Consider the following 57671-nt stretch of genomic DNA (forward strand, 5'->3'; position numbering starts at 1 on the left):
ATCCATTAAGCGGGTTAGGCTTGTTCGTCGGGCTGACGGGTACTATTGCCAGTTGGCTGTTGATGTTGAGTGCATTGATATTCAGCCACCAACAGGTCAAGAAATCGGCTTAGATGTTGGTTTAGAGTCGTTTTACACGGATTCAAACGGGCATCAAGAGCCTAATCCTAGGTTTCTCCGTAAAGCAGAAGCTGATATCAAGCATAGCCAACGGGCTATCTACAAAAAGGTCAAAGGTTCAACCGGACGCCGTAAAGCAGTAGCTCAGTATTCCAGGAAACACTTAAGAGTAAGTAGGCAACGTACCGAACACGCCAAGAGACTGGCGCGTCACGTTTGCAAGTCTAACGACTTAGTAGCTTATGAAAACTTGAGGGTTGCCAATATGCTCAAAAATCACTGTTTAGCTAAGTCAATTGCTGATGCTAGCTGGTATCAGTTCAGACAGTGGCTAGAGCATTTCTCCGCCAAGTTTGGAAGATTAGCTGTTGCTGTTCCACCTCAGTACACCTCTGTTGAATGCAGTCAGTGCTAAGTGATTGTAAAAAAGTCCCTTAGCACAAGAACCCACGTTTGTAAGTGTGGATTAATTCTGCAAAGGGATTGGAACGCGGCGATAAACATTTTGCTCAAGGCAAAATCTAGGGGAGGGCATCCCCAAAGTAAAGCTGTAGGAGTTGGAGCCTCTACGCAACAGGAGCGCAAGCCTGGTAGAGCAAGTTTTGACGTTGAATACAGAATCCCACGCGCTCTATCGCCGTGGGAGTGTCAAGTGAATTGCTGGGGTATCAAGAATCCGAATTACTGGCGACAACTTTTCAGGACATTACCCATCCCGATGATTTGGACGCTGATATACGCTACACCCATCAGATGTTAGCAGGTGAGATTCAAACTTACGCAATGGAGAAGCGGTATTTTCATCAGCAAGGACATCTCATCTGGGTGCTGTTAACTGTTTCTCTGGTGCGGGATACTCAGGAAAAACCGTTGTATTTTGTGGGACAAATTCAAGATATTACTCAGATAAAGCTTACCCACAATCAGATGAAAACTCTGGTAACTGAACTCGAACGAAGTAATCGGGAATTAGAAGACTTTGCTTCTGTCGTTTCCCACGATTTGCTTTCCCCTCTGCATAAAATGCAAATGCTTAATGACTTGCTCACAGAAGAATATAGTCAGGTTCTCGATGAACAAGGGCAGGAGTACCTGGAACGGATGCGTCAGGTCAAGAATCGGATGCAAACCTTTATCAATGAATTATTGATGTTATCGCGGCTCACAACTCAAGCTCAACCTTGGGTTTCGGTAAATTTGAATACAGTTGTCCAAGAGGTGTTATCGGATTTGGATGTTCAACTCCAGGAAACCCATGGAATTGTTGATGTCGAAGAGTTGCCCACTGTAGAGGCTGACCCCCTGCAAATGCATCAACTCATGCAGAATCTGCTGAGTAATGCGCTGAAGTTTCATAAACCTGAAACAGCCCCTATTGTCAAGGTTTATTCCCAGGAGAATGAACTCCGTGATCAGTATCAAATTGTGATTAACGATAACGGGATTGGCTTTAAGCCAGAGTATAATGAGCAAATCTTTGAGGCATTTCAACGCTTACACAGCCGCCGTCACTACGAGGGTACAGGCTTGGGGTTGACGATTTGCCGCAAAATTGTTCAACGTCACGGGGGAGAGATTACCGCCTCTAGTGTTCCTGGTGAAGGGGCAACATTTATGTTTACGATTCCAAAGAAGCGAAGTTGAATGGCTCGATTATACCTAATGGATAGGCTCGGTAATTATATCATCTCTTATCATTAGATAAGTTAATATCTGAAATCACCACTCATGCTGGATCACCGTTGTCGAGTTTTACTAGTCGAAGATAACCCCGATGACATAGACAAACTACAAAAACTGATCACCACTGCCAAATCTCCCTCATTTAGCAGAGGATTTGAACTGCTTTGTGCTGAGACACTAGATGAGGGACGAGATTATTTGGCTCAAGGAGGTATCGATGTAGTGTTATTAGATTTAATGTTACCCGATAGTCGGGGGATGGAGACACTCCGGCAAATGCAGCAAACAGCATTCGATGTACCCATCATCGTCCAAAGTGTTCTCGAAGATGAGAGGGTTGCGGTTAAAGCCCTGGAAATGGGAGCTTGTGGGTATTTGCCCAAGGCGAAGCTGGATACCAGTTTACTCGTCTACGCGATTCGCGCCGCCCTTGAGCGACGATATCACCTGGCTGCACTCGAACAACATCAGCAACAGCAAGAGCTCAAAGATCTAGAAAAGTTAATCACTGGTGACATAAACTCGACCCAAAAATCGTCCAGTGTAGAACCCCTGCACAAAAGAATGCCCGATGTGTTTGAGGAACTGATGCAACACTATGGTGATTTAATGGAGTGGGCATTAGAAGAACGTATTTATAAAGTCGAGCATCAGCTGTCTATGCATCTAAATACCTTTGCCGAACAGTTAGGTTTACTCCAAGCCTCCCCCCGTGATCTCATAGAGTTACATACAAAAACCTTAAAACAGAAAAATCAAGCCGTGAATCGACGTAAGGCACAAGCCTATACCACAGAAGGGCGCTTTTTACTATTGGAAGTCATGGGTAATTTAGCGGCTTACTATCGAAGATATTTTATTGGATTGAGTAAAATTAATTTAGGAAAAGATGCGAAGAAATTCAGTCCTTGATCACAAAGAATATGGCAAAGTCCGTGAGCATCCTAGCATGTGTAAACGATATCGGCTTAAGCTTTATGTTACTGGAGACACCCCGCGATCGCAATGTGCGATCGCCAACTTGTATCGACTCTGTGAGCAGGAACTACCGAGTCAGTATAAAATAACGGTTATTGATGTTCTCCAATCTCCCCACCTCGCAGAAGCGGAACATATTTTAGTTACCCCGACATTAATTAAAGAATTTCCCAATCCTGTTCAGCGAATCGTGGGAGATTTGTCAGACACTAAAACTGTTTTATGGGGATTGAGTATCGGTGTCAAGCCCCATAAACCTTGAGCCATGGCACTTAAGCTGCTATTCTATATGTTTCCAATTCACACCAAGAAGCAAAGGAATGAGCCAACAGCCACAGTCCAATTTTATTTTTATTGACAAAGTTAAAACAGGTATTTCTGGCTTTGATCTATTAGCTGAAGGAGGACTCCCCAAAGGTAGAACCACCTTAGTTGCAGGTACAGCCGGCAGTGCGAAAACCATTTTTGCCTGTCAATTTCTCGTCGAAGGAATCAAAGAAGGAGAAAATGGCGTCTTTGTCACATTTGAAGAATCGCCTCAAGCCATTCGCCGAAATATGCAAGGTTTTGGTTGGGATATCGAACAATGGGAAGCTGAAGAAAAATGGGCATTTGTTGATGCTTCTCCCAAAACGGGAAATAGACCCTTAGTCAGTGGTGAATATGATCTCGGTCCCTTGTTAGCTCGCCTGGAATATGCAATAGAAAAAGTCAAGGCGCAACGGGTATCCATGGATTCCTTGGGAGCGGTTTTCTCTTATGTGCCAGACGTAAGCCAAGTACGCGGCGACTTATTTGATATAGCCTGGGCGTTGCGGGAACGGGAAATTACCTCAGTATTGACCTCAGAACGTACTCAGGAATACGGAGACATCAGCCGCTATGGTGTAGAAGAGTTTGTCGCCGATAATGTGGTAATCCTGCGGAATGTATTGCTTGAAGAAAAGCGTCGCCGCACGATTGAAATTCTTAAATACCGAGGGACTCCCCATCAACATGGTGAATTTCCCTTTACTATCTTGCCGGAGCAAGGCATTGTTGTCATTCCCTTCACAGCGACTAAATTAGAGCGAAAATCATCCAAAGAGCGAGTCACATCGGGTAATGCTGAGTTAGATTCTATGTGTGGGGGAGGGTTTTTTCGCGATTCTATTATTTTGGTATCGGGAGCGACGGGTACAGGCAAAACGTTAACAGCAACAGAGTTTTTAGCAGGAGGTGTCAAAAATGGAGAAAGGTGTTTACTCTTTGCCTTTGAGGAAAGCCGGGATCAGCTTTTTAGAAATGCTGCCGGTTGGGGCGTTGATTTCGAGAAGATGGAACGAGAGAAAAACCTGAAGGTTGTCTGTCGCTATCCGGAAGAAACCGGACTAGAAAATCATTTAGTGACTATGAAACAAATAATCGAGGACTTTCAGCCGCAACGAATCGCGATTGATAGTATTTCGGCATTGGGGCAGGTTACTACATTCAAAGGGTTTCGAGAATTTATTCTGGGACTTAATTCTATTATTAAAAAACTCCGAATCACCGGACTTTTTACGGCTAATACATCACCGCTTATGGGCAGTGTTTCGGTCACCGAAGCCCAAATTTCTACCAATACTGACGTGATTATTTTGTTGCGATATGTGGAGGTTCAGGGGGAAATTCATCGGGTATTAACGGTGCTAAAAATGCGCGGTTCAAGACATCATAAGGAAATTCGGGAGTTTTTAATTGATGATGATGGAATGCACATTGGCAGATCCTTCCGCAACGTTACGGGTATTCTCTCTGGTAATCCAAGTTATGTGAATCAGAGTGAACTTGACCGCCTCAGTGGTTTGTTTGAGGATTGTTAAGTAGAGACGTAGCATGCTACGTCTGGGAGCATGTAGAGACGTAGCATGCTACGTCTGGGAGCAGGGGAAGAGAATTACCAATGAACAATTAACAATTAACAATGAACAATTAACAATGAACACCATCAACACATAAAAAATGACAAATGACTTAAACCTTTTAATTCTACAAGAGTCTTCTCTGGAAACAGAGCAGATACTATCGCTATTATCTGAAGCTGGGCTAACTTCAACGTGGCAGCGCGTCAGTACAAAAGCGGAGTATTTAGAGCACCTAAATCCGACCGTTGACCTAATTTTAATTGGCTATCCCTTAGCCAAGTTTGATAGTATTGAAGCACTGTCCTATTTGCAAGAACAGAGTCTCAATATTCCTGCGATTATCATTAGCCACAGTAGCTGTGTGTCTATTGCCGTAAATTGTATGAAAGCTGGCGCAACAGACTATCTGCTCTACGACCAACTGGCACAGTTTCCTCAAGTTGTGAAGCAGGTATTAATTGCAAAGGAGAGTGAACGCCCCGGAAACACACAGGATAAGGTTTACTCTTTTGACCTAAAGCAACAGTTGCAGGTACAAACCGCAGAAGTGGCGAGACTCTCAGAACAATCTCAACAGAACCATAAGGAGAAGGAAAAGGTAGAAGCAGCACTCCTCAAAAGTGAGGCACAGTTTCAGGTTTTAATCAGCAGGAATCCAGATGGGATTATGGTGATAGACACAGATGGTATTGTGCGATTTATCAACCCAGCTGCACTGTCACTCTTTAGTCGTGAGGAAGACGAACTATTGGGTCAAATCTTGGGTTTTCCGGTAGTGGGCGAAGATAACACAGAAGTGGATGTGCGGACGGGTACTGGGGAAAATAGAGTGGCTCAGATGCGAGTGGTAGAAACTGAGTGGCAAGGAGAGATGGGTTACCTGGTTTCCCTGAGAGACATTACTCAACACAAGCGAGTGCAAGAAGAGAGGATTCAACTCTTAGAAAAAGCCGAAGCTGCTAACCGAATCAAGGATGAGTTTCTGGCAATTGTGTCTCACGAGTTGCGTACTCCACTCAATCCCATTCTAGGCTGGTCAAAACTGCTGCGAAGTCGAAAACTTAGTCCGACTAAGGTAGACAAAGCCTTAGAAACGATTGAACGGAACGCTTCCTTGCAAGCCCAACTGATTGATGATTTAATAGATGTTTCTCGGATTTTACGCGGCAAGTTGAATCTTAATGTCTGTCGTGTAGACTTGGCTCGGGTGATTAAAGCTGCCATTGAAACGATGGGTTTAGCCGCCGCCGCCAAGTCGATTGAAATTGAAACCCAGTTGGAATCAAGGGTGGGATTTGTGTCTGGTGATCCCAACCGCCTCCAGCAAGTGGTTTGGAATCTGCTATCAAATGCGGTAAAGTTTACTCCCTCGGGTGGACAAATCACCGTGCGCTTAGAAAAGATTGATTCACAGGCGCAAATCCAAGTCAGTGATACCGGTCAGGGGATCAATCCGGAATTTTTTCCACACATATTTGATTACTTCCGTCAAGAGAATAGTACAACGACGCGGAGTGTTGGTGGATTGGGATTGGGGTTGGCAATTGTCCGCCACTTGATCGAACTCCACGGAGGTAGGATTGCGGCTGAAAGTGAGGGAATTGGAAAGGGAGCAACGTTTACGGTGAGGTTACCTCTGATCTCGGATTCGCAAACTAAGATTCAGAATTCCGCGCCAGAGGATGAGGGTATGAAGCTGTAACTTAATTTCTGAACAAAGCTACCCATTGCTACTCTTTTTGGGTAGCTCTGCTATAAGCTGGTCAACAAACTCCCTAAAACGTTCTTGCCAGTCGGGAACCTCTTTAAGCTTTTCCTTTTGTCCCTCATACCCTTTAAATGCGATCGCTTCTTTATCTAGTGGTCGCTTCAGCCGTTTTTTGGCTCCTAATTTATGCCCTTTTTTAAAAGTCATTGACAATTGTTTAGCTATCGGTTAACTTATAGTTAGACTATAACACGAGGTCGATATGCTACTAGGATTTAAGACTGAGTTGCTTGTTATTAACAAGCAACGCACCCTACTAGCTAAACACTGCGGAGTTGCCCGTCATGCTTGGAATTGGGGTCTAGGATTAACTAAACAGATTCTAGACCACAACAAAGATAACCCAGACGAAAAAATTAAATTACCGACTGCGGTAGACCTCCATAAATGGCTTGTAGCGATGGTCAAGCCGCAATGTCCCTGGTACTACGAGGTGAGTAAATGCGCTCCACAGTATGCTTTAAGACAACTGTCAGAAGCATGGAAGCAAGCATTTAAGAAAATTAAACAACCGCCCCGATTTAAAAAGAAAGGACGAGCTGATAGTTATACTGTTGATGGTTCATTGGCTGTCGAACATTTCCGCGTCAAAGTTCCCGTAATTGGTTGGATTAAAACTTATGAGCGCTTACCAGTTGAACAACAGCCTAAGTCTTTCACGATAAGCCGTACAGCCGATAGATGGTTTGTAAGTTGGAAGATTGAGATTGAGCTGACCAACGAGCCTAAATCAGTCCCTGTAGTCGGTGTTGACCTTGGTGTTAAAGTATTGGCAACACTATCAACTCGCCAGGTTTTTGAAGGTGCTAAGAGCTATTCGTCTTACGAGAAGAAACTATCTCGGTTGCAATGGTTGCACCGTCATAAAGTCAAAGGTTCTGCTAATTGGGGAAAAGCTCAAATTCAGATAGCAAGGCTGCATAGAAAGATAGCTAATATCCGCAAAGACACATTGCATAAGCTGACATCCTATCTTGCCAAGAACCACAGCAGGATTGGGATTGAGGATTTAAATGTGTCAGGAATGTTAGCTAATCACAAACTAGCCAAAGCTATCCAAGATATGGGATTTTACGAGTTCCGTAGGCAGCTTGAGTATAAATGTGAACTGTATGGTTCCGAATTGGTCGTTGTTGACCGTTGGTTTGCCAGTAGTAAGACTTGCTCAAGATGTGACACCAAAAAAGAAACACTCAGTTTAAGTGAGCGAGTGTTCAAGTGTGATTATTGTGGTCTAGAAATAGACCGAGATTTAAACGCTTCCATTAATTTGGAAAGAGCCGCCAGTTAGGTGGTGCTAGCCTGTGGACAGAGTGCTGCCGACAGTTCTGGATGAAACAGGAAGTAAACGCCAAGGTCAACAATTTATATAGTTGGGTAGCCTTGGGTAGGTTTTATATAACGGTTTGGATTTAACCGATGTGACGGTATTCGTGGTTGAGGATGAGGTGGATACGCTCGAGTTGCTCACCATTATCTTGGAAGCCTACGGTGCAAGGGTTGAGGGGTTCACTTCCGCCAATGAGGCGCTTGCTGTGTTGTCTCAAGGGCAACCTGATGTGCTAATCAGTGATATTGGGATGCCAGGAATGGATGGCTATGAGTTCATTCGTCAGGTGAGAAAACTACCACGCGATCGCGGCGGGCAAATTCCGGCGATCGCACTGACGGCTTATGCGGGAGAAACTGATCATGAAAAGGCAATAGCAGCGGGCTTTGATCTTCATATGTCTAAGCCTGTTGAACCCGATCAGATTATCGAGGCGATCGCGAATCTAGTGAAGCTTTGAGTTTTGAGTTTTGAATGGCGCTGTTTACATGTCATGGGGAAATTCTATAGCGCAGCGGTGACAACGTTCCAGATAACTGCCAGCAGGGCGATCGCCGGCATGATAGTCCACACATTCTTGAAATAAAGGCGCCGCTTCTGAACAGGAACCAAAATGATATAACAAAACTGCCCTTTCAAACGTATCTTTCGTAACATTTTTTGCCTCTCGTAATTCCGGTGAATCGGCAGAAAACACTTCAAATAAACCAACCGCTTTAGCTTTGCCTTTGGCTTTCACTTGTTCGATAAATCGAAAATCGTATTCTAAGGGATTATTTAAACCTGCCAAAGTTTGATGGGTGATTAACAACGAAACCCCATATCGTTTGGTTAACCCTTCTATGCGCGAGGAGAGGTTCACCGCATCCCCAATCGCTGTTCCATCCATGCGCCCAAATCCGCCAACTGTACCTAACATTAACAATCCTGTATGCAAACCGATACCAATCCGTAGGGGTTTCAGATTCTTATCCTGTCGCGTTTTATTATATCTTTTCAATTCTTGTAACATGGCGAGCGCTCCTTTAACAGCATCATCGGCAGAATTGGGAAAGAGTGCCATAATCGCATCGCCGATATATTTATCGATAAATCCGCCATGGCTTTGAATTTGTGGCTCCATATAACCCAGATATTCATTAATAAAGGCAAAGTTTTCGGCTGGGTTCATCTGTTCGGAAATCGTTGTAAAATCGCGGATATCAGCGAATAAAACGGTCATTTCCCGTTCGACTTGATCACCGAGTTCCACATCAACAATGCTTTCTTTGTCTAAAAAGCTGAGAAACTGAGCCGGAATGAACCGCTCATACGCCGCGTTTAAGGTGGTGATATTGTCATAGAGTTTGGCATTTTCTAAAGAAATAGCGGCTTGGGTGGCGAGGGTTCGCAACAATGCCATACGCTGTTCGGTAAAGGCTCCCGTGGTTAGGTTATTTTCTAGATAGATAATCCCTTGGAGTCTCCCTTGATTGATTAAGGGGGTGCAGGCGATGGATAGACACTGATACTTTTGAATGTAGGGATCGTTGGTAAAGTTGTCTTCACGAGTTGCATCGTTTAAAACAACAGTTTTACAAGTGCGGGCGACATAATGGACAATTTTTGAGGATAGCCGTTCAAACTGATCCAAAGGAAGCGATTGCAGTACGGGAATTTCCTGGGATTCAGCTTCTTTTGTGGCTTCGACACATAACCCATTACTGCTGGGTAAAATCAAGATCCCGCGTTGCGCTCCGGCATTTTCGACGAGAATATTCATTAAAGTTGCCAGCAATTTATCTAAAACTATTTCGCTGGAAATGGCATTGCTTGATTTGATCGTTGTGGCTAAGTCTAAAATTTTCGTATCCGTCGAGTCGTTTGTCGTGTAACCCTGAAAGGTTGCCAAAATAGAGGGAAAAACTGTTAGCGATCGCAAAAACTGTGGATACTTAGCTTCTAACTCCTTTACTTTCCGTTTAGCCCCCCAAATTTTATACCCATAATGGGCATTTTTTATATATATTTTGGCAAATTCTGTCTTGCCTTTCGCCAGCCAAAATTTAGCCGCTAGTTCGTTTGCCAACGCTTCATTTTGGATAAATTTGTTTGTCCGCGCCGAATCAATAGCGCGATCATACAACTCCATGGCTTCTAAATGATCTCCAGAAATCCGCGCCATTTCTGCGGCGATCAACAGATATTTATGCAGAAAGTTTTCTGGACAATTATCTGCCCATATTTTCATTTGCTTTTGATTACTTTCTAACTGCTGCCGATAGTGCTTTTGAGTTCCCTCGTTTGCCTGTGGATAAAGGGATGCCAGAATTAATGAATGGTGAAAATTATGTTCCGAGACTTGGAAATGACCTAAAACAAAATCTATCGAGTTGCCAGCCTCTAAAATTGCCGCTAAAGCCAGCTCAAATTCTTCATATAAATACAAAATTTGGGCTTTAAAAATATTAAACGTACAAAGCCAAGCAAAACTGTTATGGGTTCGACAGGTTTCTAGATAGTCAACGTCATTAAAATCCTCGTTGTAAAAATCTAATTTCCTCTCAGTCATTCCCATTAAATTCAATAAAGCCAGTTGAAACCCCACCATCCCATCAATTGCCCATTGATTTTTTGTCTTTTGCAAAAACTGTAAATAATTGGGCATAATTTCGCTAATTTCTTTAAGATTAACTCCTTGATAAAACAAGTAACGTAACTGATGTTCCAGAGCATATCCAGAATGCCGTAATTCTCCCGATGACAAACCCGCATGATAGGAATCATCGAAAATCTGTCGCGCAAACTTGATCGGTTTTACCCAATGATTTAAATGACCGGCGAAAATCAAACAAGCCCCACATTTTTGGAGCTGACTGTTGAAGCGCTCACTCAACCTTACCGCCACACAACCAAACTCATACCCTGCTTGATAATCCCCTAAAACAGAACCCAATATAATTCCGTAAGTCACATACCCCTTTGCCGATTCGGGAATATTGCCATAAGTTAAGAAAAGATTCGCCATCTTGACGACAATAACAGCGTAGAGTTCCTGATTAAAAAAGTAAGCGGGGGGATCGATATTTTCCAACAGTTCCCCAACCATTTTTTGTTCAGGAATCGCGATTTCAGGTTCAGATAACAATGAGGCAATTGGGCGCTCGCCTAAGTTTTGTTTCGCCAGTTCGATTTCTACAGCAAGAGCCGTTTTTAGGTCGGTTTTCGGTAAATCAACCCCAAACAACGCCAGAGCTTTTCGTCCCGTTTCAATCGCCTCTGAGTAGTTAGCCATCAGCGTGTATTGAAGAATCAGCAGTTTATAAATTTCGGCTTTATCCAGTGCGGATTTAACCTGTTGTAGGGTAGAGTTAATCAGTGCTTCTGATGCCTCAAAATTACCGTTTAAATATTCAACAAAAATTCGTTCTTTATACAAATCCAAAACCAAGTCATAGTGAGTTAACCATGCCTCATTAGTCAACCCCTCCATCCCGACAACTAAATAGTCTCTAGCCGCCTCATAAGCGTTGGCATCTTTGGCTTGTTTTCCCGCCAGCAGGTTTAACTGGACTAACTCCAACCGTTCTAATTCATCGGTGATCAGCGAGCGACTCGCATTCAAGCGATCGACGATTTCAAAAATTCTTTCTGTTCGTTCTTGGCTATCGAGATTCGCCAACAACAGGCGACCTATTTTTAAATTAAATTCTTTTCGTTGCTGAACACTGATCAAGGAATAGGCAGCTTGTTGAATACGATCATGTCCGAATTTATAGGACTGAATTATCAGATTTTCATCGGCTTCGGATAACGGAAAAATAAACCCGCGTGCCAAGGACACTTTTAATAAATTAAATACTTCTTGAGCAGATTTTTGCTCAACCCAGGTCAGAAGTTTTAAGTTAAATTCTGCTCCACAACAAGCCGCTAGGGATAAAAGATTTCGGCTAATGGGTGGTAATTTTTGTAGTTTACTCACCATCAATTCCACGACATTATCCGTAAACCCCGTTCGTTCAATCGCTGCCAGATCCCATTGCCAACGTCTCTGTTCGCGATTAAATTGCAGCAATTTTTCACTAGACAAGGCTTGTAAAAATTCATTGATAAAGAAAGGATTACCGCCAGTTTTTTGCCAAACTAAACGGGCTAAATCGCGAACTATTTCCGCCTCCTGCTGGAGGGTATCGCTGATTAAACAGGTAATTTGGTTTAGGGATAAAGGGGTTAACGTAATTTGGGTAATCTCGTCACCCTTATTTTGCTGAAGTTTTTGCAGGGAAATTGCCAACGGATGACTAACCGAGACTTCATTATCGCGATAGGCTCCTAAGAGCAAAAGAGATTGGGTTTCACCGTCAAGCAAAATCCGTTCCATGAGTTTCAATGTCGCTAAATCCGCCCATTGCAAGTCATCGAGGAAAATTACCAAAGGATGCTCGACACTGCAAAAGGTACGGATAAAATTCTCAAAAACCAGGTTAAAGCGATTTTGTGATTCGTTGGCGCCTAATAGGGGAACAGCAGGTTGTTTACCGATAATCAGTTCAACTTCGGGAATAACATCAATAATAATTTGTCCGTTAGTTGCCAACGCCTGCAAGAGTTTGTCTCGCCAGATTTGTAATTTAAACTCGGTTTCTCCTAATAATTGTTCAATCAATCCGCGAAAAGCGGCAACGATGGCAGAATAGGGAATATTATGTTTAAATTGGTCGAATTTCCCCGAAATAAAATAACCCCGACGTGCTGTAATTGGTTTGTAAAGTTCTTGGACGAGAGAGGATTTGCCAATACCGGAATACCCTGCCACTAACATCAGCTCAACCTTTCCTGTCTCGGCAACTCGTTCATAAGCAGCAAGTAACGTGGCGATTTCTGTTTCTCGTCCGTAGAGTTTTTGGGGAATTTGAAAGCGATCAGAACTATCCTGTTGACCGAGAGGAAAGGGAACAATCGTGCCTGTTTCGGTTAATTGTTTGAGGCAGGTTTCTAAATCAGCTTTTAATCCATAACTACTTTGATAGCGCTCCTCAGCATTCTTTGCCATCAATTTCATGACAATCTCAAAAATGAATGTCGGGTGTGGGGTGGTGGGGATGGGGGGATTTTGGGCAATATGACAATGGACTAATTCCAAGGGATCAATAGTTTCAAAGGGTAACTTTGCTGTCAGCATTTCATAGAAGGTTACTCCCAAGGAATAAAAATCTGTGCGATAATCTAAGCCTCGATTCATTCTCCCTGTTTGTTCCGGGGAAATATAAGCCAATGTTCCTTCTAAAACATGGGGATTTTTCAGGGTGGGATTTTCTCGACTCAGTTGGGTAGCAATGCCAAAGTCAATAATTTTGAGTTCTTTGGTGTCGGGATTAAAAACAATATTGGCAGGATTAATATCTTTGTGAATAATATGTTGAGCGTGAATTTGTCCTAAACTATCGACAATGGAAATTGCCAGGACTAAAAATTCGCTTAGAGAGAGGGGTTCACGCTGTTGCAGCCATTGTTTGAGGGAAATTCCGCCAAAATCCTCTAGAGCGATCGCGTAGCTTCGTCCCCATTCTTCGAGACTGTAGGCTTTGGCGATACCTGGAGACTCTAACTGGCAAGTGAGGTGATATTCTTGTTTATAGCGTCGGATTTGCTCTGTCGTGGGATAGTCTCGGTTGAGAAATTTGAGGATGACGGGTTGGCGATCGCGAATTCGCCGAGCGTGATACACTTGCGAGTTCTCGCTGTCGTGGATTTGCCTGAAATCTTCGTATCCAGCAAGAGAAACCATGAAATGTCCGACTAGAAGGGAAAAATCAATATTCTGGTTGTAACATATTTAATCTCTTTTCCCAGACGTTCTACCTTTACATTTCTACATGTTCCCAAGATGCTTCTTGCATCGCGTCTCTACTTATGACGGTGACAGCGTTGGAGATAACTTTGAGCGGCGCGATCGCAGGAATCCTCCACGTATTCTTAAAATAAACGTGCAGCTTCGGTAAAAAAACCAAAGTGATAGCACAAAACTGCCTGTTAAAACGTATCTTTTGTTGCAATTTTTGCCTCTGGCAATTCAGGTGAATCGGCAGAAAACATTTCAAATAAAGAGTATCAATCTGCCAAAACCATCTTAGGCGCAAGCACTAACTCACATTCTGATTCAATCACCTGAGTAATACCCAAAAATGTCCCATTTTCGTGATAAACTCGTCTAATATTGCCAGCAGAATCAGTAGAGACATCTTGATCGGTCATATCCTGTTCATCTAAACCGTGATCATTTCCTGGCTCATTACCCTCTACCTTGTGATCTATGCCTTCTGCCTTTTGGATAATACGTTGACCCTGACACCAACGACGAGCATCATCTGCTGATAACGTAACCTTCCCTAAATGTTCTAACGCAGCTTCTGGTGGAATGGAATTAAAGGTTCCTGCTTCTACCTGTTGTGCCAATTCCTCTAAGGTTAAACTCTGTTCTAAACTAAATCCACTGCTTTGAGTACGAATCAGAGACGCTAACGTTCCACCAGTCTTAAGCACCTCTCCCAAATCACGAGCAATGGAACGAATATAGGTTCCCGCACCACAGGCGATCGCAACATCCAATTCTGCCCATTCCCCTGGACGCCAATCTAACACCTCAATCTGATACACTTCAACCTGTCGCGTCGGAATTTCCGCCGTTTTACCCGCCCTCGCTAAATCGTACAATCGCTTCCCCTGAACCTGAACCGCACTGTACATCGGGGGAATTTGCTCGATTTTTCCTTGAAACTGTTCCAGCAAAGGCAAAACTGTCTCCTGGGTTAACCCAGATGCAGAAGCACTCGCCACCACCTCTCCCTCTAAATCATCGGTTGTTGTCTTCACCCCCAACCGAATCGTCGCCCGATATGCCTTATCTGAGGTCATATACTGTAACAAACGGGTAGCTCTACCCAGTGCGATCGGCAAAACCCCCGTAGCCCCTGGATCTAAAGTCCCCCCATGTCCCACTCGTTTCAGCCGCAGCAGACGCCGCACTTTCGCTACACAATCGTGAGACGTGAATCCTGTGGGTTTGTTTAAATTCAAAAATCCTTGCATTCTTCAACACAGATTACACAGATAGCAATGACATTCACAACAAGACTCAATCGTGAACAACACAGATTGTCACAGACAACTAAACAATCTCCCCGACAATCTAACTTTGCCCCCTCACAACCAACACATCTGTGAAATCAGTGCGACTAACCTATCCCACCCCACCCCTACCAGTTCGATAAAATCCGTGAAATCAGTGTTGCTATAAACAGCAACAACATTCAAGCAATACTAGCTGAGTAATTTCCTCCTTTGGGCAATGAAACTTGAAGTGGTACTGATAAATCAATTATTCAGTTACACAGCTTCCTAGATTCTAGTTGAGGAACTATCAACGTTCTCGATGAATGTTGCTGCTGTTATGGCTTTCGTTGCTATCTTCTGATGAGACAGATATTAGATAAGACAGGTTTTTTATTCCTCCTAATTCTAACGTTTGTAGACTAAGCTGTTTTATCTGTCACCAGAACTTATGTAGCTTTATATTTAATTTAGCACGATTTCTGAGAGAGGCAACCCCTTGATACAGTCTTTTATATTTGTTTAAAAACTACAAAAACCTGAAACATAAGTTTACGGAAGGGGAATTAAAAGCGGTGCTTGTGGTGAGGGGGAGGAGTTCCTCTGTTCATCCGTCTGTTCAGAGAGCTGATTTAGGGTTAAAGACTCGACTAAACTCAAAGGCATGGCGTCTTGACTGAGGAATTGTGCATAAGCCGCACTGAGGTAAGGCTGGTATTCAGATTGACCCGCGATATAGGCTTTAAAAAAGGCAACACTCAGCGCCTGGGTATAGGCTTGAGCAATTGCTGGATCAGGACCCATCACTTCTGCCGGCAATTCTACCGCCGTTGTCGAGACACCGAGATTAGAGAAGTGAGTGCCTTTATTCTGCAATACTAAATACTTATTCGGCGACTTTAGCCAGGTAAAGGGTTGAATCTGTTCCGGGAGGGCGGGTGCTACGGTATCATTACTCCCGGAAATTAGCATCAGGGGGATTTGAATCTGAGCAAACTCAGATTTACCAAAGATAGCACTGCCCACGGGATTAATTGCGATCGCGGCTTGAATCCGTGGATCACGAAAGTCATAGTCCGCTATCGGTAATTCCAATGTCCGACATTGCAGCAGCAGTGATACATTCAAGGAATCCTCTGACTCCCCACAAACTTGCTGCAATCGCTCAAAATTAAATTCAGCACCCGCTAGCGCCAACAGGGTGTAACCCCCAAAGGATTGACCCAATACACCAACGTTGTCCAGATTTAACTGTCTTTGATCGGACTGTTCGAGTTGATCGAGCAAAAAGGTAATATCCAAGGGACGGTTAATGAATTCTGACGGCGGCGTCACCTCACTGGCTAATCCTCGACTCAGTGCTTGTAATTGATTCGCATTACTGCCAGGATGTTCCGGTACCGCTACGGCAAAGCCATAAGACGCTAAGTGCTGCGCTAAATACTCAAACGTCATCCGATCAGAACCGAGTCCATGGGAAATTACAATTAGGGGAGTCAACCCAACCCTTGCCATATCAGAAGAGGGTAAATACAAATCCACTGGAAATCGGCGTCCTCGACTCGGATCACTCAACGTCAGGGTTTGTTTAGAATAGGCAATCGGTCCGGGTGCCGCCAAGTCGGGTAATTCGGAAAAGTTGGGTAGCATTCGGGGAAACTCGGACTCTATCTGAGCTTGAATTTCCGCCATCGCCTCCTGATTCACCCCGGCTATTGCCTGTTGGGTTTGCCGACTCAACCGAGACAGTTCTTCAATAATTTCAAAACTACGGGCAGAGTTAATCCTTATACCATAAGTGGGAAACTCCTGCAGTACATTTAATAATGTTAGCCCCTCCGGTTGAGCCGCCGCTTTGATTAATGCAGCGCGAATGGCATAGAATCCCTCTTGACCGGCTTTGGTTTGAATTACTTCCCCCAACCGTTCCAGAATTGCTTCCCCTTGAGGCGAATAGAGAAACTGTGCGATCGCGACTGGACTCACATCGATAGGTGTGACTAAAACTTGCCGTAACCGTTCTAACTGTTGCGGTTCCACATAACTGGCATAAAACGCCAATTCCGGCTCAATTTTACCCTCGGTGGCGTAAATTTCTAGTGCCGCAATAGACAGAGAAAATTCTAAAGGACCATAGGGAATATAGATTTTCGTCGCGCCCTGAACCGGACTAGACATGATCACCGGCGCAACAGATAATCCCAGATTCACTAAGGCAAGCCCTAATTTGAACAGGGGATTAGTGATTGGGGATTGGGGATTGGGGATTGGCACAGTTATTATAATGTCCGTTTAAACTGAGATCTTGCTCCATTCTCAATAGGGCGGTTGAAACCGCAGCTACACAAATGAAACCCGCCGAGGCTTCGGCAAGCTTCGCTCCCCCCGGCTTCCCAAACTCTTAATCTTATGTGAGTCTGCCCAGGCGGATTTGGTTTGGGGAGCCGGAAGCTCCTCCAATCATAATTCAAAATTGATATCTCTTGCTATTAAAATCATCCCATTGCCCCCACATCCAAAGCTTGTCGAACTTGCGGCAGCGCTTCATATAGAATAGAGCTGCTTTATCCTGATTATTTTCTCGACAAATTTCTTTAAATATTTTATATCCTTCGGCAAATCTTCGGCTATAAAAAAGATGAATTCCCAACTCGAAGTTACCTCGATGCTTAATTTTTAGATTAACCGTCGTCAGCGGATCACCATCAAAGGCTTCAAAAACAGAGACGGCTTTTTTCCTTCCTTTGACAGGAACTTTCCCTAAAAATCGGTAATTATAGCTTAGGGGATTATCCAGACTCAGCAAAAACTTTTCACTAAAGATAATCGACGCCCCAAAAATCTTCGTCAATCCTTCCAAACGAGATGCCAGATTCACGGCATCAGAAATAACTGTTGCCTCCATCCGTTGTTCTTCGCCAATAGTACCTAGCATCAGACTACCACTATGGAGTCCCATGCCAACCGAAATCGGCAGGTTTCCCTTTTTTTCTTGCTTACCGTTATAGATGGCGATCTGTTTTTGCATCTCAATCGCCGCGTCCAATGCTTCTTCAGCTTTTTCCGGAAAGACTGCCATGACTGCATCACCAATGTACTTATCGACAAAACCATTGTGCTGGCGAATAGTGGGGACAACTTTCTTAAAATAATTATTGATGAAATCAAAATTTTCCTGGGGTGACATTTTCTCAGATAGGGTAGTAAATGACCGAATATCTGCAAACATAATTGTCATATCCCTTTGAACGCAATCCCCCAATTTAGCCTCACTGAGGTTGGTATATCCTAAAATCTGTAGCAATTTAAGCGGGATGAACCGGTTGCAGGTTGCATTGATTTGGGTAAGTTTCAGATAAGGATTAATCCGGGCAATCATCTGATTGGGGTCAAGGGGCTTAGTCCAATAATCATTGATGCGGTAGCTCCAGATTTTTTCCCAGTCCGGTGGTTTTTCTTTATCGTCAACGAGAATAATTGGCAATTCATTGGCTGAGAAAAAACGGCGAATGCTTTGACAAAGGTCATAGCCATTCATTTCGGGCATTACGGCATCCACAATCAGCAAGTCAGGCTTAAAGCCTTTTTCGACTTCTGCCAAGGCTTGTCTACCACTAGATGCCTGTTTTATGACGTAAGATTGAGAAGACAAGATCGAGTCAATCAGGGGCTGCCAATTGACAAGTTTATTGTCTACAATTAAAATTTTAAATGATTGGATTAAGTCTGTGGCTGATTTAAATTCGGCTGATATTTTTTGGGGGGGTTTTACTAGAGACAGAGGGTTTTTCACAGACGCCGCCAATTCGGTTTGTTGATTGCCAGAAATGGGGAGCGTTAAAATAAAGCGTGAACCCTGGTTGCCGATTGATTCAATTCGGAGTTGACCGCCGTTGAGTTCTACCAAACGACTGGTTAAGATCAATCCTAAAGCGGTACTGCTATACTGTTGGATTGTGGCACTATAAGCATTTTCCAGTAATTGATCTGCCGGAATGCTGATGCCGATATCCGCCACAGTCAGTTCTAATTGATCAGGGGTGATAGTTGCACAAATGTCGATCGCGCCTTTTTCGGTAAACTTAATCATGTCAATGATTAAGTTATACAAAATTTGCTGCAATTGATTGGCATCAGCATTGAATTGGGGGAAATCAATGGCAATGGAGTTACGTAATTGTAATTGTTTGGGGCGGATCAAGGGTTGACAAAGGTCCAACACCTCTTGAGCGATGGAGCGTAGATCAACTGACTGATAGAGACATTGAGGAGGATTTGGCTTTAAGGTGAGGGCATCGAAAAGGGTATCGGTAAAATTGGCAACACGCTTAACCTTTGCCATCAACGCAGAAAGGTTAGGATTGGGCTGTTGTGAAAGAAAATTAAGGTCTTTATCAGACAAATATTCAGCCATGTCTTGGAGGCGATCGCGAAATGTTGGCGTTTGGTTAAATGTCTGGTTGAGAACCTTGGGCTTGTGCCAAAAAGGGGTAGCATCATTATTGGTATTTAGGGCTGGGTTCGTGGCGAGTTTAGCCGCAACCGTTGAGGGAGTGCGATCGCCTGATCGTTTCAGATTCGGGTTATCCTGAAACGGTAGCAATGCTGGAACTTCACCCAACAAAGGGTTTTCGGCATCATCTTGAACCTTGGCGAACACCTTAGCCAATCCGAAGGCGATCGGGAGTGCCAAAATTAAACTCAGACTCACCAGGCTCAAAACCAGCCAGAGGAGTTTCTGGGTGGGATAAAATTCTTCAGTGAGATAGCCAGATGCCAGATAGAAAAAACCGAGATTGGTACTAATGATGGCAACGACACACAGAAGGATGACGGAGCGTTTCATAAGGTTTAGAGTTTGGGATGGTTAAATGCATCGATTTGATCAAGTCAATGCCAACTCACGGCTTCTATTGCTGATCTAGATGTAATATTGGCGATCGGTTCTCAACGCTTCCGAAAAAAACTGATATTTTACATCATCCGCCTCAAAATTCAACTGATCCGATAAAAATCTGCTAAATTTTTAGGACGGTGCTTCTTGCCAAAACCTGGGTAGCCGTAGGAGACTGACATCGGTAAAAATTGGTGCTGGGTTGGATTGCCCCAGCCAACGTGCTTTCTGGCAAGCGCCGATCCACTGAGTCATCGGAGAAGGAACATGACGGCATTAAAAGGACGAGACGTGTTAGGTTTAGCTGACCTGAGTGCGAGTGAAATTCACGAACTGTTGCATCTAGCTACCCAGTTGAAAATCGGTCAGGTTAACCTGCGATGCAATAAGGTGTTAGGGCTTTTGTTTTATAAGGCATCGACCCGAACCCGAGTCAGTTTTTCGGTGGCAATGTACCAACTGGGGGGTCAGGTTATTGACTTGAACCCCAATGTTACCCAGGTGGGTCGGGGAGAACCTGTGGTAGATACAGCCCGGGTCTTGGATCGGTATTTAGACATCCTGGCAATTCGCACCTTTGAGCAAAAAGAATTAGAAACCTTTGCTGAGTATGCTCAGATTCCCATTATTAATGCCCTGACTGACTTAGAACATCCTTGTCAGGTCTTGGCAGACTTGTTGACTATTCAAGAGTGCTTTGGGTCACTTGCGGGTGTAACGGTAGTGTACTTGGGAGATGGTAATAATGTGGCTCACTCACTCATGGTAGGATGCGCCCTCATGGGTATGAATATCAGAGTTGCCACACCATCAGCTTACCAACCGAATAGTTTAATTGTAGATCGAGCTAAACAACTGGCGGTATCGAGTGAAATCACGATTACGGATGATCCTAAGGCAGCGGTTAAGGGCGCTAATGTGATTTATACCGATGTTTGGGCAAGTATGGGTCAGGAGGCGTCAGCCGATGCACGAATTCCTGTATTTCTACCGTATCAGGTCAATGAACAACTCTTGAGTCTAGCGGCACAGGATGCGATCGTGTTGCACTGTTTGCCCGCCCACCGAGGCGAAGAGATTACCGCAGAGGTGATGGAAGGTTCGCGATCGCGCATTTGGGATCAAGCCGAAAACCGGATGCACGCCCAGAAAGCTTTACTCGCTAGTCTTTTAGGCGCTGATTGAGGTATATCCAGGGATTCTAGGAGCTCTTGAAGCAAGCCAAAAAGCGCAGCATCCTCTGTCCTCCCCCCTCTTGTCGGGGGGAACTAGGGGGGTTGGGATTGGGTTTGGGTTTGAGGTAATCGGGCGCACGCCGTGCGCCCCTACATCAGGGATAATTCATGGGGTAGGGGCACCATATTATCGTACCCTATATCGTGCCCTAATCTAGCGGAATTTAACTCGCAGACGAGTCTTTGATACTCATAAACGAGTCTTGGATACTCATAAACGAGTCTTTGATACTCATAAACGAGTCTTTAATACTCATAAACGAGTCTTTGATACTCATAAACGAGTCTTTGATACTCACCGACGAGTCTTTGATACTCACCGACGAGTCTTTGATACTCACCGACGAGTCTTTGATACTCACCGACGAGTCTTTGATACTCACCGACGAGTCTTTGATACTCACCGACGAATCTATAATACTCGTCAACAGAATCCATCTCCTCCCCACCCTGTAGAGACGTTGCATGCAACGTCTCTACAATGCCATGGCGCGTCTCTACAACTGGGATGCAGCCCAGCCAAACCTGAATCACAAAACAATCAGGCTAAAGCCGCAATAATTCTTTCTGTGCCCGTATTCTTATCTAATCCTGCCTTTCCCAATATCCCTCAACCGCTTAACTCGTTGGCGCCGAACCCGCATCTGACTTGGGCGTCTTCGCCTTCATCGCCTTAAACCGTTCTCCTAATTCCTCCGCCGCCGCCTTTAAACCAGGGGTGCGCTTAGCCGCCGTCTTCACATACTCATACACCTCTAAACTACTCGCCATCGCCTCACTTCCCACCGCCAGCAGCGTATCATCTACCTTTTCCTCCAGTTGGCGCAACTCCAAGAAAATTTCCTGCAGCGCCAGTGCTAACTTATAATCCTGGACAAATTCATTAAAATCAAAGCTATTGGGCAAAATATCCGGATTCGACTGGGCAATATTTAAACTATTCTGGACAAATCCCAAGCTTTTATCCCCCATCTTAAACAGCTTACGGCGTTCTTCAACACTCAGATTCACCAAGAACGAGAGTTTTTCCTCAATGGTTTTGATAGCGGCTTTAATCGCTTCTTTATCTTCGTCCGAAAGCGTCGCGCTAATATTTTGGTAGGGCATAATCGTTATCCTGAAAAGATTCTGTGAATAGATGAGCTAATCCAGATTCAGTCGGTGCTAGGGTTCAGTGATCACAAATAAGCCAAAAGTATAGATGACTGAATACTGAAGTTGAGTTCATCTATATAATAGGATGCCAGTTTTTTGGACAAATTGCCCAGTCGAAGCTTACAGGTTTGTCAAGGTTGTAGGGGCGCACGCCGTGCGCCCCTACATCAGGGATAATTCATGGGGTAGGGGCACGATATTATCGTGCCCTAATCTAGCGGAATTCAACCGGGTATCAACTGTGGGTTAAACCAATTCCCAATCCCCATCCTCTACTCTCGACAAACGGGCAACCTCTGCCGCGCTTGCGGATGCGTCGCCAGATAATCCTTGAGCCAATCACAACCATTGGGTTTGGGTTTGAGATAATCGGGCGCACGCCGTGCGCCCCTACATCAGGGATAATTCATGGGGTAGGGGCACGATATTATCGTGCCCTAATCTAGGGAAATTCAACCGGGTATCAACTGTGGGTTAAACCAATTCCCAATCCCCATCCTCTACTCTCGACAAACGGGCAACCGCTCCCGCGCTTGCGGATGCGTCGCCAGATAATCCTTTGTCCCCCCTTGGCGATATTCAGTCAGGGTAGTTATCCCCTCCGCTTGTAATTGCGCCCCGACAATTTGCAATTCAATCGGGCGCACCTTCCCCGTATCTCCGGCTAAATCCTGCACCAACTGCTCGACTAATTCCGACTCCAGATGAAACTGCGATCGCGCCGTCAACTGTTCAATAATCGCCTGGGCATCCTCTGGGGCAAAATCTCCCAACTCATAGCGATTACTTTTATTCAGAATATCATTATTAATCACATCAATCCGTGCCAGACGTTCACACTCCAACAGATAATGGAGATAATCTTCCCGCAGGGATAAAATAACTTTCACATCGGGGAGATTTAGACAATCACTGAGGAACTCAAAAAAGGGTTTTCTGGCGGCGGTATCCTGACAGACAAAGAAGAACTCTTCAAACTGGTCAAAAATCAATACCACTAACCGATGGCGCTGTTCATTTTGTCGCAATTCTGCCAGGATAGCAGTGGTGGAACCTAACCCCCCCAGCCCCCCTTCCCTCGCAGGGAAGGGGGGAGTATTTAAAGGATTGATCACCTGTTCGTTTCTGTCTTGTTCGTTTCTGTCTTGTTCATTTCTCCCTTCTTCTTTTCTCCCCTCTTCCACCCCCCTTTCAAAGGGGGGCAAGGGGGGATAGAAAGGGGTTGGGAGAGAGGTTTCCCCTTCTACCAACAATCGCCCCAATTCTTCCACCCAATTGGTATAAACCCGCAAGGGAATCGGTAAAACATCCAACGCCTTGACCATTTTCTGCCGTAACGCTGGCACCAATCCCCCATTCACTATCGAACTTTTCCCCACGCCCGATTGCCCATGAATCACGGTTAATTTACAATCATCACGGGCAATTCTACCGATTAAACGCTCCACATCCCGCCCTCTACCCGACGCCGTAATCTCCAACGCCACCTTATCCTGAGACTCTCCCGGTAAGGGTTGGAGGCGACTGGCGCCAATAAATGCCCGTAAGCCTAACTGACTTTCAACTAATCCTTGTTCTTGCTTAATCGCAAATGCTTTTAAATAGTCCTTTTGATTACAATAGAGCCGTTGCAGTTCTTTTAAACTGTCACTATAAACCTGGGGATTAGCCTGGGGATGGGTTTAAACTCTCACCCGTTCCAATGTCTCAATCGCCGAGGGAATTTGATTTAATCCTTGCTGGGCTTTGGCTAAGAGGAATAGATATAAACTATGTCCCGTAAATAGTTGACAAGTCGGTTGATTAAGGCGGGAACGTAAAACAATCGTCCGTTCCAATGCCTCAATAATCTTACCGCCCCGAACTGAGGCAAAATCAATATAATACAGCTTATCTTCAGGATTCGCGATCGCGAGGGTTTTACTCGGATCACAAGCATCAAAGAACCTCAAAAAATCTAATTCCATTTTTGTTTAACGTCGTTCACCCCAATCTACTAGCTCGGCACACCTCATTTGGTGGATTAGAATTGTAGGGGCGCACCGGCGTGCGCCCATCAAACCGTCAAATCTATGCCACCATTTTAGCTGTGTCTCTCCAGTATTGGCTCGGCAAACCTCATTGGGTGGATTAGCCTGATGAAACAGCAAAATAGAAATAAAACCGCGATTAAATTAAAGGCGTGACAGCTAATCAGGAATTAGACAGTAAAGTAAACACTATACTAACCCCAACCAATCCCAGTAACCCGACGACGGCTGGGTGACGCTGACACCACAATTTTGCCGCCTGTAAGGGACTACGACGCGGCATATAAATCGTTTCAGGTTTCAGGGTAGACTGATCTTTATCTGTATAAAGGGTGCATTCCTTAGCATAAGGACGTTGAGGAAACGTACAGGTATCATCGGCATGATAGAGACAGGTTTGACACAAATACTCTTGCTCCACGGCTTGGTGTAAGGTAATACCTGGATGACCGTAGGCTTTGAGAATCATGCCACAATGAGGGCAAGTAATTTCTTGATTACTGATAGATTGATGGCAACGGGGACAACTAGACATCAGGTCTAACGTTAGCTGGGTGTTTGAGGAAATTTTCTGACTTGATATTCACTCGCCTGAATCATCTGATACGCTTTGCCAAACTCTTGCTCAAACCGCTTGTGGGTTTTATCCAACTGCTCTTGTGGAACAGCTTCCCACTGTTCACGGCTTGTCCAACGAATGATCAGGATGACCTCAGCAGGAGTTTCTGGCTCAATCCAGACTTCTTTGCTGATGAATCCTGGACAGCTAGCCAGCATGGATGTCCAGATTTCGGCATCTTTCTGAATAAATGTTTCCCGAAGTTCGGGCGAGACTCTAAATTTAAGATACTCAATTACCATAACTAGGTACTTGCGCTTGATCGGATACTGTGCAACTGAGGCAAAAACGAACACAGCAGCAGTTATGGGCAAGATAGCACACAATGGAACTGGAGGTGGTAATCAACCTCCCTTCCCCTATCCTGGGGGAAGCACCGAGTTACAGGAACAGCGTATGGATAATAGAGATTGGCTAAAGCAGTTATTGATGGTTGGTGTAGGCACAACGTCCATGGTGGCAGACAAACTGCGAGAAGTTAGCGATGAATGGGTAAAAGATGGAAAAATTAATCCAGAGCAAGCCCAAGGATTCGTCGATGATATGGTGCAGCAGATCAAATCGGAGCAAGGTAACTTTGAAGTCAACATGGAACGACAGCTACGGAACCTCTTGCAGGAGTTAGGTGTGCCTCGGCAAACGGAAGTGGATGAATTGCGCGGGCGCATTGACCGGTTGGAACGTCAAGTGCGGGATCTAGAAAATAAGCTGTGGCGTTAATCAAGGAAGGATAGAATAGGAGGATAGATTTTGAGAGATATTCTAATCAGCTTAGGTGTTATTGTTGCCTGTGGATTGTTATTGGTGGTGACTCAACTCAGTCGAGGGAGTGCAACAGCCGACGAACTCAACCTAACCCAACCTCAATCCCTCACCCAAGTCACCCAGGCTAGCCCCATCCCTGACAATCAACCCATTGCCATGAATACAGAGTCCACTGAAGCACAGAACACCGAGCAGGACATTGTGACCACACCATCGGGTTTGAAATATGTCGAACTCAAAGAAGGTGACGGCGCACAACCCCAAAAAGGTCAAACCGTTGTGGTTCACTATACCGGAACTCTGGAAGATGGCATCAAGTTTGATAGTTCCCGCGATCGCAACCGTCCGTTTTCCTTTAAACTCGGTGTAGGAAAGGTGATCAAAGGCTGGGATGAAGGCGTTGCCACGATGAAAGTTGGCGGACGTCGGCGGCTGATCGTTCCCCCAGAATTAGGCTATGGTTCTCGGGGTGCAGGTGGAGTGATTCCGCCTAACGCGACTCTAATTTTCGATGTAGAATTGCTAAAAATTAGTTAAAAATCATCACCCCTTTCCCAGTCAGCTCTAATGATCACTGATTGGGATGGGCGAGATTGCGGAAGCGAGTATACTGAGGGTCAAAGATTAACTTCACCACGCCAGTTGGACCATTGCGATGTTTGGTAATAATCACTTCGGTGATCCCTTGATCTGGCGTATCCGGATTATAATACTCATCCCGGTACAACATAATCACTAAGTCCGCATCTTGCTCAATCGAACCCGACTCTCTCAAATCGGACATCATTGGTCGCTTATTGTTCCGGGCTTCTACGGCTCGACTAAGCTGAGATAGAGCAATCACAGGAGTATTCAGTTCCCGGGCTAACCCTTTGAGAGAACGGGTAATCCGAGACAGTTCTTGGACTCGATTATCACTACCACTCCCTTCCATTAACTGCAAGTAATCGATCAAAACCAATCCCAGCATTCCCCCAAGTTCAGCCTGGAGACGCCGCAGATTTGATCGCATCTGCATAACGCTGGGGTTAGGCGTATCCTCAATATAAATGGGTAATTCTGATAACGTCCCCAGCGCTTGAGAGAGAGGTTCCCATTGATTTTGAGTAATTCGCCCCGTTCGCAAATAGTTACTTTCAATGTTCGCCTCGCTGGATAAAAGCCGCTGGACTAATTGCGCCTTGGACATTTCTAGACTAAAAATTGCCACCGGAAATCTATCGGCAATATTGCGAGCCATAGCCAACGCAAAGCTAGTTTTTCCCATTGAGGGTCTTCCCGCCACAATAATTAGATCAGAACGCCCAAACCCACCCGTTAACGCATCCAAGTCATAGAAATTAGAGGGTATACCAGGCAAAGCAATCCCTTCATGAAGGGTTTCTATTTCCTGAAAGGTTTGAATTAATGTCTCAGCGATTGGCACTAACCCTTGTTGCGGGCGCACCTGAGTCACATTAAAAATTTTCTGTTCGGCTTGATCAAGAACAAAGTCCAACTCCTTATGCGTCTCGTAACCCAATTGAACAATCTCATTTCCCGATTGGATGAGCTGACGGCGCAGGTACTTATCCATCACCAACGCCGCGTAGCGGTCAATATTGACGGCTGACACCGTGCGTTCAATTAACTGCGCTATCTTGCTCTGACCCCCCACCTTGTCTAATAATTTATGGTCATACAACCAAGAGGTAACGCTCATGAAATCCGTTGGCTTAGCTTCATGATGCAGAATGAAGGCACATCTATAGATTTCTTGGTGAGCGCTAACGTAGAAGGCTTCTGGAGACAATAAATCCACCACTCGACTCATGGCTTCGGGGTCAAGCATGATCCCGCCCAAAATCGACTCCTCCGCCTCAATGATTTGAGGCGGTATAGAGCTACTGATGATTGAAAGATTAAAGTCTAGAGCCATCGCCAAAGATAGCGAGTACAACAATGTAGCAGAGGGCACAGGGCAGTAAAGTCAATACGACTTACAGGAAGTCCTAATTTAGTTTCCTTTTCCCCTGCTCCCCCGCAAGGGCGGGCGCGAGTCAAGTTATCAGTTTGTGCCAAAACCTGATCGGATCGGTAAAACCCGCCCCTATATCCAATGTAGAGACGTAGCCGGCTACGTCTCTACATCGGAGCAACGTGAATTTCTATAACTGCCGTAACTTCTGGATGCAGTTTGACTTGAGCTTTATAGAAACCTAGCTTGCTGATATCGGGAAGCGTGATTCCCCGACGATCTATTTCTTGGTTCGTCGCTGCTTGAATGGCTTCTGCTACATCGGCTGCCGTAACTGTACCAAAGATTGCCTCTTGTTCACCCACTTGCTTACGTATGGTAAAACGACCTATAGTTTCTAATGCCGTCTTACGGGCTTCAGCTTGCCGCTTTTCTTCAAGTAAACGTTGTCGCTCTTGTTCTTTGCGCCGCTCAACTTGCTTGAGAATGCCAGCAGTGGCTAAGGTGCCAATCCCATGGGGAATCAAATAATTACGAGCATAGCCAGGAGCGACATCCACCAGTTCGCCGGATTTGCCTAGCTTCCTAACGTCTTGATTTAAAACTAACTGTACACGTTTTGCCATTGTCTTTTTTGGGTACGGGCTGCTTAACTTAGACTATATGATGCTTACTCAGAACTCCAATTATACGAAAATTTGGGATTCGTGTAGAGACGTAGCATGCTACGTCTCTACACCCTGGGGTGAAGTACCCCAACTTGCTTCGCTCTTATTTGGGGCTTCCAACTTAGCTAAACAAGGACGGTCTTATTCGTCTTTGGGATTTCCCGTCTCATTCGCCGATGCCACGTTGGGCACTTTCTAATTCCTAAGAGCAGAAAGTCCAGAACTCAATCTGGTGATGGTCTTACTCAGCGTCCACAGGCAGCCGCCCGTCTTCCACAGGCAGTTATTTTTTACTCGTACAACATAACTTGGCTTATCTTTTACCGTAGGGCGTAACAAGAGCGAACCAGTGGTCATGTTCTTTCCCTAGCTGCGATGTTTGGAGCGACCAGCATCTTACTGCTACTTTGAAGTTAGCCTGTCTGATAGTCCATACGCAAGAGAAGGGTCAACAACCATTTTTATAGTAGCAGTCTGTTGATTGACTCCGTACCTCCGGAGGGTCCGCTGTCCATCCTCACCCTCCTGAGCCTGCGAAGGATCTGCTGAGGGTGAGGACTTCCGCGACTACGTTAAAATTGATCCTTCATCCCCCGCAACCGGGCAAAGGTTTGTACAGGTTCTGTACTGTTCACAGCTTTTTGGATTGTCGGTTGTTCCCAGCGCAAAAAGGGATTCGTCAGTTTTTCGACGCCCAGTAGGGAGGGTACTGTTGCCTCTAAGCGACGACGAGCCGCTTCAACGTCAATATATCGGCTGTGGAGGTGTGGGTTTTTGGGATCAACGGTGCGGGCAAATTTGAGATTTTTTAGGGTGTATTCATGGGCGCACCAGACACGAGTATTGTCTGGTAAAGCTCGTAGCTTGCTCAAAGAATCAACCATCTGTGTGGGTGTCCCTTCAAAAAGTCTGCCACATCCTCCGGCGAATAAGGTGTCACCACAGAATAATTCCCCCACGTCATCGCTGGTGACAGGGGGAAAATAGTAAGCGATATGTCCGCTAGTATGACCGGGAACAAAAAAGACCTCAGCCGTGCGATCGCCAAACTGAACCTGATCCCCCTCTTGTAAAAATACCTGTTGTCCCGGAATTCTGCCGCGATCTTGGGTTCCGCCATAGACACAGACATCAGGGTATCGCTGGATTAACTCTCGATTTCCACCCACATGATCCCAGTGATGATGAGTGTTAAAAATTGTTACTAACTCTGCACCCAGTTTTTCCAGATGCTGCCATACAGGTTGAGCCTCGGCTGGATCAACGACAGCAGCAATGTTCTGTTCGGGTTCATGGAGCAAAAAGATATAGTTATCCGAAAGGGCTGGTAGTCTATGGACTTGCATATTGAATCGTTCCTCCTCAGAAAAGTCTGTTATCAATCATTTTCCGTATTTAGAGATAAACCACCTCAATGGCAAATCCTCTGATTATGCCGACATTCTGAATAGGCATTAGATTAGAATGGAGCTACGAAGGAAGCCCTGAACCTTCATCCTATCTCTACTGCCGCTTACTCAGCTTTAGGTCAGGAACCCCATAGCTAAAGCTAGGGGCTTGAGTAAAGCCCATACCTGACCAGCCTAAGACCTGCGCGGTCTACGTTATGCCTAAGCGTTAAAGTTCGTACCTACAAATGCGTAGCTAGTTTGTAGCTCTACAACTTCAGCATTAAACAGGCTTACAGGGTTAAACCAGTGTGTTGGAGATAGTACCGAGGCATAACATTGGCGAAGCTAACATTACCCCGGAAACGGGAGTTAGGGGCAACCATACCCCTAAAAACTAACCCATATCGTACAGGTTGAAAGCGTGAGTCTGTAACTGCCCAGACGAAAGGTGAATGCAATACATCGAACGCGGTAAGTAAATCCAAGGCGGTAGGGGTTTCAATTCAAATATGCAGTCGTACACACGGGAAATGGATGCGATGCCAACAGCTTCTCACTCAAAGGAAGTCCTGTCGGACTGTGTTCCGTGTAAGGGGGCGAATTCCTCCCCATACATAAATGACAGGGGTTTCCATTTGCCCCCTTACCAACCCAATTTTCGATGACGAACCTCGGTTAACTAGGCTATCGTAAGTCAAGAGTATAGGTCACCACTAACAACGACTAACCGCCCATGGCAGGAACTGTTCAACGCCCCTCTAGTCCCGCGATCGCCCAAATTGTTGATCGGATTCTCGATACGGGTCAATTGAGTCGTTTGGAGTATCTTCAGTTGGTTACTACGATGCTTTCTGACTATAAAGTTACTGATGAAGAACGTAGTTATATCAATCGCGTATTGGATGAACGGCAAATGGGACGACTACAGTGGATCAGTTAAAAAAAAGCAAATCCTTGAAACCAAAGCGGAAAATTTCATTAGTTGTCAGTGACTTATCAAGCAGTGGATCTGGCAGGTGGGGCGGAGCCGTTCGACCATTTTTATTGTATAAAGCTCTACAAAAACTTGATTATGAAGTTGAAGTTATCGGATTTGTTCCCCACGAGCAGCGTCAAGATAGTCCGCCGCCAGAAATTCCGATTGTGACAATTCCCGCCTATAATTACCCAAAATTTCTTATTTCAATCAATAATTTAATTAAACATATCCAAGGAAATATTATTTATGCCAGTAAATTAAAACCAACCAGCTTTGGTGTTGCCCTCATTCAAAAGTTTAAAACCCGATGTCCTGTTCTATTAGATATAGACGATTGGGAGTTAAGTTGGTACGGAGGGGATGACTGGACATACCGTCCTAGCTTAAAACAATTCGCTAGAGATATTCTCAAACCTGAAGGCGCTCTCAGAAATCCGAATCATCCTGTTTATTTAAGATTGACAGAAGGCTTAGTTTCCCAAGCTGATGTAATCACAACTCACACCCATTTCATGCAAGAACGTTTTGGTGGTGTATATCTCCCTCAGGGCAAAGATACTACCGTATTCGATCCCAGTCAGTATAATCCAGAAACTAGTAGAACACGATATAATCTGTCTAACTATCGAGTTATCATGTTTCCAGGAGCGCCACGACCTTATAAAGGTGTAGAGGATGTTTTGCTCGCACTCGATCAATTAAATGAATCTGACTTAAGGCTTGTAATTGTTGGGGGTAGTCCATACGATGATTATGACCATCAACTTATGGAAAAGTGGGGACATTGGATTATCAAGCTACCAAGGTTACCTGTGTCAGCAATGCCTGAAGTCGTTGCAGCGGCTCATATTGTGGTCGTTCCTCAGCGAGATACTCCAGCCGCTAAAGCTCAGTTTCCCTTAAAACTAACTGATGCGATGGCAATGGGCAAACCAATTTTATCGACGCGCGTTGGCGACATTCCGGAAATTTTAGGAGACACGGGTTATCTGGTTGATGCCAGTTCTCCTGAACAAATTGCTGATAAAATTCGGTGGATATTCCAAAACTATCAAGACGCCAATGAGCGAGGAAAAAAGGCTAGACAAAGGTGCATAGAATGTTACAGTATAGACAAAATGTCAGACATACTATCTGAAGTCCTTAATAAGTTATAGCTTTAGATATTGAATAGACTGAAAAAATAAAACTATATGGCTTCCAATTTATTATCAAAAGTTCTTAGACGATATCCAGTACGAGTTACGACAACAGTTCTCTTGGGACTATCGGGTGGATTATTTAATGGTATTGGTACAGCCCTAATCGCTCCGATCATTTTAAATCTATTAGGTATAGATTTAGATTTAAAAAGTGGTCCGCCAATTCTTCAGGCGATCATGTCACCCTTTAATAACCTGCAGGGAAATTATCGGCTGATAGCGATGGCGGGAGCGATTGTGGGACTAATTACTTTAAAAAATCTTTCTAATTATGCCAGTACATTAGCATCGAGTTCGTTAAGACGCAGAATTACATGTGATTTACGTGAAGCAGGAGTAAAATTATTGCTCGATGTAGATATAGATTTTTACTCTCGAATGAAAGTCGGTGATCTAGTGAATCGCCTGGGTACAGAAATTGGTCGAGCCGCTGGCGAGGTCAGTACCCTATTAAATATGATGGTGACTGTAACGAATGCTTTAGTATTTCTCGCCTTGCTACTGGCTCTTTCTTGGGAATTGACGTTAGCTTCAACAGTTTTAGTGGCTATTGTAGCTGTAGTCAATCAATATTCGATTAGTCGTGCCAAGATATTTGGTAAGCAGCTATCAAGTCTGTCAAAAGCTTATTCGATTGCCGTGCTAGAAACTTTAAGCGGAATTAGACTCGTTAAATCTACAGGTAATGATGAGAGAGAGTATCAAAGAATCCGAAAGCTAATCCGCGATCGCGAAAAGGCAGATTTTCAATCTCAGGCAAACAATGCAGCCATAGGACCTGTTGGTGAAGTGACTAGCATTGTGGGTTTGCTGGGGATTGTGTTTATGGGACGAATATTTTTTGCCAGTCAGATAGAGGCTCTATCGGCGGTATTACTAAGTTTTCTCATCTTACTTCAACGGCTTTTACCGTTAATTTCCCAATTAAACAAAGCAAGGGGTTCCTTGGCAAATAGTTCTGCCAGTGTGGAAGTGGCACATGACTTCTTGCGCCAAGATAATAAGCCCTTTATGAACCAAGGTTCTCAGCCTTACAATCCCTTAAAAGAAGGGATTCATTTTCAGGCTCTATCGTTTGCCTATCCAACTCAAGTAAACAAGTTAATATTAAAAGATGTTGATTTATACTTACCTCGTGGTACAACATTAGCTTTAGTGGGATCGTCGGGTGCCGGCAAGTCAACATTAGCAGATTTATTACCACGATTTTATGACCCCATAGAGGGAAGTATTACCCTAGATGGAATCGATTTGCGGGAGTTTGATATCAAAAGTCTCCGCAATAATATGGGAATTGTTAGCCAGGATACATTTTTGTTTAATACCTCGGTTCATGATAATATTGCTTATGCTCGACCGGATGCTTCCGAAAAAGACGTAATTGAAGCAGCGCGACGGGCAAATGCCTTAGAATTTATTGAACAACTCCCTCAGGGGTTTAAGACGATGATTGGCGATCGCGGGGTGCTATTATCAGGAGGACAGCGTCAGCGTCTTGCCATTGCTCGCGCTCTTTTGCAAAATCCGGATATCTTGATTCTGGACGAAGCCACGAGTGCATTAGATACGGTTTCTGAGCGTCTGGTACAAGAAGCGCTGGAAGAATTAAGTCGCGATCGCACAACTCTAGTTATTGCTCACCGCCTTTCAACTGTGCAAAACGCTGATCAAATTGCCGTCTTAGAGAAAGGATGTGTAATGGAAGTCGGGAAACATGACGAACTTTTACGCAAAGGAGGGTACTACGCCCGGTTGTACCAGATGCAATTTGCTGAACATCCTCAAGCTAAGCCGACAGCGAATCCTGCTTTAATTAAAGCATCTCACGAAGTCCGAACCATGCTCAATTCCATGATCGGTTCTATCCGGTTATTAGCGGATGACTTAGTAGATACCCCAGAAGAGGAGAATGAATTATTAGAAGAATCCTATAGTTCAGCCATCAATATTCTTAATACTATTGAACTATTTGAGAATAGTGCTAAATTTACCAAAAAATAGGTCGCATTTTATTGGACGAAAGTATATTGATTATGAAAAAGTATTATATTTACTTTAGTAGAAAATTATCATTACAACCCGGTACTGCCCATGAAATTCATGATGTTCTTTGCGCTAATGCTGCTGCCAATTTGGGCTACTCTACTGTTTTAATCTATCCCCATGAAAGTTCAAGTGATGCAAATTTACTCAATTTAATTTCGCCTTTCAATCCTAAACCTCCTAGTGAGGAATTTAAAGAATTTTATAATAGTCAAGATAAGCTAGAAGTGGCGCTTCTACCTAAACCTTGGTTTATAGATAAAGGGGGGAAATTGACTAGCTTTAATACCCTACTATCCAAATACTATTTTCCGATACATATTCGTCCTCATACTCAAATCGTACACACAAGGGATTGGAACTTTGTTAAAACAGCCGTAAAACAAGGAGTTCCCACGGTTTATGAACGTCACTACTATCAGGAAAAACCCTTTGAACCAGAAATTGTTCACAGTCCCTTCTTTCAAATTGCAATAACTCAGTCAGAAATTATCCGTGAAAGCTTGATTCAACATGGCATGCCCCCGGAGAAAGTAGTATGGCTAGATAATGGCTTTGATCGCTCCTTTCTAGCCAGACAACCTGAAGAAGCTGAAAGTTGGCGAAAAGAACTTTTGGCGAATGAACGCCAACATCTTGCTGTTTATTCAGGAGCATTGCATCGTTTTAAAGGGATTGATGATTTAATTGATGCCGCTAGAGAGTTACCTCAAGTACAATTTGCTCTGACAGGTGGAACAGAATCACAAGTTAGTCATTACCAACAGATAATTGATAATAGAAATATTAATAATGTTAAACTATTAGGCTGGATTCTTCCACGAAGTCGATTAGTGAGTGTGTTGCAAGCTGCTGATGTTTTAGTTCATCCGCACTGTTCTGGCGATGCTGCCAATTTTACAAATCCAGTTAAGTTTTTTCAGTATATGGCTTCTGGGACTCCCATTGTAGTAACGGAAATTCCACCCCTGATGAGATTTAAGGAATCTCCTATGATTGCAGCCTGGTGTCAACCTGATAATCCTACGTCCCTTGCACAGTGTATTGAGAATGTTTTAAACACCTATCCGAGAAGAATAGAAGGGTATCCAGAAAGTATAGAATTTGCACGTCAGTTTTCTTGGGAAAATCGAATTGAGAAAATTATGAGCTATGTAGATGAGTCTATGCGTCCCGAAAATATAAATCGGCAGAATTAGTCAGATTCTAAATTATTGCCATAACTGTGACAGTAAAATTGTCTCTAATTCAATAGATTAAAGGTTAACTTACCCAAAGCCTAACATTAGGAGGTTTTCTGAAATGAACTTTCGTAAAATGAAAACTAACGAACTTGATTCAAGATCACCCCAAGCAAGACTTATTGCTTTTTATCTTCCTCAGTTTCATCCTATTCCAGAGAATGATGACTGGTGGGGTAAAGGTTTTACTGAATGGACGAATGTAGCTAAGGCAAAACCTTTATTTTTCGGTCACTATCAACCCCGTCTTCCTGCCGATTTAGGCTATTATGACTTGCGGGTTCCTGAAACCCGCATCGCACAAGCAGAACTGGCTAAACAGCATGGAATAGAAGGTTTTTGTTACTGGCATTATTGGTTTGCAGGCAGGCGATTATTAGAAAGACCTTTCACTGAAATTTTAAAGCTGAAAAAACCAGATTTTCCTTTCTGTTTGGCTTGGGCAAATCAATCTTGGTCAGGTATTTGGCACGGTTGTCCCGATAGGATCTTAGTCCAACAAACTTATCCGGGGATCGAAGACTATAAAGCTCATTTTTATGCAGTTCTAAATGCCTTTGGCGATAGTCGTTACATTACAGTTGAAGACAAACCTCTCTTCGTTGTTTATAATCCTCATGCCTTGCCAGAACCGAAGCAATTTATTGATTGTTGGCAAAACTTGGCAGTTAAATCTGGCTTAAAAGGACTATATTTTGTGGGAATTACTAAAAACCCTCAATGGAATCCTGAATTAGATGGATTTGATGCTTTTACAGTCAGTAACCCTGACTATATTTTTAATCAGCGATCACCCAGAATTTTTCTTAAAAAAAGTATTATTGAAAAATTATCTAAAAAATCGCTCCAATTAGTTTCTAAAAAAATCTATGACAATAAATATCCTCCCTTACCTACTCTTTTTTCCTATGAAAAAGCTATTAAAAACGCATTCATCACAAATAATATAGAGTCTGAAAACTACCCTTGTGTATTTCCAAATTGGGACAATACACCCAGGAGTGGAGTAAACGGCAAAGTATTTCTTGATTCGACTCCAGATTTATTTAGAGTTCACTTGCGAGAAGCTCTCGAACAAGTTGCGTCTAAAGATCTAGAAAAAAGAATTATTTTTATCAAGTCTTGGAATGAATGGGCAGAAGGAAATTACCTAGAACCAGATATCAAATTTGGGAAAGGCTATTTACAAGTTATTAGAGATGAAATTTATAATCCAACATAATAAATAAAATTTCATTTTTTAGGTTTCTACTTTATCAATTAAATTGTAATCATATAATTCTATCTCTTTATGAAAAATTGAATTAATGCAATCAATTTCATTCTGCTTTAATAAAATTTCAGGAGATTGGCGAGAGGAATGAAGATATAGTTACATAAGGTGAACGTACATTATAATTATACAATTTTCTCCGTAATCGTGCAACGAATACACTCTCCTACTATCGCTGTCCTCCAAGGATTCGGGGGGACTACAGGGAGTCGGAGATGGCGCAACATCAGGGATAATTGGTATCATTACCCCGGCGCTCATCGTGTCATCGGGGGACTGTTTAAATCGAATTCGCTTGAACGCTCATGTTTAGGACTTACGCACTCAGCCTGATCAACAACAGCAGAATGAGGCTTTCAGTTTGTCCACTAACGCTCAGAACCACGAGATTTCATTTCAGTGTGTAACTCATAAATAAGGATGTTCATTGACATGTCCCTGCCAATCAGAGATGATAGTTAACTGCTTATGTATTCTTGCTCGGATCAGGTCGAGATATACCAAATGCTACTCAAACCCATAGAGAGCTAGCGATTCATCGCCTCTCTACAGGAGTGGGACGAACGCGAAAATAGTCATCCTGACTACCCAATGCGTCAATCCCAACTCCCCAATGAGCTAGCTACCTGTACGGCTACATTTAAGGACAATCCCATGAGTTACGCAATTATTGAGACAGGCGGCAAACAACTCCGAGTTGAACCCGGTCGCTTTTACGACATTGAACTCCTACCTGTTGAACCTGAGGAGAAAGTCACCATTGAACGGGTTTTGCTGGTTGAAAATAATGGTGAAGTCACCATCGGTCAGCCTTGGGTTGATGGAGCGACAGTTGAAGGCACGGTGATGCGGCACTTTCGCGATCGCAAAATCCTAGTCTACAAGATGAAGCCGAAGAAGAAAACCCGCAAAAAGCGGGGACATCGCCAGGAAATTACTCGCCTGATGATTGATACTATCAGCCTGAATGGTTCAGTGTTAGCGACTACTAGCACTGAGTCCCCAGAAACACCGACTTCTGAGACTCCTGTAGAGGTAATGTCAACTGAGGCGGAGGAGTCAGCACCTGAAGCAACATCTGAAACTGCTTCAGAATAAGAATAGGAATCTACTCACACCAAATCCGCCTTTATCACTCCCTTTTGAGGAGGCGATTGAAATTGCTGCTACACAAGCAAAGTCCGCCTGCGCGGACTAGGTTATAACGGGGGTAGCATTCCCTGGATTTGGTATCACACCATTAAAACAAGAGGAGACTATGGCTCATAAGAAAGGTACAGGTAGTACCCGTAACGGTCGTGACTCTAATGCCAAACGGCTAGGAGTTAAACGCTTTGGCGGTCAAGTTGTCAAAGCCGGTAACATTTTGGTGCGTCAGCGGGGTACCAAATTTCACCCTGGCACCAATGTTGGTCGTGGCAAAGATGATACTCTATTTGCCCTGATTGATGGCACGGTGACGTTTGAGAGAAAGGGTAAATCTGGCAAGAAAGTGAGCATTTATCCAGTTGCGGCTGAAGCCGAACTGGCAACAGCTCAGGTTTAGATTTGTAGGTTGGGTTGAACGAAGTCAAACCCAACCTGTTAGGGTTGGGTCTCGTCCCTAGACCCAACCTACCCCCTGAAGCTAGCTCAGTTGTAACCCCGTTTATGTTAAGATCCATTTCAATTCTGAAAATTCGCTTAGAAAGGAAGACTTAAATATGGAAGCAGCCATGCTGTTGGCGAAATTGCCTGAAGCTTATTCTATCTTTGACCCTATCGTAGACGTTCTCCCGGTCATCCCTGTCTTTTTCTTGCTGCTAGCGTTTGTTTGGCAAGCGGCTGTAGGTTTCCGTTAAACGAAGAAGAAACAGTTTCTGACACAGGGGGTTGAGTAGAGGGCGACCCGCTCAAATTGTGTGAATAGGGTTATTGGTGCAAGGGACGGGTCGCCCCTAAACTCCGAAACACAGGATTTTTCTCTCATCCGTTGCGGATGTGAGCGCCTCCGTTCCATAGTGTCTCAGATCTTGCACCGCCCGATTAAAAATGATGCTTTATCTTCTTAGCTGCTTCCGCCAATCGTTTTCTTAAATGCCGATCGCTCACCAAGGCGCTTGATATAGTCTGAGATAGCTGGGTACTCGCTCAGATCAAGCTGTAACATAATCGGGATATAACTCAAATACGCTCCCACCGCCACATCAGCCACGCTAAACTGATCTCCCAACAAGAACGGTTGATTTTGTAAACGTTGCTCAAGCGGGGGAAATAATTTCGGCATTTCCCGCTCTCGACTCGCCTCCACAAAAATTCCCGGACCAAGGGTCGCATTGGCAAACAAAATCCATTGAGCTATGGTTGCTTGCTCTTCCAACCCGTTCAGGTTGCCATATTTTTGAGCCAGGTAGAGCAAAATTGCCCCCGACTCCCAAAGTGGGAAATCCCCATCCACAATAGCTGGGACTTTACCCATGGGATTAATCGCCAGATAATCCGGCAGGCGATGTTCCCCGGCTTGCATATCCAACAGCACATAGTCGTAGGGAACGCCCAGTTCTTCTAAATACCACTGGACAATTGACGCCCGACTGCGGGAGCCACCATAAAGTTTTAGCATCGTCGTTTGGGTTAAAGAACTTTGTGAGTGTATTCGTGCTGTTTAACGTCGTCTTCCTTACGCACAACTCGTATCTGATTCAGCACCCGCTTGCGTTCGATGGAGTAATTGAAATCATCGCGCATTGTACCAGGAGGAATGTGGGATTGTGCCTCCGGACGAGTTTTGTACGTGCGAGCCGCTGCGATCGCGCGGACGATAAAATCATCGCAAAAATGAGCCTCGGCGGGAAATTCAGGCGGTTTTTCTGGGGTGTCACCACTGATCACCTCGCCCAGTGTGGTGCCACGCGCCATGGAATAAGACGTTGGAATTCCTTTGAGAATTGCCTCCAGAGCCGCTGAAGGAATCGGTTCCAGGATTTTTACCTCCTCAACTTCACCCTCTTGTTTCAAGAAGCAGGTGGCTAAGCCTACAACTAAATAATTATCCGCACTAACGTCAGGAGCATCCTGTAATGCTGTTGCCGTTGCCATATTTTGAGTGTCCTTAATGATATCCCAACCCAAACCAATCAGTTACTTTGGTTGCATTTTACCACCTTCTAGATGGACATCCTTGATAGATGGGTTAGACTAGGCAAGCAATTGCCGGGAAATGTAAAGAAACATTGCAGATTTCTGGCGCGTTACCGTTAGCCCAGTAAGGTTGGGAGACAGAGCATCGCCAGATGGCAATAAAGATTTCAGTGCGATCGCCAGCTATATGAACTTGTGTCCGATTGTGCCAATTTTTGTAGGTTCACACAGCTAGCGGAGTGAACAACACTCAGGATAGAGGGAATGACTCAGCTTCATTCACTAAGATTTCAGGAAAGCAGCTAAGCTGTGCTGTAGATTTCTCATAGAACATCAATCAGTTGGGTTGGCTGGTGATTATGAAGAGGAGTAAAGACGCCTCAGGAAGTGACACACCGACACCAACTCGCGGGGTGCAGCCAGACTTAAGGTTGATTGTAGATAGACCGCAGGTGTTGTTGGAGGACGATTATGAACACTCATGTATTTATCAAAGGCGATGAAGAGAATAGACAATGGATTCCCATGTCCCGCCGCAAACCCCAGCCTTTACCCCCGATTAAACTGACACCTCGAACCCCGGATCACCTTTCGATTAAAAGTCTACGCACCGGCGCACAACGCAAAGCCAAACAGGGAGAGTACAGTAGTGCGATCGCGCTTTTGAGTCAGGCAATTAGACATCATCCTACCCATGCCATTGACTATAACAATCGGGGCTTGATTTACTTCCAAATGGGTCAGCGTCAAAAAGCCTTAGACGATTACAACCGAGCCTTACAACTCAATCCTGAATTGGACAGTGCTTACAATAATCGCGGCAATTACTATGCTGCCATGGGACAATTAGCTAAAGCCCTGGCGGATTATGAAAAAGCATTGGATCTCAATCCGCGTAATGTTCGCACTTGGGTTAACCAAGCCATCACCTTTCGGGAATTAGGGCTTTATGACCTCGCCATAGAAAACCTAGACTTGGCTTTAATTTTGGGATGCCTACAAAACCACATCTATGCCGAACGAGGTCGTACCTATCATCTGCGGGGAGATTGGAACTGCGCGATCGCTGACTATCAACGCGCTCTCTCTCAACTCCCTGTATCAGGAACCTCAGGTCGTCTACGCCGGAAAGTTGAAACCTGGATGAGCGAGTTGCTCGATCCGTTAACCGCTTAAACTCGAATTATCCTTTGTTTACTATCCCAGGAAACGTGATCGTTGTTTAGTTATCAGGCATACGACGTCGATCTTCCCAGACGACCTGACGCTGATTTGGATCAACCCGATAACTTTGATCTTGCATAACTTGTCTAGCTTGTGCCGGATCAAAGGCTTCGCCGAAGTCATTGCGGAGTTTCTTGACACGGCTTTGGGTGCGTTTCACTTCAGCGCGTACTTCTTGTAACTTCGCTCTTTGGGAAAAATGATAGGGCAACAGTTGCGCCAATCCAGCGATCGCGGCAGTACAAAGAATTACATTTACCACTAACTTAGCTGTAATTTCACCAGCAACGACGGAATAGGAATGCCGCCGAGGACGACGTTCTTGGCGAGTAACCCTGCGGCGGGTTGGTAGGGGTTGCCGAGTTGGTCGAGAGGTTGGGATTGCATTCATCTCAAAAAAAACTTGCTGAAGACTCCCGTTATCATCACGATCGGTACTTTCGTAAATAGCACGCTGCAAATTACCCGATACACTAGCACTAACCATTCAGTTACCGTGCTACCAACTGCCGGGAGCATCTGTAGGTGTGTACAGACAGATAACCTACAGCATTTTACTGCAATTATCCGGAATATCAGGGGGGCGACTCAAACCGTATCTGTATATACAAGACAAGGGTTGACGTCGCACCCCTTATATGTCCCAATTCCCGGTTCGATTAAGAATGAGAACTACTTATAGAGTTCCGTAGCTAGACGGAAGGCTAAGATACCGGGAATGAGCGCTACGACGAGAGCGACGAAAACTTGGGTATCTGAAAGGGACATGGTTTACAAGCTCCTAATTAGACATCAATATGACCTTTAGTCTACTGGCTATTGCTCCGTTTTCGGCAGAAATTTCGGTCAACACGTTAAGATTAGTTAACAGAAGGCTCACAGTTGCCGAGCAAGAGCAGCTTACGCCCTCGTCCATACTCGAAATCATTATTCATTTCATTAATGCTGGATCAAGTTTTTAACTTACCGTTCAATCTAGGAATAGAAGCCCCCTTAGTCCTGCTAATTCTGATCGCTCTCGAAGCTGTGCTCTCAGCCGATAACGCGATCGCGCTGGCAACAATCGCTCAAGGTTTAGAAGACAAAAAAATCCAGCGACAGGCGCTGAACTTTGGCTTAGGGGTAGCTTACGTTCTGCGGATTAGCCTGATTCTGACGGCAACGTGGGTGGTCAAGTTTTGGCAATTTGAACTCCTCGGTGCTGCTTATTTGCTCTGGTTAGTCTTCGAGCATTTTACCTCCGAGGAAGACGAACAACATCACCATCATGGACCGAGATTTACCTCGCTTTGGCAAGTGATTCCCCTGATCGCCATTACTGATCTAGCCTTTTCCTTAGATAGCGTTACCACCGCGATCGCGATTTCTGACCAAATCTGGCTGGTTCTGGTTGGTGGCACCATTGGTGTGATTACCCTGCGGTTTATGGCAGGATTGTTCATCCGCTGGCTACAGGAGTATGCCAATCTGGAGGATGCAGGTTACATTACGGTTGGTCTAGTCGGATTGCGACTTTTGGCTAGGGCAATTAATCCAGAATTAGTACCGCCAGAATGGTTAATGATTACTGGTATTGCCCTGATCTTCCTTTGGGGATTTTCTCAGCGCACGAATGAAGAAGACAACTCACTACCAGAGGCTAATGAACAGCTTGAGTGACATCCGCCCTCGGTAAATCAAAGATTATACCGAGGGCTTCCTAAAATCGCTTTTAGGAGCTTCCTGCTTCTTTCGGTGCCACCTAGTGCAGCGCGGCGGAAGTCCTTGAGCAGCTTTGTCTATGCTGTTAAAGCAGGGTGAGCAGGGGGAGCAGGGGGAGCAGGGGGAGCAGGGGGAGCTGTTAACTGTTCAGTTATTTCTGCCTTCTTGCACTAGACTAGGCTAACTATTTGGCAATACCCCGGCGATAACCGCACCCAAAATTGCCACACCAAAGGCGACGCGATACCAGACAAAAATCCAAGTGTTTGAGGTTTGTAGGTAACGAATCAACCACGCGATCGCGGCATAAGAAAATACGGCTGATGATATCACTCCCACGGTGAGGGGCATGAGTCCCCCCTCCCCGACTCCGGATTCTAATAAATCCTTTAACTCAACTAACCCCGCTAGAGTAATCGCTGGGATACCCAGCAAAAAGGAAAATCGGGCGGCTGTTCCTCTCTCCAATCCCATAAACAAGCCCGCTGTAATCGTTGAACCCGATCGCGACACCCCAGGAATCAGCGCCAAGGCTTGAGCAAATCCCATCAAGACGCCATCCTGCATCCCCAACTTATCGAAATTGCGCTCTTTCCTACCCATCTTTTCGGCAACGCCCAACATCAGCCCCATAAAAATTGAAGCACAAGCGATCGCGACGGTACTCCGCAGGGGAGAATTATCAAAATCGGGAATAAATATCTTAATTAACAAGCCACAGAAGACAATCGGTAAAGTCCCCAAGCCAATACCCACCGCCATGCGAAAATCGTTGGCTTGGTAATCTCCCCTCTGAATCGCTTTAATCGTGCCTGTGGAAATTTGCCATAAGTCTGACCAAAAATACCACAGCACCGCAGCAATACTCCCTAGTTGAATAATCGCCGTAAATGCCACCCCCGGATCACCCCACCCGAATACCACGGGTATCAGTTTTAAATGCGCCGTACTGCTAATCGGGATAAACTCCGTTAACCCCTGCACGATTCCCAGTACCAATGCTTGAGGAATGTTCATCTCGGAGGTGGATGGAGTGGTGGGTACGGCTATGTCTGTCGGTAAGGTGGTGCCGAAACTCTTCAACTGAATGGTGAGTAAGGCGCTCAGGAGGCTAATACTTAAAAATTTGAACCACCGCCACTGCAATTTGATCATGTATGTCTTTGAGTTAAAATTCCCAATCCCCAATCACTAATCACCAGTCACTCGCATTAATCGGCATTTTGGCATAGCTGAATCGCGATCGCAAACTTTGTGCGGTGCTAGCAGTACACTATAATAGGTCATATCCCCCTAGGGGGGATATGACTCATGATATATTGAGAACTGTAAACATAAGTAAAGAAAATTAAAGAAATCGTGTTTCGCAATAGTGTGTTTTCTGATACCTCCTCCAACTACTCCAACCCATCCGCAGAGGTTTGGCTGTCTGGCTCAATCGGTCGCGTCCTCAGTTGCTTAGGTATAGCCTCAAAAGCCAGAAGTCAAGGCGGGTGGCTGTTTGCCGCTGCATCATTTCTGGTATCTGTACCTGTGTTTGTCCAAGCGCCATTAGTCCGGCAACTGCCCTGGTTAAGTGTAGTGTTAACCGTAGGGTGGGTATGGCTGGGGGTTAAGCTGATGGCGCGTCCTGGGATGCAAGTGTGGGGAGATTTGATACTTGGTTTTAGTTGGTGTTGGCTAGCGGGTTCAATTTATTGGGGCTGGCTGCGGAGTGAACCCCTGCTACATTTGCCCATCGAAGCAATTGGTCTACCGTTTGCCCTGTGGGGGTTATGGCGGGGGAAAGGAGTTGTGGGTAATTTGTTTTACCTGGGTTCTCTGTTCGGAACAGTTCTAACTGATGTATATTTTTATTTAACCGATCTGATTCCATACTGGCGTCAGATCATGGACGTTGATCCAGCGTTAATCACACCCATCTTGCAAGAGGCGATCGCACAAGTGCAAACCCCTTGGGGAATTAGCTGGGCGGCGGTTTTAGGATGTACACTAGGACTAGTAGGATGTGGGGCATTGACGAGAGGACAATTGCCGTGGTGGGCATTTAGCGGGGCAGTATTGAGTACAATTTGGGTAGATAGCCTATTTTGGCTAGCAGCTACACTTCAATAACTCCTAATGAATGTCTACAGTAAACAATTATTGACATTTGAGAATGTGGGCAGTGAAGTTTCCGGAATCACTCGTTTGGCTTCAGAATGCATCTACTAGGATATAGATTTAAGTTCCTGTTTATTTTTTAACCCGTCGTTGCTTCTGTGCCTGTGGTGACTCTACGATCCACTCCCTATTTACTTCTACCAACTGAGACTGGTAACCGCTACCTCCCCCTGGTGGGTAGTAACTGCTGGACGGTTGGTCGCGGAGATGATAACAATTTTGTCCTCTCAGATCGCTGGATTTCCCGAAATCACGCGATGTTACAGTGTACTGAAACCGGTGACTTCTATCTAATTGATTTAGGGAGTCGCAATGGTTCCTTCGTCAATGGACGCCGAGTGAGTATTCCGGTGACATTACGAAATGGTGATCGGCTGATGTTTGGTCAGACTGAACTGGAATTTCACTCGCCATCCGACACCCGAGATCGCGACTATAACCAACCTCCGAGTAGTGAAACCCTAACCTCTACGTTACATGTGCGCCGCCTGATGTCGGTGATGGTGGTGGATATCCGCGACTTTACGGTTCTGACTCGCCAACTGGATGAAAAAATTCTCTCCGCCGTGATTGGCACCTGGTTTCGCCAATCGGGAAATATTATCCGCAAATCAGGGAGTTGGGTGGATAAATACATTGGCGATGCGGTGATGGCAATTTGGTTTCATGGACATAAAGGGGTGAGTAAAGACGAAGCCTTGAACGTGTTGCAAGCGGTTAGCGATTTGCACAGCATGACGGCGTCGCTTTCGAGTCAATACCCCCTACCCTTCCCGCTCCGCATTGGCACCGGAGTGAATACAGGTTATGCGATGGTGGGAAATACAGGTAGTGGCGATCGCCCCGATTATACCGCCATTGGCGATACAGTGAACGCGGCGTTTCGTCTGGAGTCGGCGACGAAACAAATTGGTTTGGATATTGCTTTGGGAGAAGATACCTATAAGTATCTCGAAGAGTTAGGATACAACGAGCTGGGCTTTAAACAACATGTTGTGACGCTGAAAGGGTATGATAAGCCAACCACTACCTATGCGGGAACTTATGCGGATCTGAATAAGTTTTTAGCGACTCGCTGCTCGGAAAAACTGACCTAAACTAGGTTTAACCTGTCTGAGTCGCGATAACTGACATAGAAAACCTCGGCAAACTTGGCAATGACCACAGGGCGGACTTGGTCTACGGTAATATCAGGAATGAACTGAGCAAGACTACCAACGGGTTTATCGGCTATTCCACAAGGGACAATGTGCTTAAACCCGCTTAAGTCTGGGCAAACATTTAGGGAAAAGCCGTGCATGGTAATCCAACGACTGACTTTAATGCCAATAGCTGCAACCTTGCATCCCTCTAGCCAAACCCCTGTCATCCCCGTTTCGCGATCGCCTTTAAGTCCATAAACCGCTAAAACCTTAATTAAGACGGCTTCTAACTGTCGCAGATACCAGTGTAAATCTTGCTGATAATAGCGTAAATTGAGAATGGGATAGCCCACAAGTTGACCGGGACAATGGTAAGTGACTTCACCTCCCCGTTCTATACGGTGAACTTCCCAGTTGACTTCTTTTGGGTTGAACTTGAGGAAGTCTAAAGAAGCACCTTGACCTAAAGTATAGACAGGCGGATGTTCCATTAATAAGAGAACATCATCAAGGGTGGGATCGTTAACCCGTTGTGACAGGAGCGATCGCTGTTGTTCCCAGGCGACAGTATAAGGTACAAGACCTTGATTGTCGAGCAGGCATTTACGCTGCGCCATTCACGTCCTATTCTGTGAAGATAACGTCCCTATTATGAAAGATAAACTTATTTATTGGATCAATCAGTTTTTAGTTGCTGATTTTTTCCTAGTTTTATTTAGCTTCTTCTGGTTCGCGATCGCACTCATCGGGCGAGCGATTGGTGTTTCCCTAGGATTAGACTTGTGGTATAGTCTGTGGAATCCTGTCTTTACTCCTGCGATCGGTATTTTAATGGCAGGTGCGCTACTGACTGGACTGATGAACCAGATTACCAAGCGCTTGAATTCAGATTGAAAGATCTTCAGCCTGAGATTCTGTTGAGTTTTCTTAGGTCAACCAACCTACTATATGTTCCACACCATTGTCAAACATTTACTTACTTTCGCCAAACGATTGGTTAGGGATAGGACTCCGACTCGGGATTGCCTTACTGGTGGGAGGAATTATCGGCTTTGAACGGGAAATCAAAGACAAACCTGCCGGGTTGAGAACTTATATGCTAGTCAGCTTTGGTGCTGCTTTCTTTACCTTGATACCCATATTAATTGGTGTGGCTGAACAAAGCGCAGATGCACTTCCTCGCGTCATTCAAGGCATTATTGGTGGCATAGGATTTTTAGGTGGAGGAGTAATCTTGCAAGAATCTCAGCCGCAGCGACAAGGATATAGAGTTCGGGGACTGACTACAGCGGCGGCGATTTGGGTGTCAGCAGCTTTGGGAATTGCGGCGGGGTGTGGGTTATGGGTTTTAAGTTTAATTTCTGCCTTATTTATTTTAGTAATTTTGAGACTGTTTAAAAAAATTGAGCCGAATAGCTAGTACAAAAAGTCTCCAAGACACAAGGCAAAGGGCATTTACAAATAGGGACTAAAACATTCTGTCAAAGCCCCAAACTGATGAACCCATATTTTCATCATCTGTGCCTAAAATTATACCTCCGGCTGTACCAGGTACGAGTTCAATCCCTTCTACTTTATGATAATTTAAGCGATAAATAGGAACCAGTGTCTGGTTTTGGTGAAATACGAGGCGGTTATCCTGTAGACTCAAAATACCTGCTACGTAAACGGCGGATTGGAAGGGTCCATCGTCACCATGATCTGAAGCCGAGGCGATATAAACAATGCCAGCCGAATCAACCTTTATATCAGAAATATGGCGAACACTACTCACTGGAAACGGTACAGTTAAACTGGCTGAACCTTGAGGCGTAATCCCATCAGTTTTCAAGTCCAAAAATCCCCAGTACAGGACTCCAGGTTCTTCAGTGTTACCCCGATGCGCCCAAACTGCGAGCAGCTTATCATTAATTTGTTGCAAAGCAAATCCTTCTAGGTTAGTCCCTTCAGGCAGATTGGGCAAATTAAATATGTTTAAAAAAGATACATCCTGATGATTGGCGCTGAGCCGGAAATGATAGACTGTTCCCGAACTGGTTAACGCCATGAATGTTGGTTCCGATTGTCCAGGAACAGCCGTGAGTGCTTCTAAATCTACAGGTAAGGGTTGGTTTGACCAGTTGATCGGAAAATATTCAGGGGCTTGTTCGCCTGTAATCCTGATCATCGCCAGACGCCCTTCCCCTACTCTTTTATTGTCATGAACAATTAGAAACGAAGTGGAATCCTCTTGCTGTTCTAAGAATGCCATGCCACTAATCCCAAAGAGGATACTACCACGCACAGGACGCCAGGGTTGTGCCTGAACGGGTTGGGCAAAGGGTGAAACCGTTAGGGTGACGCCTACAATGAGGGTTAAAGCTAGGGTTTTGAGTGTTTGCATTCAACCATTATGGCAGAGATTAATCACCCGCAAGCTCCCCTGGCGTCTAGGCTGAAAAAGCCTAACCGCTCATCCTTCTGAAAAAATCTGCAATTAGTTAGAGGGAGCAAGTCACTCTCCTGATAGATTCCACAACGACTATTTAGGGCGACTATGGTTTAGTACATAGCAAATAATTTCCAACAACCTCTATCTAAACCATCAATGAGTTAGATAGCTTAGTTTGCTGCGATCAAGATAAGCAGCAACTTTTGTTCTATAGATAGGAATAATCATGTTGAATCAAGGAGACTCCGTCCCCTTATGGACTAAACGCACAGGTACTTACTTAGGCGCGATCGCATTCGCTTTAGCCGCTTTGCTCCTTCCTGGCTGCACTACTGATAACGAGGAAATTCAAGAAGGAAAAACCAACGTTACCACCGAAGATGTTGCTGAAAATACCGAAGACATCATCGGGAAAGAGGTCACGATTAGAAACAAAGTTGAACGACAAGTGGGTGACCTTGGCTATGTTGTGCAAGCGGACGAGTTGAACGGTGAATCCATTCTAGTCCTTAATGTTAAAGAAGCTCCCTTCGATCTTCCACAAGAGCAAGAGATGCCGATTCAAGTAACGGGTGAAGTCGCGCAATTCGTGATTGCCGATATCGAAACTGAATATGGCGTGGAGTTAGGTGACGAATATGCAGAGTATGAAAATCAACCTGTTATTATCGCTGAATCCCTCGCCCTAGCTCCAACACCTGAAGACTTAGCGGAAGCGCCGATAGACTATTTCGACAAAGTTATTGCTGTCGAGGGTGATGTTAGAGATATTTACTCTCCCAGTGCAATCTCTCTATTTGAAGATGGTTGGGTAGATGATATCGGCGTTTTAGTTATCGGTATCAATCGCAATCTTGAAGCTGAAGATAGCGTTGTTCAAGAAAGCGAACGAGTCGTCGTGACGGGTGTAGCGCGTAAGTTTGATCCGAAACTATTGGAGGATTCTGACCTCGGTTGGGACGCGCAGAAGATCGAGGAGTTTGGGTCGAGATATGTAGACAGACCCGTTATCGTAGCCGAAGATATTTTTCCTTCTGCTGTCGATAATAAATAAGAATTTTGTTCTGAATGATGAAGTGTGACATTAATTTTATGCTTTTGTCTTCGTTCAAAGTGCTTTAGTCACAACAAAGAAAAGGCTAAGTCAAGCCTAACGTTGTTTAATTTATTCAAAGGAGCAGTAATGCTAGAAAAAGAAAAATTTGTCCCCGAAAGCCGTGAATACAAACGTGTTGTTGGTATTTTCCCCAATCGCGAAAATCTTCAAAATACGATCCAGGCGCTCAAAGATGGGAATTTTGATATGGAGAGAGTTTCTCTCCTAGCGCGGAATATCGAAGACGTAGAAGGCGCTAAGGAAATTACCGAAAAACACGGGAATGAAGCCCAAGAAGGAGCAGGTATAGGCGCGACTACGGGTACTGTTCTCGGTGGTGTCGGTGGCTTCTTGATTGGCGTCGGTTTACTGGCGATTCCAGGTGTTGGTCCTATCCTCGCCGCCGGAGCTGAGATAGGGGCTTTAGGCTCAACGTTAGCTGGAGCCGGAATTGGCGCAGCAACAGGCGGTATCGTTGGCGCTTTGATTGGTCTGGGTATTCCGGAAGAAAGAGCCAAGGTGTATAATGAGCGCATCAAAGCCGGCGATTATTTGTTGATGGTCAGCGGAAGTGACGACAAAGTTGAACGTGCGGCGTCAATTATGCGCGATCGCCATGCGGAAGAGTTGGAAATCTTTGAGGCGCCTGAGCCAGTTGAACATGAGCGTCGAGAAGAGGTTGAGGTGAAACAAGAGTATGTAGAACAAAAGCCTGTGTCAACGGTTAAGCAGCCAATAGTAAATGAGCGAGAAGTTGTTGAAGCTCATGACATAGAAGGCGATTGTGATCCAGATGTCGTTATCGTTGATAAGCGAAATACAGTTCGATAAGTTGGCTTAAGAATTTTACCAACCTAACCCCCAACCCCTTCCCTACCAGGGAAGGGGAGCAATTTTAATCTGTGCCTTTAAAACCTAGGCTGAGTAAACTCTGATCAATATCCTCGACTTTGGCACAACCACTCAACGCCATTGCTACATCCAACTCATCCCGCAACAACTCTAAGACATGCTGCACGCCAGCTTCTCCCGCCACGGCTAATCCCCACAAAACCGGACGCCCCACCAACACCGCTTTAGCCCCCAATGCTAAGGCTTTGAGGACATCTGTGCCACGGCGAATCCCTCCATCCATAAGCACATCAACCTTATCGCCGACAGCCGCAACAACTTCAGCAAGAGCATCAATCGACGCGATCGCACCATCCAATTGCCTACCCCCATGATTGGATACAATCACTGCCTTTGCCCCATGTTCCACTGCCCGCAGCGCATCATCACCCCTTAAAATTCCTTTAACAATAATTGGTAAATTTGTCAAGGACTGCAACCCGTCCAAATCCTGCCAAGTCAGTCCCGGGTCAAGCTGCTGGACAAAATAGGCAAATAATCCCGACTCGCCGACGATTTCAGGAATATCTCGATGGGCTAAATTTGCCAATTCCATACCCATGGGTAGGGTAAACTGGTTGCGCTTATCTTTTTCTCGACACCCTAAAACAGGCGCATCTACAGTAAGACAAAGGGCATTATAACCTGCGGCTTGAGCCCGTTCAACTAAGTCCTGAGTCAAAGCGCGGATGAGCTAATGATTCGTACTCGAAAAGATTAATAATAGGTTGAGTCATAGAATGAGGGAACAGGGAACAGGGAACAGGGAAAACCCGGAACGATATTCAATCCTTGGTAATTTTGGGGATCGGAGATGGGCGCAGTAATTTTGGGGATCGGAGATGGGCGAAGCATTCTTGAAGAATATTTATCCTCTTCGGAGTAAGTTTTTGGCAAGAATGCTTCGCCCCTACAACAACCATACTCGCCAAATTTTAATCGTTCTATCACAACTACCACTCGCCAAGGTTTGTCCATCGGGGCTAAACGCCACAACTTGAACTGTGTCCGTATGTCCTTCGAGAATACAACAGTCTTGCCCAGTCGCAACATGCCAAATCCTAATCCTGTTATCGCCACCGCAACTGGCGAGGAGACGCCCGTCGGGGCTAAAGGCGAGAGAACGCACCTGGAGTAAATTACCCTTAATGATGGAAGTCTGGGTAAGGGTACGAATATCCCACAACCGAATCATCCCGTCCGAACTGCCACTGGCTAAAGTTATACTATCAGGACTAAACGCGATCGCATCAACTGAGTTTAGATGTCCCGCTAGAGTCTCCAGCTTTTGCCAATGGGGAACGTGCCACAGTTCAATTGTCCCATCCAAACTCCCACTCGCCAAGATTTGCCCATCGGGACTAAATGCGACACAATTCAACCCACGGGAATGACTTGATAAAACCTGTAGCGTTGTCAACCTGCGACTCTGCCAAATTCTAATTGTGCTATCTCTACCGCAACTTGCCAATAGGGGTTTATTGGGGCTAAATGCTACTGAATAAACTCCTCCGTTATGACTTTTGGCACTAACCAGTTTTTTTCCGGTTCGTACCTTCCATAACTTCAGGGTTGTATCCCGACTCCCACTCACTAGATATTTTCCATTAGGGCTAAACGCCAGACAACTCACATCCTGGGTATGTTGTCCAGAAAACCATCCCCCTAAAGTACGAATTTCCCATGCCATACTCACTTGCCACAACTTAATTGTTTTATCGACACTACCACTAGCAAGACTTTTTTTATCTGGGCTAAAGGCTACAGTGTCAACTCCCCCAGAATGCCCTGGGAGTGTATGAACAAAAGAGGCATTAATTTCAGGTTTTGGAGAATTAGTCTGGTGTTGAATTATTGCCTGAATTATCCCCAATTGACAGAAATCTTGGCGGACTTCCTCAACGGAATGATACCGCTGTTTCAATAGAGGATGAATCATTTTGTCCATAATATCAGCAAGTTGCTGACTGACGGGATTATTGACTAAATACTGCCGCCAGACAAAGCCATTTTCTAAAGGTTCATATAAGTCAAAGGGCTGCATCTGAGTTAACAAATGAATGCAGGTAACTCCCAAACTATAGATATCGCTGGCAAAGACAGCTTTACCAAACGTCTGTTCTGGTGCAGCATATCCCGCAGAACCAATTGTTGTGCCAGTTTTAGCTAAAATTGTCCAGGTGGCATACTTAGCCGCACCAAAATCGACGAGGACTAATTTCCTATCGCGACGACGCCGGATAATATTCTCTGGCTTAATATCTCGATGAATAACATTTCCCTGATGAATAAATTGTAGTACGGGGAGTAAATCACTCAACAGACTGCGAATGTGACCCTCAGAAAATGCGCCTATTTCTGATAACTCTTGATTTAGATTTTGTCCATCGATAAATTCTTGGACAATGTACTGATAATTATTTTGCTCAAAATAGGCTAAAAATTCCGGAATTTGGGGATGGTTGCCTAATTCTTTTAATCGTTCAGCTTCTTGGTGAAATAATTGGGCAGCTTTTGGGGAATTGTTTTGTCCTTGGGGGTAAAACTGTTTGATGGCACAGTAAGGTTTTGATGGCTGGGATTCATCCTCGGCTAACAACGTTCTACCCAATCCCCCAACACCCAAAAGCCGAAGCGGACGATATCGTTCTGCTACTATCAGTTTTGTGCCGCAAGTTTGGCAGAAGTTTTGCTCGGTTTTGTTTTCAGGTTTTGGACAGTTTGGGTTAATACAGTAGCTCAAGAGGAAAAGGGTAGGAGGATAAAAGGGTAAAAAGGTAGAAGGGTAGAAGGGTAATGATTCCTTTCAACTATTGGGGTGCGAGCGGATTTTATTTCTGTCAGGTAGCACGGCTGTGCGCCCTTCCTATTCACCCGTTTGTTCTGATCACATCATCACTTGATTTCGCCGAGTTCATTGAGGATTCTGTGCGCTCATCAAAACTAATTGCACCCGCACCAAAGGCGACAACCATTAATAATCCTCCCATTAATCCTAAATTTTTGAAAAAGGCAATTTCTTCTTCAGGGAAATTGGTGTGAAAAATCAAGGTGGCGGGAATTAAAAAACCAATCAGTAATAATGCTCCCCAACGAGCTTTGTAGCCGAATAAAACCGAGAGTCCCCCTCCTAGTAATACAATAATAGTAGGAATGAGAACTAGACCAGCCAAAGGAATTCCGCTAGCAGCCATATACTGTTGAGTGCTAGCGAAACCGAAAATTTTTCCAATCCCTGATTTGATAAAAATAGCAGAGAGGAAGATCCGAGCGACTAGAGGGAGGTACTTTTGCATAGGAGTTCCTGCGTTGACGGGTGAATGTCCTATTATTCAGGGTACAAGGTTCTGGAAGTCCAGATACGCCTAGCTTAAGCGTAGCAGTTACCGGGGTTGCGATCGCGCTTTGGGTTCGGGGTAAGCTAAGATGCATTTCAAGGAGCGATTCCCTAACCGTAAAATCCCCCTTGGGAGGACAGCAAAGCATGGACAAAGCACAAACATCTTGCTCGCGGGTATAACCTAATTTCAATGCACGACGGCTTAAAAGCATCCTAGGACATAATTAGCACAAATGTTCGGCGACGCGAAAAAAATACCTGATTATTGGCAAACCTGATATTAAAGATTGATAATGAGTAAAATTAGAGTCGTTTTGATTGAAGACCATGAACTGACTCGGATGGGCTTCAGAACAGCCTTGCAACAGAGTGATGAGATTGAATGGGTTGGTGAAGCGACAAACGGTGCTGATGGGTTAACTTTACTGGAAACGGTTAAACCGGATGTTGGGATTGTTGATATTGGACTTCCTGATATGGATGGCATTGAGTTAACTCGACGATTCCAAAAGATTAAAGAGCATCAGCAATATAATTCTACAAAAATTTTAATCTTAACCCTACAGGAAAATGAAGAAACTGTTATGGCTGCATTGGCAGCGGGTGCGAATTCTTATTGCATGAAAACGGTTAACCGAGAGCAATTATTAAAGGCGATTAAACTTACCCATAAAGGCGATGTTTGGCTCGATCCCGAAATTGCTAAAACTGTCCTAAAACATGCCAGTTTAACCCAAGCTCAGCCTGAGATAGCAGCCGCAAAAGAAACAGTACCGATTCAGGCTTCTATTAGCGAGTCCAGCCCACTTATATCAGCTTGTCCTTTGACTGAACAGGAGTTAGCCGTTTTGCAGTTCATTATTGAGGGGTACGATAATGACATGATTGCTAAACGGTTAGATATTCCAGTGGAAATGGTTCAAGTTTATGTCCGAAATGTTTTAGAAAAACTACGTGGTGATGGTTCCACTCAATCAGCAGTTCAGGCGATTCGTTCTGGGTTGATGTAGTGAACGTTCTAGCGTAAGTAATATTTTAATTCCCAGAAAGCGGTACTTTAGATTCCTTCAATTAAATTCAGCTAAAATAAGATAATATAGCAACAATAGGAGGTGGAAAAACAGTGACAGAACCGATCCAAGTGAAGATTAAAGTGATTGATGATCAATCACCCCATCTACCAACTATCATCGAACTCGGTGATGCAAATCAAGCCACTCTCAGCTTTTTCCCAAAAGGTGCTTTTCACGACTAAGCATCTCATCTATCCCATGGATTTAAAAGAACCACTGGATATCAAAACTAATGACATCCGAGTTCGGAGTATGACGTTTTCCTTGGATGAGGATATCAATCAAGCCGGTCAAATATTTCTGCATGATTTAATGGGGCTAAACTCCTGACCACGAACCTAGCCCAGTTTTGAAAATTAAAATTGTGGGGGATGATGAGTCCTGGTTAACGGAACTCGATAATGAACGATTTAAACAGTTAATTGGTTTATAAAGAACCCTTGTACACCACAACCATTGAAATCCAACCCATTTCAGCAGCGGTGCGACCATCTTAGTCGCTATGCCTATTACTTACAAATGGGGGAATAACTTCAAGAAAGATTGCCGATAAAAATTTAAAACTCGTTGAGTATAAGCCGCCGTTGAACCCTGATTATATTGCTGGGGATCACCTGTCATCCACCAAGCCGCAGCCCGCTGTACCGCCACTGTCTCATTATTACCACTCGCCTTATACTCTTTATTAAGCACATCTCCCATCACGCAAACTAAAATAGTACGGGCAGTCACCGGACTCGCTTCAAAATCGGCGGGTGTTAGTTCCTCTCCAATACATTGATTAGACCAACGGGGAATATTTTCTGGTTTAATTTGCCAATCACTGTAAAGTCCATCATTTTCTATTCCCGTTTGCGGTGCTGCTCGTCGTAGTGCTTCCACTAAAGCGGCGACTTTAGTATCAGAAATCGCGTTATTAGCTGAGGAACGGGCGGCGGCTTGAGGTTGAGAGGCGGCTGACGATTGAGGTTCTGTAGGTGGAGAAGACGATGCTGGTTTTGTTGCAGAGGGAGTAGTGGTGGGTTGGGCGGGATTCGCTGGGTTTTGCGCCTGGGGATTGCGGCGTTGCTGTTGGTAATTTTTCAGAACATTCTGAATGTAAGTGTAGGTGTAAGAGTTTCGAGGAACGCTATTATATTGACTCCCATCCCCAGTCATCCACCAAGCGGCTGTTCGTTGTATTGCCACGGATTCATTATTATTACTGGCGCGATACTGCTCATTCAACACATCCCGCATCACGCAAACCAAAATAGCCCGCGCCGTGACAGGAGAGGCTTCAAAATCGGCAGGTGAAAGTTCTCGTCCAATACATTGCTTTGACCATCGGGGAATGTTACCCGGTTTAATTTGCCAGTCACTATAGAGTCCATCATCTGCCCTCCCAGTTTGCGGTGCGGCTAGTCGCAAGGCTTCCACAAGTGCTGAAACTTGAGCATCAGAGACTTGAGCGTATACCGGGGAACTCCAGAGTCCCAAAGAAAGTAACGCTGTACTCAGTAGGAATCGTTGAACTGGTTTGACGAATTTGAAACCCATTGGTGACACCTTGCCTGGCTAAAGAAATCAATTGTCGGGGCGGTTTTAGGCACTAGCGCTAGCTGAAGAGCCAATAACGGCTCAACAAGACCCGCCCTGATTCAATTGTAGGAGTGGATGAATGGGACAGGTTCAAGATATCAGTTCTGGCTTATGTTACCCTTTTTGAGGAATATGATTTGATTGCTGAATCGGTGTTCTAGAGGAGTAGAGGAGAGATTTAACTCGTTTTCTTTGTATTCTGAGATACATTTAATCAAAAAGTCCGGCTTCTGGCAAAGCGCTAATCTTATAGTTAGAGCCATCCAGACAGCCCGGTTGAAGGAGTAATGCCATGAATAATCCGTTTGACAAATATCAGCTCAGTCCCAATGCGTTCGGGATACTGAGAAACCTGATGATGATGACCACAGGCGCTACGGTGGTTGTCGCCCTGATTTTTGGCATTGGGTTATGGCGAACGGGGTCTCGTTTTTTGGGGCAAGTGACTACCCTATTTAGCACCCCTCAACCCGCACCCGAAGTTGACGTGCGCTCTTTGATTGTCCAGCAAGTGCGGGAGGTTAGCGACTTGACCACGGCTGTTTTTACGATGGAGGCGGTGGTTCCTACCCGTCAAGCTCGCACTTTGGCAGGTTATGCGATCGCGGAAACCACACTCCTTTATATTGCTTATGGTGAGGTGCGGGCTGGTGTCGATTTGGCAGAATTAAAACCAGAAAATGTGCAAATTGTCAATGATACGCTCCAAGTTCAACTCCCACCCCCCAAAATTTTAGATAGCAAAATTGACGTGAATCGGTCTCAGGTGTATGACTACGATCGCGGCTTCTTGGGATTAGGACCCGATACAGCGCCCCAGTTGCAGATGTTGGCGCAACAAGAAACCTTGAAAAAAATTGTCTTCAATGCTTGCGAGCAAGGGGTATTAGAAAAAGCCAACGAACGCGCCGAACTCGTCGTGGGTCAGTTGTTAACAACAGCCGGGTATAAACAGGTGCAGGTGAACACTCAATCCCCGATACCTGGAACTTGTCAGTCGGCGGCGTTAGCCTCTCAGCCAGCTCATTCTGGGATAGCTCCTTGATGGGGGCGCAGAGGCTTCAAGGGTGGAGAAGACAAAGGAGATGGGGAAGATGGGGAAGATTTTTTTGTTCCAGAAGTTCCTCAGGAGGATTACGCTGGAATTAGAGAACTCATTAATATACCAATGAAGATGCGTAGGAGTAGTATAAAACGTTACCAAAGGGACGATTCACCCATCCAGTCCAGGCAACAGCAGTCTACGCCATGCCATCAATTGGCTAATGGGAGTAAATCCGGGTTTTTGCATCAGGTTCCCAGTCGAATTCAAGAGGACTTAATTTGACGATGACTTACTGTCTGGGCATTATTAACCGTTTTGGTATAGTCTTAGCGGCGGACTCTCGCACCAATGCCGGGGTAGACTATATTTCTACTTACAATAAACTTTTTGATTTTTCCCTGCCAGGAGAACGAGCGATTATTATATGTACATCGGGAAACCTTTCGATTACCCAAGGGGTAATCAATCGGTTGCATCGGGATCTACAGAATCAGGAAGAACTGAATATCCACTCCCTCCCGAATATGTATGAGGTAACTCGTTACATTGGCAGCAAAC

55 protein-coding genes and 3 pseudogenes (1 of these 58 running past the window's edge) are annotated in these 57671 nt (G+C 44.8%); 32 read left to right on the forward strand and 26 right to left on the reverse strand.

The annotated features are described in order from the left end of the window. The 6 genes and pseudogenes from RLO19_RS13650 to RLO19_RS13675 form a co-directional block, all read left to right on the forward strand. Nucleotides 1–776: pseudogene (locus RLO19_RS13650) on the forward strand (RNA-guided endonuclease InsQ/TnpB family protein); the annotation flags it as partial. Beyond that, nucleotides 766–1764 carry a sensor histidine kinase gene (locus RLO19_RS13655; RefSeq protein WP_446357169.1) on the forward strand — a complete coding sequence of 333 codons (999 nt, stop codon included), beginning with the start codon at nt 766–768 and terminating at the stop codon, nt 1762–1764. The pseudogene RLO19_RS13650 and the gene RLO19_RS13655, both read left to right, overlap by 11 nt. A gap of 84 nt (nt 1765–1848) precedes the next feature. Then, a complete protein-coding gene (locus tag RLO19_RS13660; RefSeq protein ID WP_446357171.1) occupies nt 1849–2715 on the forward strand; it encodes a response regulator transcription factor in 867 nt (288 codons plus the stop codon). 37 nt (nt 2716–2752) lie between these two features. Beyond that, a complete protein-coding gene (locus RLO19_RS13665) occupies nt 2753–3043 on the forward strand; it encodes a circadian clock KaiB family protein (RefSeq protein WP_446357294.1) in 291 nt (96 codons plus the stop codon). Nucleotides 3044–3101: 58 nt separating this feature from the next. Then, on the forward strand, nt 3102–4625 hold the full coding sequence (gene kaiC / locus RLO19_RS13670) for a circadian clock protein KaiC (RefSeq protein WP_446357173.1): 1524 nt from the start codon (nt 3102–3104) through the stop codon (nt 4623–4625). Between the two features lie 139 nt (nt 4626–4764). Further along, nucleotides 4765–6369 (forward strand): ATP-binding protein, encoded by a 1605-nt coding sequence (locus RLO19_RS13675; RefSeq protein ID WP_446357175.1) that lies wholly within the window; start codon nt 4765–4767, stop codon nt 6367–6369. Between the two features lie 18 nt (nt 6370–6387). Here RLO19_RS13675 and RLO19_RS13680 read toward each other — a convergent pair whose 3' ends face one another. Next, the gene (locus tag RLO19_RS13680; protein ID WP_446357177.1) at nt 6388–6582 is read right to left on the reverse strand and encodes a hypothetical protein; all 195 of its coding nucleotides are present in this window, start codon (nt 6580–6582) and stop codon (nt 6388–6390) included. A 55-nt stretch (nt 6583–6637) separates the two neighbouring features. On the opposite strand from RLO19_RS13680, the gene RLO19_RS13685 reads away from it, so the two are divergent. After that, nucleotides 6638–7726, forward strand: a complete 1089-nt coding sequence (locus tag RLO19_RS13685; protein ID WP_446357179.1) for an RNA-guided endonuclease InsQ/TnpB family protein — start codon at nt 6638–6640, stop codon at nt 7724–7726. Between the two features lie 115 nt (nt 7727–7841). Continuing rightward, entirely contained in the window at nt 7842–8225 is a 384-nt protein-coding gene (locus RLO19_RS13690) for a response regulator (RefSeq protein ID WP_446357180.1), read from the forward strand. A gap of 24 nt (nt 8226–8249) precedes the next feature. Here RLO19_RS13690 and RLO19_RS13695 read toward each other — a convergent pair whose 3' ends face one another. The 5 genes from RLO19_RS13695 to RLO19_RS13715 form a co-directional block, all read right to left on the reverse strand. Then, nucleotides 8250–13532: an AAA family ATPase gene (locus RLO19_RS13695; protein WP_446357182.1), complete on the reverse strand. Its 5283-nt coding sequence runs from the start codon at nt 13530–13532 to the stop codon at nt 8250–8252. A gap of 323 nt (nt 13533–13855) precedes the next feature. Next, nucleotides 13856–14833, reverse strand: coding sequence for a tRNA pseudouridine(55) synthase TruB (gene truB / locus RLO19_RS13700; RefSeq protein WP_446357183.1), 978 nt, complete (start codon nt 14831–14833; stop codon nt 13856–13858). Between the two features lie 573 nt (nt 14834–15406). Continuing rightward, entirely contained in the window at nt 15407–17032 is a 1626-nt protein-coding gene (locus tag RLO19_RS13705) for an alpha/beta hydrolase (RefSeq protein ID WP_446357295.1), read from the reverse strand. Between the two features lie 289 nt (nt 17033–17321). Beyond that, nucleotides 17322–19700 (reverse strand): adenylate/guanylate cyclase domain-containing protein, encoded by a 2379-nt coding sequence (locus RLO19_RS13710; RefSeq protein ID WP_446357184.1) that lies wholly within the window; start codon nt 19698–19700, stop codon nt 17322–17324. Between the two features lie 180 nt (nt 19701–19880). Further along, nucleotides 19881–20003: a hypothetical protein gene (locus RLO19_RS13715; protein ID WP_446334573.1), complete on the reverse strand. Its 123-nt coding sequence runs from the start codon at nt 20001–20003 to the stop codon at nt 19881–19883. Between the two features lie 12 nt (nt 20004–20015). Here RLO19_RS13715 and argF point away from each other — a divergent pair, with 12 nt between their 5' ends. Then, complete coding sequence (gene argF, locus RLO19_RS13720; RefSeq protein WP_446357186.1) at nt 20016–20933, forward strand: ornithine carbamoyltransferase; 918 nt, start codon at nt 20016–20018, stop codon at nt 20931–20933. 214 nt (nt 20934–21147) lie between these two features. On the opposite strand, the gene RLO19_RS13725 is transcribed toward argF, so the two are convergent. The 6 genes and pseudogenes from RLO19_RS13725 to RLO19_RS13750 all read right to left on the reverse strand — a co-directional run bounded on the left by RLO19_RS13725 (nt 21148) and on the right by RLO19_RS13750 (nt 25029). Continuing rightward, a complete protein-coding gene (locus RLO19_RS13725) occupies nt 21148–21450 on the reverse strand; it encodes a hypothetical protein (RefSeq protein ID WP_446357188.1) in 303 nt (100 codons plus the stop codon). A 151-nt stretch (nt 21451–21601) separates the two neighbouring features. Beyond that, the gene (locus tag RLO19_RS13730) at nt 21602–22090 is read right to left on the reverse strand and encodes a hypothetical protein (RefSeq protein ID WP_446357190.1); all 489 of its coding nucleotides are present in this window, start codon (nt 22088–22090) and stop codon (nt 21602–21604) included. A 548-nt stretch (nt 22091–22638) separates the two neighbouring features. Beyond that, entirely contained in the window at nt 22639–23625 is a 987-nt protein-coding gene (locus RLO19_RS13735) for an nSTAND1 domain-containing NTPase (protein ID WP_446357192.1), read from the reverse strand. A gap of 285 nt (nt 23626–23910) precedes the next feature. Continuing rightward, nucleotides 23911–24105: pseudogene (locus tag RLO19_RS13740) on the reverse strand (ATP-binding protein); the annotation flags it as partial. Between the two features lie 226 nt (nt 24106–24331). Beyond that, complete coding sequence (locus RLO19_RS13745; RefSeq protein ID WP_446357193.1) at nt 24332–24703, reverse strand: hypothetical protein; 372 nt, start codon at nt 24701–24703, stop codon at nt 24332–24334. Nucleotides 24704–24714: 11 nt separating this feature from the next. Next, the gene (locus RLO19_RS13750) at nt 24715–25029 is read right to left on the reverse strand and encodes a TIGR03792 family protein (RefSeq protein ID WP_446357194.1); all 315 of its coding nucleotides are present in this window, start codon (nt 25027–25029) and stop codon (nt 24715–24717) included. A 154-nt stretch (nt 25030–25183) separates the two neighbouring features. Between RLO19_RS13750 and RLO19_RS13755 the strand changes: the two genes are divergently transcribed. Both RLO19_RS13755 and RLO19_RS13760 read left to right on the forward strand, forming a co-directional pair. After that, nucleotides 25184–25507, forward strand: a complete 324-nt coding sequence (locus RLO19_RS13755; protein WP_446357297.1) for a phasin family protein — start codon at nt 25184–25186, stop codon at nt 25505–25507. Nucleotides 25508–25537: 30 nt separating this feature from the next. Then, a complete protein-coding gene (locus RLO19_RS13760; RefSeq protein WP_446357196.1) occupies nt 25538–26089 on the forward strand; it encodes an FKBP-type peptidyl-prolyl cis-trans isomerase in 552 nt (183 codons plus the stop codon). Nucleotides 26090–26123: 34 nt separating this feature from the next. Here RLO19_RS13760 and dnaB read toward each other — a convergent pair whose 3' ends face one another. The 3 genes from dnaB to gloB form a co-directional block, all read right to left on the reverse strand. Next, nucleotides 26124–27470 (reverse strand): replicative DNA helicase, encoded by a 1347-nt coding sequence (dnaB, locus tag RLO19_RS13765; RefSeq protein WP_446357198.1) that lies wholly within the window; start codon nt 27468–27470, stop codon nt 26124–26126. 206 nt (nt 27471–27676) lie between these two features. Continuing rightward, nucleotides 27677–28135 (reverse strand): 50S ribosomal protein L9, encoded by a 459-nt coding sequence (gene rplI, locus RLO19_RS13770; protein ID WP_446357199.1) that lies wholly within the window; start codon nt 28133–28135, stop codon nt 27677–27679. 614 nt (nt 28136–28749) lie between these two features. Then, the gene (gloB, locus tag RLO19_RS13775; protein ID WP_446357201.1) at nt 28750–29523 is read right to left on the reverse strand and encodes a hydroxyacylglutathione hydrolase; all 774 of its coding nucleotides are present in this window, start codon (nt 29521–29523) and stop codon (nt 28750–28752) included. A 778-nt stretch (nt 29524–30301) separates the two neighbouring features. Here gloB and RLO19_RS13780 point away from each other — a divergent pair. The 8 genes from RLO19_RS13780 to RLO19_RS13815 all read left to right on the forward strand — a co-directional run bounded on the left by RLO19_RS13780 (nt 30302) and on the right by RLO19_RS13815 (nt 38147). After that, nucleotides 30302–30508: a hypothetical protein gene (locus RLO19_RS13780; protein ID WP_446339733.1), complete on the forward strand. Its 207-nt coding sequence runs from the start codon at nt 30302–30304 to the stop codon at nt 30506–30508. A 14-nt stretch (nt 30509–30522) separates the two neighbouring features. Next, entirely contained in the window at nt 30523–31704 is a 1182-nt protein-coding gene (locus RLO19_RS13785) for a glycosyltransferase family 4 protein (protein WP_446357202.1), read from the forward strand. A gap of 36 nt (nt 31705–31740) precedes the next feature. Beyond that, a complete protein-coding gene (locus RLO19_RS13790; RefSeq protein WP_446357203.1) occupies nt 31741–33750 on the forward strand; it encodes an ABC transporter ATP-binding protein in 2010 nt (669 codons plus the stop codon). A gap of 32 nt (nt 33751–33782) precedes the next feature. Beyond that, nucleotides 33783–34991 carry a glycosyltransferase gene (locus tag RLO19_RS13795; RefSeq protein WP_446357205.1) on the forward strand — a complete coding sequence of 403 codons (1209 nt, stop codon included), beginning with the start codon at nt 33783–33785 and terminating at the stop codon, nt 34989–34991. A 118-nt stretch (nt 34992–35109) separates the two neighbouring features. Beyond that, a complete protein-coding gene (locus tag RLO19_RS13800; RefSeq protein WP_446357207.1) occupies nt 35110–36255 on the forward strand; it encodes a glycosyltransferase WbsX family protein in 1146 nt (381 codons plus the stop codon). 705 nt (nt 36256–36960) lie between these two features. Then, nucleotides 36961–37404, forward strand: coding sequence for a 50S ribosomal protein L21 (rplU, locus tag RLO19_RS13805; protein ID WP_446357208.1), 444 nt, complete (start codon nt 36961–36963; stop codon nt 37402–37404). A 160-nt stretch (nt 37405–37564) separates the two neighbouring features. Continuing rightward, nucleotides 37565–37852, forward strand: coding sequence for a 50S ribosomal protein L27 (gene rpmA, locus RLO19_RS13810; protein WP_446339739.1), 288 nt, complete (start codon nt 37565–37567; stop codon nt 37850–37852). 157 nt (nt 37853–38009) lie between these two features. Beyond that, nucleotides 38010–38147: a photosystem II reaction center protein K gene (locus RLO19_RS13815; RefSeq protein WP_006103223.1), complete on the forward strand. Its 138-nt coding sequence runs from the start codon at nt 38010–38012 to the stop codon at nt 38145–38147. A gap of 206 nt (nt 38148–38353) precedes the next feature. Here RLO19_RS13815 and RLO19_RS13820 read toward each other — a convergent pair whose 3' ends face one another. Further along, on the reverse strand, nt 38354–38908 hold the full coding sequence (locus tag RLO19_RS13820) for a glutathione S-transferase family protein (protein ID WP_446357210.1): 555 nt from the start codon (nt 38906–38908) through the stop codon (nt 38354–38356). A gap of 11 nt (nt 38909–38919) precedes the next feature. Continuing rightward, nucleotides 38920–39384: a hypothetical protein gene (locus RLO19_RS13825; protein WP_446357211.1), complete on the reverse strand. Its 465-nt coding sequence runs from the start codon at nt 39382–39384 to the stop codon at nt 38920–38922. A 513-nt stretch (nt 39385–39897) separates the two neighbouring features. Here RLO19_RS13825 and RLO19_RS13830 point away from each other — a divergent pair. Next, entirely contained in the window at nt 39898–40602 is a 705-nt protein-coding gene (locus tag RLO19_RS13830; RefSeq protein WP_446339742.1) for a tetratricopeptide repeat protein, read from the forward strand. A gap of 46 nt (nt 40603–40648) precedes the next feature. Here the strand turns inward: RLO19_RS13830 and RLO19_RS13835 are convergent, their stop codons facing one another. Together RLO19_RS13835 and psaM are read right to left on the reverse strand one after the other, a co-directional pair. Then, the gene (locus RLO19_RS13835) at nt 40649–41137 is read right to left on the reverse strand and encodes a slr1601 family putative cell division protein (protein WP_446357213.1); all 489 of its coding nucleotides are present in this window, start codon (nt 41135–41137) and stop codon (nt 40649–40651) included. Between the two features lie 185 nt (nt 41138–41322). Beyond that, nucleotides 41323–41418, reverse strand: coding sequence for a photosystem I reaction center subunit XII (gene psaM, locus RLO19_RS13840; RefSeq protein ID WP_071777246.1), 96 nt, complete (start codon nt 41416–41418; stop codon nt 41323–41325). 174 nt (nt 41419–41592) lie between these two features. Between psaM and RLO19_RS13845 the strand changes: the two genes are divergently transcribed. Then, entirely contained in the window at nt 41593–42309 is a 717-nt protein-coding gene (locus tag RLO19_RS13845; RefSeq protein ID WP_446357215.1) for a TerC family protein, read from the forward strand. 222 nt (nt 42310–42531) lie between these two features. Here the strand turns inward: RLO19_RS13845 and RLO19_RS13850 are convergent, their stop codons facing one another. Continuing rightward, nucleotides 42532–43506: an undecaprenyl-diphosphate phosphatase gene (locus RLO19_RS13850; RefSeq protein ID WP_446357216.1), complete on the reverse strand. Its 975-nt coding sequence runs from the start codon at nt 43504–43506 to the stop codon at nt 42532–42534. Nucleotides 43507–43710: 204 nt separating this feature from the next. On the opposite strand from RLO19_RS13850, the gene RLO19_RS13855 reads away from it, so the two are divergent. Continuing rightward, complete coding sequence (locus RLO19_RS13855; RefSeq protein WP_446357218.1) at nt 43711–44466, forward strand: DUF3120 domain-containing protein; 756 nt, start codon at nt 43711–43713, stop codon at nt 44464–44466. 152 nt (nt 44467–44618) lie between these two features. After that, a complete protein-coding gene (locus RLO19_RS13860) occupies nt 44619–45611 on the forward strand; it encodes an FHA domain-containing protein (RefSeq protein ID WP_446357219.1) in 993 nt (330 codons plus the stop codon). Here the strand turns inward: RLO19_RS13860 and lipB are convergent. Continuing rightward, nucleotides 45608–46273 (reverse strand): lipoyl(octanoyl) transferase LipB, encoded by a 666-nt coding sequence (gene lipB / locus RLO19_RS13865; RefSeq protein WP_446357221.1) that lies wholly within the window; start codon nt 46271–46273, stop codon nt 45608–45610. The genes RLO19_RS13860 and lipB overlap by 4 nt on opposite strands. A 34-nt stretch (nt 46274–46307) precedes the next feature. Between lipB and RLO19_RS13870 the strand changes: the two genes are divergently transcribed. Both RLO19_RS13870 and RLO19_RS13875 read left to right on the forward strand, forming a co-directional pair. Then, nucleotides 46308–46550 (forward strand): hypothetical protein, encoded by a 243-nt coding sequence (locus RLO19_RS13870; protein ID WP_446357223.1) that lies wholly within the window; start codon nt 46308–46310, stop codon nt 46548–46550. Nucleotides 46551–46617: 67 nt separating this feature from the next. Next, complete coding sequence (locus RLO19_RS13875) at nt 46618–47076, forward strand: MgtC/SapB family protein (RefSeq protein ID WP_446357225.1); 459 nt, start codon at nt 46618–46620, stop codon at nt 47074–47076. A gap of 48 nt (nt 47077–47124) precedes the next feature. Here the strand turns inward: RLO19_RS13875 and RLO19_RS13880 are convergent, their stop codons facing one another. Further along, a complete protein-coding gene (locus tag RLO19_RS13880) occupies nt 47125–48039 on the reverse strand; it encodes a hypothetical protein (protein WP_446357227.1) in 915 nt (304 codons plus the stop codon). 274 nt (nt 48040–48313) lie between these two features. Here RLO19_RS13880 and RLO19_RS13885 point away from each other — a divergent pair, with 274 nt between their 5' ends. Continuing rightward, nucleotides 48314–49141, forward strand: coding sequence for a hypothetical protein (locus RLO19_RS13885; protein ID WP_446357229.1), 828 nt, complete (start codon nt 48314–48316; stop codon nt 49139–49141). Between the two features lie 129 nt (nt 49142–49270). Next, nucleotides 49271–50014, forward strand: coding sequence for a histidine kinase (locus RLO19_RS13890; protein ID WP_446357231.1), 744 nt, complete (start codon nt 49271–49273; stop codon nt 50012–50014). A 64-nt stretch (nt 50015–50078) separates the two neighbouring features. Here RLO19_RS13890 and RLO19_RS13895 read toward each other — a convergent pair. From RLO19_RS13895 to RLO19_RS13905, 3 genes and pseudogenes are all read right to left on the reverse strand, one after another. Further along, nucleotides 50079–50762: pseudogene (locus RLO19_RS13895) on the reverse strand (alpha-hydroxy acid oxidase); the annotation flags it as partial. Nucleotides 50763–50984: 222 nt separating this feature from the next. After that, nucleotides 50985–52817 (reverse strand): protein kinase domain-containing protein, encoded by a 1833-nt coding sequence (locus RLO19_RS13900; protein WP_446357232.1) that lies wholly within the window; start codon nt 52815–52817, stop codon nt 50985–50987. Nucleotides 52818–52944: 127 nt separating this feature from the next. Continuing rightward, nucleotides 52945–53370, reverse strand: coding sequence for a DoxX family protein (locus RLO19_RS13905; RefSeq protein WP_446357234.1), 426 nt, complete (start codon nt 53368–53370; stop codon nt 52945–52947). 337 nt (nt 53371–53707) lie between these two features. Between RLO19_RS13905 and RLO19_RS13910 the strand changes: the two genes are divergently transcribed. The 3 genes from RLO19_RS13910 (at nt 53708) to RLO19_RS13920 (ending at nt 54817) form a co-directional block, all read left to right on the forward strand. Next, entirely contained in the window at nt 53708–54424 is a 717-nt protein-coding gene (locus RLO19_RS13910) for a response regulator (RefSeq protein WP_446357236.1), read from the forward strand. A gap of 113 nt (nt 54425–54537) precedes the next feature. Continuing rightward, nucleotides 54538–54669, forward strand: coding sequence for a hypothetical protein (locus RLO19_RS13915; protein WP_446357237.1), 132 nt, complete (start codon nt 54538–54540; stop codon nt 54667–54669). Nucleotides 54670–54685: 16 nt separating this feature from the next. Continuing rightward, complete coding sequence (locus RLO19_RS13920; protein WP_446357239.1) at nt 54686–54817, forward strand: hypothetical protein; 132 nt, start codon at nt 54686–54688, stop codon at nt 54815–54817. A gap of 183 nt (nt 54818–55000) precedes the next feature. Here the strand turns inward: RLO19_RS13920 and RLO19_RS13925 are convergent, their stop codons facing one another. Continuing rightward, a complete protein-coding gene (locus tag RLO19_RS13925) occupies nt 55001–56026 on the reverse strand; it encodes a hypothetical protein (RefSeq protein WP_446357241.1) in 1026 nt (341 codons plus the stop codon). A gap of 334 nt (nt 56027–56360) precedes the next feature. On the opposite strand from RLO19_RS13925, the gene RLO19_RS13930 reads away from it, so the two are divergent. Together RLO19_RS13930 and RLO19_RS13935 are read left to right on the forward strand one after the other, a co-directional pair. Continuing rightward, entirely contained in the window at nt 56361–57113 is a 753-nt protein-coding gene (locus RLO19_RS13930; protein WP_446357243.1) for a DUF4230 domain-containing protein, read from the forward strand. A gap of 284 nt (nt 57114–57397) precedes the next feature. Next, nucleotides 57398–57671, forward strand: partial view of a peptidase gene (locus RLO19_RS13935; protein WP_446357244.1) — the beginning only. 515 nt of this gene lie beyond the right edge of the window; only the first 274 of its 789 coding nucleotides appear in the window; the start codon lies at nt 57398–57400; its stop codon lies off the right edge, out of view.

The sequence above is a fragment of the Coleofasciculus sp. G2-EDA-02 genome, from assembly GCF_040226375.1.
In the GTDB taxonomy this organism is placed as follows: Bacteria; Cyanobacteriota; Cyanobacteriia; order Cyanobacteriales; family Coleofasciculaceae; genus Coleofasciculus.

Bases quoted from the DNA above. Each gene is read 5' to 3' on its own strand.
- RLO19_RS13660 (WP_446357171.1), top strand. From the start codon at position 1,849: ATGCTGGATCACCGTTGTCGAGTTTTACTAGTCGAAGATAACCCCGAT.
- RLO19_RS13665 (WP_446357294.1), top strand. From the start codon at position 2,753: ATGTGTAAACGATATCGGCTTAAGCTTTATGTTACTGGAGACACCCCG.
- kaiC (WP_446357173.1), top strand. From the start codon at position 3,102: ATGAGCCAACAGCCACAGTCCAATTTTATTTTTATTGACAAAGTTAAA.
- RLO19_RS13675 (WP_446357175.1), top strand. From the start codon at position 4,765: ATGACAAATGACTTAAACCTTTTAATTCTACAAGAGTCTTCTCTGGAA.
- RLO19_RS13680 (WP_446357177.1), bottom strand. From the start codon at position 6,582: ATGACTTTTAAAAAAGGGCATAAATTAGGAGCCAAAAAACGGCTGAAG.
- RLO19_RS13685 (WP_446357179.1), top strand. From the start codon at position 6,638: ATGCTACTAGGATTTAAGACTGAGTTGCTTGTTATTAACAAGCAACGC.
- RLO19_RS13695 (WP_446357182.1), bottom strand. From the start codon at position 13,532: ATGGTTTCTCTTGCTGGATACGAAGATTTCAGGCAAATCCACGACAGC.
- truB (WP_446357183.1), bottom strand. From the start codon at position 14,833: ATGCAAGGATTTTTGAATTTAAACAAACCCACAGGATTCACGTCTCAC.
- RLO19_RS13705 (WP_446357295.1), bottom strand. From the start codon at position 17,032: ATGTCTAGTCCGGTTCAGGGCGCGACGAAAATCTATATTCCCTATGGT.
- RLO19_RS13710 (WP_446357184.1), bottom strand. From the start codon at position 19,700: ATGAAACGCTCCGTCATCCTTCTGTGTGTCGTTGCCATCATTAGTACC.
- RLO19_RS13715 (WP_446334573.1), bottom strand. From the start codon at position 20,003: ATGACTCAGTGGATCGGCGCTTGCCAGAAAGCACGTTGGCTGGGGCAA.
- argF (WP_446357186.1), top strand. From the start codon at position 20,016: ATGACGGCATTAAAAGGACGAGACGTGTTAGGTTTAGCTGACCTGAGT.
- RLO19_RS13725 (WP_446357188.1), bottom strand. From the start codon at position 21,450: ATGCAACGTCTCTACAGGGTGGGGAGGAGATGGATTCTGTTGACGAGT.
- RLO19_RS13730 (WP_446357190.1), bottom strand. From the start codon at position 22,090: ATGCCCTACCAAAATATTAGCGCGACGCTTTCGGACGAAGATAAAGAA.
- RLO19_RS13745 (WP_446357193.1), bottom strand. From the start codon at position 24,703: ATGTCTAGTTGTCCCCGTTGCCATCAATCTATCAGTAATCAAGAAATT.
- RLO19_RS13750 (WP_446357194.1), bottom strand. From the start codon at position 25,029: ATGGTAATTGAGTATCTTAAATTTAGAGTCTCGCCCGAACTTCGGGAA.
- RLO19_RS13755 (WP_446357297.1), top strand. From the start codon at position 25,184: ATGGATAATAGAGATTGGCTAAAGCAGTTATTGATGGTTGGTGTAGGC.
- dnaB (WP_446357198.1), bottom strand. From the start codon at position 27,470: ATGGCTCTAGACTTTAATCTTTCAATCATCAGTAGCTCTATACCGCCT.
- rplI (WP_446357199.1), bottom strand. From the start codon at position 28,135: ATGGCAAAACGTGTACAGTTAGTTTTAAATCAAGACGTTAGGAAGCTA.
- gloB (WP_446357201.1), bottom strand. From the start codon at position 29,523: ATGCAAGTCCATAGACTACCAGCCCTTTCGGATAACTATATCTTTTTG.
- RLO19_RS13780 (WP_446339733.1), top strand. From the start codon at position 30,302: ATGGCAGGAACTGTTCAACGCCCCTCTAGTCCCGCGATCGCCCAAATT.
- RLO19_RS13790 (WP_446357203.1), top strand. From the start codon at position 31,741: ATGGCTTCCAATTTATTATCAAAAGTTCTTAGACGATATCCAGTACGA.
- RLO19_RS13795 (WP_446357205.1), top strand. From the start codon at position 33,783: ATGAAAAAGTATTATATTTACTTTAGTAGAAAATTATCATTACAACCC.
- RLO19_RS13800 (WP_446357207.1), top strand. From the start codon at position 35,110: ATGAAAACTAACGAACTTGATTCAAGATCACCCCAAGCAAGACTTATT.
- rplU (WP_446357208.1), top strand. From the start codon at position 36,961: ATGAGTTACGCAATTATTGAGACAGGCGGCAAACAACTCCGAGTTGAA.
- rpmA (WP_446339739.1), top strand. From the start codon at position 37,565: ATGGCTCATAAGAAAGGTACAGGTAGTACCCGTAACGGTCGTGACTCT.
- RLO19_RS13815 (WP_006103223.1), top strand. From the start codon at position 38,010: ATGGAAGCAGCCATGCTGTTGGCGAAATTGCCTGAAGCTTATTCTATC.
- RLO19_RS13820 (WP_446357210.1), bottom strand. From the start codon at position 38,908: ATGCTAAAACTTTATGGTGGCTCCCGCAGTCGGGCGTCAATTGTCCAG.
- RLO19_RS13825 (WP_446357211.1), bottom strand. From the start codon at position 39,384: ATGGCAACGGCAACAGCATTACAGGATGCTCCTGACGTTAGTGCGGAT.
- RLO19_RS13830 (WP_446339742.1), top strand. From the start codon at position 39,898: ATGAACACTCATGTATTTATCAAAGGCGATGAAGAGAATAGACAATGG.
- RLO19_RS13835 (WP_446357213.1), bottom strand. From the start codon at position 41,137: ATGGTTAGTGCTAGTGTATCGGGTAATTTGCAGCGTGCTATTTACGAA.
- psaM (WP_071777246.1), bottom strand. From the start codon at position 41,418: ATGTCCCTTTCAGATACCCAAGTTTTCGTCGCTCTCGTCGTAGCGCTC.
- RLO19_RS13845 (WP_446357215.1), top strand. From the start codon at position 41,593: ATGCTGGATCAAGTTTTTAACTTACCGTTCAATCTAGGAATAGAAGCC.
- RLO19_RS13850 (WP_446357216.1), bottom strand. From the start codon at position 43,506: ATGATCAAATTGCAGTGGCGGTGGTTCAAATTTTTAAGTATTAGCCTC.
- lipB (WP_446357221.1), bottom strand. From the start codon at position 46,273: ATGGCGCAGCGTAAATGCCTGCTCGACAATCAAGGTCTTGTACCTTAT.
- RLO19_RS13870 (WP_446357223.1), top strand. From the start codon at position 46,308: ATGAAAGATAAACTTATTTATTGGATCAATCAGTTTTTAGTTGCTGAT.
- RLO19_RS13880 (WP_446357227.1), bottom strand. From the start codon at position 48,039: ATGCAAACACTCAAAACCCTAGCTTTAACCCTCATTGTAGGCGTCACC.
- RLO19_RS13885 (WP_446357229.1), top strand. From the start codon at position 48,314: ATGTTGAATCAAGGAGACTCCGTCCCCTTATGGACTAAACGCACAGGT.
- RLO19_RS13890 (WP_446357231.1), top strand. From the start codon at position 49,271: ATGCTAGAAAAAGAAAAATTTGTCCCCGAAAGCCGTGAATACAAACGT.
- RLO19_RS13905 (WP_446357234.1), bottom strand. From the start codon at position 53,370: ATGCAAAAGTACCTCCCTCTAGTCGCTCGGATCTTCCTCTCTGCTATT.
- RLO19_RS13910 (WP_446357236.1), top strand. From the start codon at position 53,708: ATGAGTAAAATTAGAGTCGTTTTGATTGAAGACCATGAACTGACTCGG.
- RLO19_RS13920 (WP_446357239.1), top strand. From the start codon at position 54,686: ATGGATTTAAAAGAACCACTGGATATCAAAACTAATGACATCCGAGTT.
- RLO19_RS13925 (WP_446357241.1), bottom strand. From the start codon at position 56,026: ATGGGTTTCAAATTCGTCAAACCAGTTCAACGATTCCTACTGAGTACA.
- RLO19_RS13930 (WP_446357243.1), top strand. From the start codon at position 56,361: ATGAATAATCCGTTTGACAAATATCAGCTCAGTCCCAATGCGTTCGGG.